The following is a 57,671-nucleotide window of genomic DNA, read 5'->3' on the forward strand; positions in this document are numbered from 1 at the left end:
AGCTCAAGCTTGAGGCCCTCAACGACCAATCCATTTTTGTCAAGGGCGCCATTAGCGGCGTGGTGCGAGAGGCCATCATCGCCGCCTGTCTCACCGGCGTAATGATCCTCGTCTTCCTCGGAAGCTGGCGCTCGACGCTGATCATCGCGGTGTCCATTCCACTGTCGATTCTGAGTTCGCTCATCTGCCTGGCCGCTCTGGGCGAAACCATCAACATCATGACGCTCGGCGGCCTTGCCCTGGCCGTCGGAATTCTCGTAGACGACGCAACCGTCGAAATCGAAAACATCAACCGCAATCTCGAATCCGGCAAGGAAATCGAGCAGGCCATCCTCGACGGCGCTGCGCAGATCGCAGTGCCCGCGTTTGTTTCAACCCTCTCTATCTGCATCGTCTTCGTGCCCATGTTCTTCCTCAGCGGTGTTTCACGATACCTCTTCGTACCACTCGCTGAAGCCGTTGTCTTCGCTATGCTCGCCAGCTACCTGCTCTCACGAACCGTCGTCCCGACGATGGCGAAATATCTGCTCAAGGAACATAGCGACGAAGAAGCGGAAAAGCGCCGCACTAGCCGCAACCCCTTTATCGCCTTTCAACGTGGCTTCGAGCACTACTTCGAGAAGATCCGCCATGGCTACGTGCGGCTGCTCACCTTTTGCGTCGATCACGCCAAGGCGTTCATCTTCGTTTTTCTGCTCATCTGCGCTGCGTCGGCCGCTCTCATAGTGCCGTGGCTCGGCGAGGACTTTTTCCCATCGGTAGACGGCGGCGCCTTCCGTATTCACGTGCGGGCCCGCACCGGCACGCGTATTGAAGATACCGCTGCGCTCTGCGATCACATCGACTACACCATCCGCCGTGAGATTCCTCCCGCCGAAGTTACCACCATCATCGACAACATCGGCCTTCCCTACTCCGGTCTGAATCTCTCGTATTCGACCTCAGCCCCAGTCGGCACAGCCGATGCGGACATCACCGTCCAGTTGGCGGAAAAGCACCACCCCTCCGATAAATATGTGAACGACCTGCGCAAGACGCTGAGCCGCGAATATCCAGGTGTGACGTTCTACGTTCTGCCCGTGGATATCGTCACGCAGATCCTGAATTTCGGCCTGTCTTCACCAATCGATATTCAGGTCATTGGTCCCGATCTCGAAGATAACCGCGTGTATGCCGAGAAACTACTGAATGACGTCAAATCCGTTCCCGGCACTGCTGACACGCGCATTCAGCAGCCATTCGATCTACCCAACTTTACAGTCAACGTGGATCGCACTCGCTCAGCAGAGGTTGGTCTGACGCAGAAGGATGTTGCAACAAGCCTGCTCGTGGCTCTCAGCGGCAGCTTCCAGACAACGCCGAATTTCTACCTCGACCCGAAAAACGGCGTTTCCTACAACATCGCGATCCAATCACCGCAGTACAACATTCAATCGCTTCCCGATCTGCAGAGCCTACCCATCTCGGTTCCCGCCAGTAGCGCTCTGGAACAAGCGCCACAGACTATATATGGCGCAAGCGCCACAGCCGCACCTGGAAGCACGCAGTCCGTTCAGGTGCTCGGCAATCTCTCTTCCATATCTCCCGGCGCGGAAATGGGCACGGTCAGCCACTATGACGTTCAGCCTGTGCTCGATATTTATGCCAACGTGGACGGTGTGGATCTCGGTACCGTAACGCGCAAAGTCGAGAAGATCGTCGCAGAGCACAAGAAGGATCTGCCCCGCGGAACCCAGGTTGTGCTGCGCGGTCAAAGCGAGACCATGAACAAGTCCTACATCGGCCTGCTCTCCGGACTTGCCCTTTCGATCTTGCTCGTTTACTTCCTCATCGTTATCAACTTCCAGTCGTGGCTTGATCCGTTCCTCATCATCTCCGCGCTGCCTGCGGCCATTACTGGCATCGTCTGGTTCCTCTTCCTCACTGGAACGCGTTTGAGCGTACCCGCGTTGACCGGCACCATCATGTGCATGGGCGTCGCCACCGCGAACTCGATCCTTGTCGTAAGCTTCGCTCGCGAGCAGCTTGAGGCGCTTGTCGGCGATGCCCGCAAAGCCTCATTGAACGCGGGCTTCGTCCGCTTCCGTCCAGTGCTCATGACCGCCCTCGCCATGATCATCGGCATGGTTCCCATGGCATTGGGTCTGGGAGACGGCGGCGAGCAGAACGCGCCTCTTGGGCGTGCAGTAATCGGCGGCCTGATGCTGGCAACCTTTGCAACCCTCTTCTTTGTGCCAACCTTCTTCTCCGCGCTTCATGGAAGCCTGGAGCGGCGCAGACGCGCGCACGCACCGGCCCAGACTGTCGTAGAAGATCAGTTTCCGGAGCAAATATGAGCCCTGAACAGACATCGAACAGCGAACACAAACAAAACGCTCGCGCGGAGCACGGACACGACACCGAGACTGCACCCGATCAAAAGCCGATCAAGGTCAGCCATGCCATCACGGTGCTCTTGCTGATTGTTGGGGTCATGGTGGTGCTCGGCGTCATCGGCATTCTGCCGCGAGAACACGCTGCGTCCGCGCTTGAGGATCGCACCAAAGAGCTCGCTGCGCCTTCGGTCATCACCCTGGCCCCTAAGCCCGGAAACCCTGTAGAGGAGGTCACATTGCCCGGCAACGTCACCTCTTACAGTGACTCGCCTATCTATGCCCGCACCTCCGGCTACCTCACGCACTGGTACTACGATATTGGCGCAAAGGTGAAGCAGGGCGCACTGCTCGCCGAGATCGCCAGCCCTGAAGTAGACCAGCAGCTAGCTCAGGCAGAGGCTGACCTCAATACAGCTCTCGCCAACGCCAACAATGCGCGCATTCAGGCAGATCGCTACAAAGGCCTCGTCACCGACAACGCCGTCTCGCAACAGGACACCGATACCTTCGTCAATCAGGCAGCTTCTACTTCCGCACAGGTCAAGTCCGCACAAGCCAACGTGCAACGGCTGAAAGAACTGACATCATTCGAGAAAGTCTATGCGCCATTCGACGGCGTCATTACAGCTCGCCGCGTCGATACCGGTCAGCTCATCGATGCCGGAGCAGGCCAGACACCAAGCTCTGAGCTATTCCACATGCAGGCCGTCAACACGCTGCGTGTCTACACCAATCTTCCCGGCGTCTTCTCCGCATCGGTCAAACGCGGCGAAACCATCAACCTCACCTTTGCGGAGCACCCCGGCCAGGTCTTTCAAGGCAAGCTGGTCCGTACTGCCGACGCGATCGATCCTGCAAGCCGCACATTGCTTGTAGAAGTCGACGTCGACAACCGTAAAGGCAACCTGTTGGCCGGAACGCTTGCCGAAGTCCACTTCAAAGTCAATCCAGTCGGCAATGTCTTTGTACTGCCCGTCTCCGTTCTCATCTTCCGCAATGAAGGCCTTCGCGTCGGCACCGTTACTGGCGACACGGCGCATCTGGCGCCCGTAACAATCGGGCAGGACGATGGCCGCACCGTACAGATCATCACAGGCCTCACCGCGCAAGATCAGGTCATTCAGAACCCGCCTGACTCGCTCATCGATGGCGAGAAAGTCCACGTACTGACACCGCAAGAGATGAAGGCCGCCGAGGGAGCACAGAAGAATGGCGGCATCTAAATCAAGCCGAAAGATCGTGTACTCGGCCAGCGCGCTGGCGCTCGCGCTGACAGTCGCGGGTTGCAAGCCCGTTGGTCCTGACTACCAGCGCCCTGCATACACGGCACCGTCAGCCTACAAAGAAACAGGCGCCGCAAACATCACCGTCCCCCCTCCGCCTGCGCCGAATGGCGGTAGCTGGCAGACGGCTAACCCATCCGATGGCATGCTCAAGGGCAAGTGGTGGGAGATCTACAACGATCCGCAACTCAATAAATTCGAAGATCGCATCGCCACCGTAAACCAGAACCTGCATCAGGCTCTCGAAACCTATCTGGCCGCGCGCGAGCAGGTAAAAATAGCGCGTTCTGCCTTCTATCCCTCCCTGTCAGCAGGACCTGGTTTCAACCACGCCAAGGTATCCCAGAACCGTCCGCTCGTTCTTCCTCCGCAAAACAGCGTCGTCACCAGCTACAACGACCTGACCCTCGAAGGTCAGGCCTCATGGGAACCCGATTTCTGGGGAGCCATCCGGCGCACTGTCGAGAGCGCGCGTGCCGCGGCTCAGGCCAGCAATGCCGATATGGCCAACGTAGAGCTAAGCCTCGAATCCGAAATGGCCGAGGATTACTTCGAGCTGCGCGGACTCGACCTGCAAACACAGCTCCTGACCAATGACATCGACGACCTCACCAATCAGCTCAACCTGACCAAACGACGGCTCAAAGGCGGCGTCGCCACAGACGTTGATGTAGCCCAGGCGCAGACCCAGCTCGATCAGACACGCGCCCAGCTCATCGACGTAGGTGTAGCTCGCGCCGAGTTTGAGCATGCCATCGCCTCCATCGCCGAATACGATCTCTCAGGCTTCAGCATTCCACCCGCGCCGCTGGTTCTCAATCCAGACCCCGCGCAACCTAATCAGGACTTGCCGAAAATCCCCCTCGGCGTCCCTTCGCAGCTTCTGCAGCGCCGCCCCGATATCGCCAGCGCTGAGCGCCGGGCAGCACAGGCCAATGCGCAGATCGGCGTAGCCACCGCCGCTTTCTATCCGACAATCACGCTCGGCGGCGGCGGCGGATTTGAAAGCACTCATGGAGGCACCTGGATTCAAGGCCCCAGCTCGCTCTGGTCACTCGGTGCGCAGGCCTCGGAACTGCTCTTTGATGCCGGCAGGCGTAAGGCGACCACCCAGCAGGCACGCGACCTCTTTGAATCAAGCGCTTCGAACTACAAGAACGTGGTCTTCCTCGCCTTCGGTGAAGTGGAAGACAAACTCTCCGACCTGCGCATCCTTGAGCAGGAAGAATCAGCGCAGCGCGAAGCCGTCTTCGACGCTCAGCACTCGCTTGATCTCTCAAACAAACGCTACAAAGGCGGAGCCACCAGCTATCTCGAAGTACTCACCGCAGAGGCGACGCTGATTCAAAACCAGCGTACGCAAGCCACGCTGCGCAGCCGGCGATTTGCTTCGAGTGTCGAGCTCATCCGCTCGCTCGGTGGTGGATGGGATGCTTCGCAGATTCCCAAATAAACCTGGCGTGCTGAGCCTAAGTTCGTATCAATAAATGAAAGACGCGTCGGTCTAGGATGACTCGACGTCAGCGTGGCAGGGTATTCATCTCTTGCTCAGGAGACAGTGAGCTCCGCGCGAGGCAAGCGCCTTATCGAAGGTCACCAGCACACCTCCAGCCGCGTCTGCGCTGGATAACAGCCACGCATCCATCCAGAGCTTGGGAGAGACTGTATTGTCCGAAGCCATGCGCCGAAACCTTGCTTCCGCTTCGGCAGGATCAGGATGAAACCTCACGCGCTCATCCTCGTAAAACCGGTCATATGCTTCCCACGCCCGAGCCATCGTATACGGTTTCCCATCCATGGCGGCGGCGGTGGTCGCTAAGCGCAGGAATCCGAGCTGCGTAAACCTCGTAAAGCAGATCATTCCGTCCTGTTGTTCCCACCATAACGCTGCCGTGGCATGATGCTCATGATCGGGAGAAGCCAAAGCACGCCATACATTGAGATCAGGGAAGCTCAATAAGTTCATAGATTTCGTCATTAGTCAGGAGTCGAAGCCGCCGCCCTTCCGAAGGAATGGGCGGGTTGGCATCCAGATCGAGCCGCTGCGTCGGCCGCGGCAAACCCTTTTCCCGTATGACCGACTCAATCCCTTCCAGAATGAGCTTCCGCGCCGAACAACCTGTGCGTGCGGCAGCCTCATGCACCCTGCGATGAAGATCGCGAGGCAGGTCAATCGACGTCCTCACTGTGTCTGGCTTTGTTTCTCGGTTCATACCAGCTACAGAGTATTCTTGCGACTTAAATAAGTCAAAATGGCGGTCCGCTCAATTCACGGCATCGCCACTGTCGCAAACATCTGCTCGGCGGAGCCACGCAGCACACGATACAGCGCAAATTGCCGCTGCCCATCGCCGCGCAGCTCAAAGAGCAGCTCAGCGCGGTTGTCGGCGGTCGCGTCAACCGCATCGATCAGCCGCATCCGCGGCGTTTCGTCAAGGTGCGCAGAGTCGGTGACGCTCTTATAGAGCACCAGTACCCCACCATAGAGATCGGGCTGCGCAATCAGCGTGACAAACTTCTGCGGCGCAGGCTTCGCGGGCAAACCGCTCTCAGATGGTGCTGAGCTATCGTCTTTCACCTGCGACTGCACCGTCGCGGAATTCTTCCCCGGCGTAGAACGGCGAACAATCTTCGGAGCACTACCGTCAGAAGCTGTCTGCTGGCTCGAATCAGTCTGAACCAGCTCAGGCTTGGGAGTTGCCGCAGTTAGCACGAGCGTAGCCGAAGCGCCATAAGCCAGCTCATACACTTGAAACTGCTCGTCAGCCAGCGGCTTCGGCTCATCGCTGGCAGTCGCCAGCAGCGATGTCTTTTTCTTTGTCGTCTTCGCTGTTGAAGTTTTTGCAGTTTTCGACGCGGCGGTTTTCGTCGTCTTCGACGGAGTCGCAGGCTCATCCATCCCCAGCGCAGTCCGCGCCAGCGCCTCCATCTGCTGCTTGTAATGTGTCTGGTCTGCCGGATCGGACCAGCTAAACGCCCACGGATGTACCGGGCGATTCGCGGAATCGGACACAGCCACCACCTGCTGCATCGCCGGCGGATTGCCCTTCAGCCTCGGAAGCTCCGATGGTTCCAGATCAGCGGGCTTACCATGCATCAGTCTCGGACGGTCCGGATCTGGCGGAGCGTTCGAAACACCCGCCGTATCGCTGTCGTCCGCGCTGTGATGACGCCGCAAAGTTGGTCGATCCGGATCAACAGCTTCGTGCGATCCAGAACCAGAGCCGCTATCACTCCCTGACGAGCTTGTCGTCGATGAAGTCGATGAAGTGGACGAATCCGAGCCGGACTTGCGATGCAGCGTAGGCCGGTCCGGATCAGCTTGCGAACCCGAGCCGCCGCCCGATCCCGTCGAAGCACTTCCACCACTCCCGCTGGTAGACGCGCTCCCGGTATTTGGCGAACCAGTGCCCGACGATCCCGATGAACCATTACCCGAGTCAGACTCCTTCGGATGTTTCCGGTGCAGCACCGGTTTATCGCTGTCATCACCAATATCGACCTTCGAGTTGTAGAGCGAGCTCTGGTTGTAGGCATCCTTTGACCGGGTCTCAGCCGCGGTCGATAGTGATTTCCATACCCCCACTCCCTGCCACGTACCACTCATCTCACCCGCGCCGAAAACATCGTAAAGCCCAGTAGGGCGGCCATCCTTCTGCAACACATATTCCACGCCGCTATCAAGCGCCAGCGGCTGTGGACGATCCAGATACAGCGTTCCATCGTTGAGCTGTTCGCCATCAAAAACCGAGATCGGCACCAGCCTGCTCGCCGACGGTTTTCCCGGCTGCCCGGTCCACTCCAGCACCGCAATCGAGCGCAACACCGGCGCATTCTTATCGCTCTTCTCAATGCGGCCCGGATACTGCGCAAGCCCGGCGACGGAAACACCCAGAAGCATCAGCCCGGCCGTCGCAATTCGCATAAATCTGGCGCTTATCGATCCGGCCACAAACTGCAACACTTTTCTACCCTCCCGGCGCCATGACAGACGGCTGGCCGGTCGGGAATAATCGATGAGAGCCTGCTGGGATTCGCCTCCCGGCAAGGATGGATTCGCAGCACCGGTCACACGCTGCCATTTCCAGTTCCACCACGCACGTGAGCGCAGCTCACGCAAACCCAAGCCGCACAACGAGGTTTTCTTCATGGAACTGAACAAGAAAGTCGCCAACTTCACCCTCCAGGATGACCAGGAAAACACTGTAAATCTTACCGATTTCGCCGGCAGCCCGGTTGTACTCTTCTTTTACCCCAGAGCCGACACTCCTGGCTGCACCATTGAGGCCTGCGGCTTTCGCGATACCTTCGAAAAGCTGCAAAAGGCCGGCGCAATCGTCCTCGGCATCTCCCGCGACACTCCAAAAGCGCAGCGCAAATTCCGCGAGAAGTACAACCTGCCGTATCCGCTCCTTGCAGATGTAGACGAAAAGGTCTGCAATCAGTTTGGGGTCATGAAGGAAAAGAACATGTACGGCAAAAAGGTGAGGGGAATCGCCCGCACCACCTTCGTTATCGGCCCAGACCAGACCCTGCTCCAAGTCTTTGAGAATGTGAAGCCCGAGGGCCATGCCGAAGAGGTTCTCGCAGGAATCAAGGAGTGGAAAAGCGCCCACAAGGCGTGAATCTCAAATGAGCGGCCGATCGACCCATCGCGCCCCAGTCCGGCTTCCCGCCGGCTGGGGCCACATCTCTCGTGAATTCCTTCTTCCCGCGCCGGAAATCGTCGCTCCCCGGCTGCTCGGCAAGCTGCTCGCGCGCAAAACCACAGACGGTTGGCTCGCCGGCCGCATCGTCGAGCTCGAAGCCTACCTCGGTCCTCACATCACCACAACACCCGACCCCGCAGCGCACAGCTTCCGCGGCATCACAGATCGTAACCGCGTCATGTTCGGAGAGCCTGGCCACAGCTACGTCTATTTCATCTACGGCGCGCATTTCTGCTTCAACATCACCTGCGAACCGGAGGGCTTTGCCGGCTGCATCCTCGTCCGCGCCCTGGAACCGATTCTCGGTAGAGATCTCATGGCTGCGAATCGAGATATTTCAAATAAGAACAACGTCTCTGATCGAGACCTGACCTCAGGCCCCGGGCGGCTCTGCCAGGCACTCGACATCACTCGTCCCGAACACAACGGCCTGAATTTACTCAGTACCAGTTCACCGCTGCAGCTTCGTGATGATGGCTTCCCCGCTCCCGCCGTTGAAATCACCACCCGCATTGGCATCCGCCATGCCGCTGAACTACCGTTGCGCTTTTCCATCGCCGGCCATCCTTGCGTCTCACGGCGAACTAACTTGCGTCCTCGCCGCAACTTTGCCGTGTAAACTGGCGTCGTACGAGCCCGTCTATCAATTCAACCGCCCCTGAATTCCGAAAGGATTTTGGCATGATTCGATCCCGCTTTCGGCAGGCCACTCTGGCAGTGTCTGCATGCGTTCTTACCCTTGTCTCACTGACCCTGATACCTTCGCATTTCGCGGTCCAGGCGGCTCAGGAGTCGCCGCAGCAAGGGCCGCCACCGGGAGGACCACCGCCGGGTGGAATGCCTCGGCAAATGCCGAAACCCACCAATCTTAAGGTCCTTCCGAAAGACCTCACTGGCAAGGAAGTTCACGACATCATGGACAAATGGGCTGGCCAACTCGGCGTGCACTGCAACACCTGCCACGCTGCCGATCCCAACCGCGTAGGGCCTAACGGCCGTCCCATGCTGAACTTCCCCGACGACTCAAAGCAAGAGAAGAAGACCGCGCGGGTCATGTACAAGATGGTTCAGGACATCAACAGCAACTACGTCATGAACCTGCCGAATGCCAAAGATCCCGTTACCTGCGGCACTTGTCACCGCGGCCACCAGAAACCCGAAGCCTTCGTTCCCCCGCCCGAAGAAAACCACCCACACTAGGCAGCAATTAGGACTTCAAAACAAACTGGCCTGTTCTCTGAAAATGCTCTTGCAGTCAGAGAACAGGCCAGTTTGCTACAGCACGCAATTATCGATAAGCCGAGTCGAACCTACCCACGCCGCAACGGCAAATAACGAACCCGCCTCAGCTTTCTCCACCGGCAGCAGCGTCTCCCAATCAACCAGCGCAATATAATCGACACGCACCTGAGGCTCTTTCAAGAACTCCACCCGCGCTAAAGAGATCAGCTTGCCAGCATCAGTTTCCCCGCCACGATAAGCGCTCTCGACCGCTCGCACCGCCCTGCTCAGTACAAGCGCCTGCCAACGTTCATCCGGGCTCAGATACCGGTTCCGCGAGCTCAACGCCAGCCCATCAGGCTCGCGAACGATCGGACAAATAATCAACTCCAGCGGCAATCCCAGATCCGCCGTCATGCGCCGCAGCACGGCAACCTGCGCCGCATCCTTCTGGCCAAAGTAAGCGCGGTCCGGTTCAGCAGCGATAAAAAGCTTCGCCACCACCGTAGCCACGCCACGAAAATGCCCCGGCCGCGATCCACCATCCAGCCGATTGCTCAGCCCTTCCACTTCAACAAATGTCGCAGCTCCCGCTCGGTACATCTCTTCTGGAGCGGGCGCAAACACCGCATCCACGCCTTCAGCTTCGAGCAGTGCACAATCCGCCTCAAACGTCCGCGGATATTTCGCGAAATCCTCATTCGGCCCAAACTGCGTCGGATTTACAAAGATGCTTGCAACCACCGCCGAATTACCCGCTCTTGCTGCACGCACCAAAGTCAGATGTCCATCATGCAGCGCACCCATCGTCGGCACCAGCCCAACTGTGCCCTGCTTTACATGAACCGCACGCGACCAGGCGCGCAATTCTTCAATCGTTTTAAAAATCAGCATGGAAATCCTTCATGTATCCAAGCAGGCCCGCTCATTGACAGACCGGTGCTTTGCAACTTGCTCAACATTGGATGATTCAAAAAGCGAGGCGCTTCTTACCGGTCACTCGCCGTAACAGCCGCACGCATCGCAGCAGGCAGATGGTAGCTCTCCGCATCGGACGGAAACGCTCGGCGCTCCACATCTTCGCGATAATGCTCAACCGCATCGCGCATCACCGCAGCCATATCCGCATACTGCCGCACAAACTTGGCATGCGGAGCAAAAGTCATATTGAGCATGTCATGCAGCACCAGGATCTGCCCATCGCACTCCGGCCCCGCGCCAATGCCAATCGTAGGAATTGCGAGCTCAGCCGTGATGTCTGCTGCAACCTCACGTGGTACGCCTTCCAGCACAATCGCTCCCGCACCAGCTTCTGCAAGAGCAACCGCATCCGCTCGCAATTGCAGCGCAGCCTCTGCAGTCTTGGCCTGCACCTTGTATCCGCCCATGCGATGCACGCTCTGCGGAGTAAGCCCCAGATGCCCGACCACAGGAATCTCGGCCTCCGTCAGAGCGCGCACCAGCTCCACACGCGGCCCTTCAATCTTCACCGCCTCAGCGCCTGCCTCTTTTACAAACCGAACCGCGTTGGCTACGCCCTCTGAAATCGTCCCGTGATAGCTCCCGAAAGGCATATCAGCAACCACCAGCGCGCGGCGTACTGCCCGTCGAACAGCACGCGTGTGATGCAGCATTTCATCCACCGTAACCGCCAGCGTATTGTCATGGCCCAGCACCACCATGGCGAGCGAATCACCGACGAGGATCATGTCGATTCCCGCTTCATCCACCAGGCGCGAGGTCGCATAGTCATAAGCCGTCAGCGCAGTAATGGGCTTGCCTTCGCGCTTCATTCCTGCAAGCGCCGGCATCGTAACTTTGGTTGTAAGGGAATTAGTGGGAGCAGCCGCGTTCCGGCCCTCGGCGGGGAATGTAGTAAGGCTCATGGCATCTCCAGTGCCGCTCCGTTCACTCAGGATGCGGTCCGAACCAAGAAGAGTCTACGCCGGAAGACCAACCGGCGCAAAACCCTCTGACTCTTAGATTCCCGTAAACTGAGACTCGTTGCAATTCACAGAGGCAGAGGCGAATGTTAGGCGAAATGATCGAAATCGGCGCATCCATCGCAGCTTTCGCCGGAGCCGCTGCGGGAGGCTATTCGTACGCCTCGCTTGCGCCCTGGTCGACGCTTTTCGGCGGAGCGCTTACCGCGCCATCCAATCCAGTCTCCGGTCCGCGCCAGATCGCGCTAACCTTCGATGATGGCCCCAACCCGCGCATGACTCCTCAATTGCTCGATCTACTTGAAAAAAACAAGATCAAAGCGACTTTTTTTCTAATCGGCAGCTATGCCACGCAGCAGAAAGAGCTTGCACGGCGCATCCATGCCGCAGGCCACGCAATCGGCGATCATACCTGGACCCACCCAAATCTCTCGCGCACTGGCGCAGCCAAAACGCGTGAAGAGCTAAGCCGCACCAAGGACGCCATAGAACAATTACTCGGAGCGCCGGTGACGCTATTCCGGCCGCCCTTTGGCGCGCGCCAGCCTGCCACCTTTCGCATTGCACGCGAATTGGGCCTTACGCCGGTGACCTGGAACATCATTGGCAACGACTGGAAAGCTGAATCTTCCGAGTACATCACAGCGCGGATTAATCGGCAGATCGCCCGAAACGATCGCCAGGGCAACGCTACCAACCTGGTCCTGCATGACGGCAGTCACCGTGCCCAGGGAATGGATCGCTCGTTCACCATCGAAGCAGTGCGCAGGCTCATCGCCAGCAGTACAGATCGCCACTTCGTAACGCTCGACGCCTGGCTCTGATTAAGCCGTGACCGCAGCAAAGGCCGCGCGCGCCGCGGCGATAGTCGCTTCTATTTCAACCTGCCCATGCGCCGTCCCAAGAAACGCCGCCTCAAACTGCGATGGCGGCAGCCAAACTCCAGACTCCAGCATGCTGCGATGAAACGCCGCAAAGGCCGCTGTATCGCTGCGCGCCGCCTCGGAGTAGTTCGTAACCGCACTGTCACCGAAAAACCAGGTCCACATCGCTCCAACGCGGTTGGTCATGATCGCAATACCCGCATTGGCTGCTTCCGCCGCAACACCCTCCGCCACCGCCTTAGAAGTCTCTTCAAGTTTCGGATAAACCTCTACGGCGTGCTCTCTCAAATAGCCCACCGTAGCGATGCCCGCGGCCATAGCCAGCGGATTACCGCTCAGCGTCCCCGCCTGGTACACCGGCCCCAGCGGTGCCAGTAGATCCATAAACTCCCGTTTGCCGCCAAACAATCCGCAGGGAAGCCCTCCGCCGATAATCTTGCCCAGCGTCACCAGATCCGCGTCGATACCGTACAACTCAATCACCCCGCCCAGCGCCAACCGGAAACCCGTCATCACCTCATCCACAATGAACAGCGCACCATGACGCGACGTTAGCTTTCGCAGGCCATCCAGATACCCTTCGCCCGGCGGAATACATCCCGCATTGCCCACCACTGGTTCAAGAATCACCGCAGCAATCTCACCTGGATACTGCTCAAAAGCCTCGACTACGGCATCGAGATCGTTAAACGGCAAGGCCAGCGTCAGAGACGCCACTTCTTCCGGCACACCCGCCGATCCCGGAATGCCCAGCGTCGCCACGCCGGAACCTGCTTTCACCAGCAACCCATCCGAATGCCCGTGATAGCAGCCCTCAAACTTGATAATCCGCTTACGCCCCGTCGCAGCCCGCGCCACGCGAATCGCCGACATCGTCGCTTCCGTCCCGGAGCTGACAAAACGCATCTTCTCGATCCCCGGATAGCAGGCCTGCACCAGCTCACCCAGGTCGCCTTCCGCACCGGTCGAAGCGCCAAAACTCGCTGAGTTCCGCGCCGCCCGCTCAATCGCCTCCACCACCGGCGGAAAAGCATGGCCCAGAATCATCGGCCCCCACGAGCCGAAGTAGTCGATATAGCGATTCCCGTCTGCGTCGTACAGATACGCACCCTCGGCCCGCGCCACAAACGGCGGCTCACCGCCCACCGAGCGAAAACCGCGCACCGGCGAATTTACACCCCCGGGAAACAGCTTTTCCGCTCTCTGCTGCAACTGCCGCGAACGCTCGTGCACCGCCATCGTTTACTCCTTATCTCTCAGCTCAAGTATAAGTAGCAGCCAACCAGAGCGTGCTGTGCAAACACCTCCCGATTTGCGCTGATAGAATCGGAGCTTACGGCTCGCACAGTCCGGCCGGAAAACCCCTCCCTGAAAGGCTATCCATTGCCCGGCTCAGACGCGATTTCCGCTGCCCATAAGTCCGTTACCTACGCTGATGCAGGTGTCGATATCTCGTCCGGCGACCGCACCAAGGAGCGCATCAAGTTCCTCGCCAAGCGCACCTTCAACCGCAACGTCCTCGGCGGCATCGGCGGTTTCGGAGCGCTTTTCCAGCTAGACCTCAAGAAATGGACAGAGCCCATCCTCGTCAGCTCCGCCGACGGTGTGGGCACCAAGCTCAAGCTGGCTTTTGAATTAGGCATACATAACACCGTCGGCGCGGATCTGGTAAACCACTGCGTCAACGATATTGCCGTGCAAGGTGCAGCACCGCTCTTCTTCCTCGATTACCTGGCCACAGGCCGTCTTGACGCCTCGATAACTGAGCAGGTCGTCGAAGGTCTCGCTGACGCCTGCAAAGCCAACGGCTGCGCGCTCATCGGCGGCGAAACAGCGCAGATGCCCGGCTTCTATGGTGACGGCGAATACGACCTCGCCGGATTCATCGTCGGAGCGGTCGAAAAGAGCAAGCTCATCACCGGCGCCACCATCGTACCCGGCGACATCCTCATCGGCCTGCCCTCCACCGGCCTGCACACCAACGGCTATTCCCTCGCACGCAAACTTTTCTTCGAAGTCGCGAAATACAAGCCCACGCAATACATCGGAGCCATCGGCGACAAAGCCGGCAACGCGCTCATGAAGGTGCACCGCAGCTATCTCGCCATTGTGCAGAAGCTGGTTAACGCAGGCCTCGTCGCCGGCATGGCCCACATCACCGGCGGAGGCATCACTGAAAACCTGCCCCGCGTCCTTCCTAAAGGCACCGCCGCGCACGTCGAGCTCGGCTCATGGCCTGTCCTGCCCATCTTCGAGCACCTGCGCGAGCTCGGCCAGGTGCCGCAGGACGAGATGATGCGCACCTTCAACATGGGCGTCGGCATGATCGTCGTCGTTCCCGCCGACAAATTCAGCAAAGCAAAAGCTCTGCTCAACCGTGCCGAAGAAAAATTCCACGTCATCGGCCGCATCATCAAAGCCGACAAAAACGATAAGGACAGCCGCAGGGTGCTCTACTCATGAGCTCTGCCGAACCCGCCTCGAAAAAGCGACTCGGCATCCTGCTCTCAGGCCGCGGATCGAACTTCCTCGCCATCGCGCGCTCCATCCGCGAAGGCCGCCTGCCCAACGCTGAGATTGCCATCGTCATCTCCAACGTCGCCGATGCCCCAGGACTCGAAGCCGCGCGCGAACTCCGCCTTTCCACCGCACAATTCATCTCCAAAGGCCGCAAGCGTGCCGAGCACGATGCCGACGTCGCAGCCTGCCTGCGCAAGCACAACGTCGATCTCATCATCCTCGCCGGCTACATGCGCCTGCTCTCACCCGAATTCATCGCCGCCTTCCCCAACCGCATCCTCAACATCCACCCATCACTGCTGCCTGCCTTTCCCGGCCTCGATGCGCAAACGCAGGCCTTCGACTACGGCTGCAAAATCGCCGGATGTACCGTCCATTTCGTCGATGAACACCTCGACCACGGCGTCATCATCCTCCAGCACGCCATCCCCGTGCTCGAAACCGACGACGCCCACTCGCTCGCAGACCGCATCCTCGCCGAAGAACACATCGCCTACACCGAAGCCATCGCTCGCGTCCTCTCCAGCGAATATCACTTCGAGAACCGTCGCTATGTTCAGAACAAAGCGTAGTCGCGGCGTGTCAAGCCGCTAAATACCAGTAGCTCCCATAAATAACGCAAAATCATGCATTTATGCGACGCCCCCCTTTGCGTAAAATTTACCCTTGAACGCCTAAGCTGAAAAGTGGCCGGGAAGATCCGCATGCGCGGCGATGCCATGCAATGCAGCCCTCCCCTGAGTCAGCTCTCCTCCAGCAACCTCTACGGCAAATCAATCGCAAGCCGCACGCGCTTCGCATAGCGACGACGCACGCACACAGGTGTTGCCCGGAGAGAAAGCTGTCAATCGCTCGTGCTCGTCACGAGATGGTGGCGCGTCGCGCGGCACGCGGAGATACCCGGCCATAAATCCATGCCTGGTGCGCATCGCGCGCCGGGCAGAATGAGGTTCCAAATCGTATGGCAAACATCCTGTTGAACATCGAAAAAGGCATCGAAATCGGCGCTGCCGACGCACTCAAGTGGCTCGGCCACGCGCAGACCGCAATCTCGGCAGCTCCTGCCGTCGTCGCCGGTCTCGCCACTCTCATCAGCACTCTCGATAAGCCGCTCACCGATGTCAGCGGCGTCATCGCCAATCCACTCAACATCCCTCTCGATATCCAGACTGCCAACGATCTCAAAGCCGTCTGGCCACAGATCAAAACTTTTCTGGGCACTCTGGGCGTCAAGTTCTAGGCAGGAAATTCGCTCAGAAACAAAAGGGCTGCGTCCAACCAGACGCAGTCCATGCAGTGCTTTCTTACCACCAACTTGTCATCCTGAACCTAGTGAAGGATCTGCTTTTGCTCTTGCTTTTGCTTTCGTCTTTGCTTTTGTTTTTGCTGTTGCTTTTCTATCTGTCATCCCCGAAGAGGATCTGCTTTTCCGTGGACAAGCATCAAAGCTCCATCAACATGCCTTTGTTATTGTCCTTGCATTTGCATTTGCATTTGCATTTGCATTTGCATTTGCAGTTGCAGTTGCTTTTGCCTTTGCAGTTGTCCTTAAGGTAGGCCGGGGATTCATCCCCGGTATCAGACCAACACCATCGGTAGGGCTTTAGCCCCTGAGGCGAGTTTTCACCTTCGTCAGGCCCCTAAGCATTCATATCGTGCGCATCGCCAAGCTGCAGCCGCACTTCCATCTTCCTGCGACCCCGATACAGTGTCACCGAAACGGTATCGCCCGGCTGATGCTTCTCCATGACCGCGCCAATGTCTGACGTGTCCTGAATCTCCCTGCCGTCAATTCCCACAATCAAATCCCCGCCAATCAGGATCGACATGTTGCCGAGATAGGCCTCTTCGTTGCCTCCGCGAATACCGGCTCGATCCGCCGCTCCGCCTTGAACAACCTTCTCCACCAGTACGCCTGAAACCGCAGGTAATCCCATCTGTTCCGCCACATCCGGTCCAATGGCAAGCGATGTAATCCCCAGCGAAGGCCGCCGCACCCGCCCGTAGCGCATGAAGTCGTTCAGCACCGCCTTGGCCGTGTTGATCGGAATGGCAAATCCGATGCCCGAGCTCTGCTCCGCGCCACCCGTCGCAATCATGGTGTTGATGCCGATCACTTCGCCGCGCGAGTTCAGCAGCGGCCCCCCCGAGTTGCCCGGATTGATCGCCGCATCCGTCTGAATCGCATCCTCAATCGGCGAGCCCTGCGGCCCGCGCACCGAGCGAATCGAGCTGATGATGCCGCGCGTCATCGTTCCGCTCAACCCAAACGGATTGCCGATGGCATACACCTTTTGCCCCACCATCAGGCTCGTAGAATCAGCCAGCGTCACCGGCTGCAGATTCGGAGCATTAATCTGCAGCAGCGCCAGATCATGCACCTTGTCCGAGGCAACGATCGTCGCCTTGTAGGTGTGCTTGTCGTGCGTCTTAACTTCAATGCGGTTCGCATCGGCGATCACATGGAAATTCGTCAGCACATGTCCCGCGCGATCAAGAATGAAGCCCGATCCCTGACCCTCTTGCGGCACCTCGCCATAAAAAAAGTTAAAAGAGACCGACCGTGATGTAATGTTCACCACCGAGTCGACGGTCTTCTTGTAAACCACAATATTGTTCTGCTCTTCAGCATCAAAAGCGGGCGCAGCCTGAGCTTCCGTCAACTCCAGCGGCGATCTGGTCACACTCGTTCCATGCAGACCCAATCCACCCACCGCATCGACAAGATGATCCGGAAAATGACTGGTAACCCACCAGAATCCACCTACAAGCAATACAACCAGCAGCAATCGGCGCAAGCGCATACCTCTTTCCAAGCCTTTCCACAACGAGGCGCAAGCTGCAGTCTTCTTAGACCGGCTCGTCGCCCGCTGTTTCTATTGTATGAACTCAGTATTCCGCAAATTGTTGCCGAGCTCCCGCAGCTGCATCCAAACCGCATCCACCTGCCGCTTCAGGTCCTCAAAATCCCCGGAATTTTCAATCACGTAGTCGGCGCGCGATTTCTTCACTGCATCGCTCAACTGCTGCGCCAGCCGCGACCGCGCATCGGCGGCAATCTTCTCGTCCCACGCTCCTGGCGAAAGCCGCGCCACATAGCGCGCAATCTTCACCTCATCAGGAGCCGCAACCACAATCACGCGATCAAATCGCCTGCGCCAGTAAGTCAGAATCCCCTCCGACTCACCCCTCAGCCGCGCATCGCGTTCCACCTCAAAAATCAGCGCCGACTCCACCACCGCCACGGCCTTTGGATCGCGCAGATACACCTGTCGCATCCAGTCGCCCTGCGCCGCAATCACCGCCGGATGCACAATCGCATTCAGCTCATGCAGCCGCCCTCCGCGAAAAGCCAGCTCCGCCAGCCGTGCGCGGTCCAGATGCCCATCCGGCCCAACCACCTCCGGCCCGAAGACTTCGACAATCTCGTCAAAAACTGCGTGCCCCGGCTCCATCAGCTCCCGGCCCACCTCATCCGCTTGAATGACCTCAGCGCCCAGCTCCTTCAGATAGCTCGAGACGGTGCTTTTCCCGCTCCCCAGGCCACCTGTCAATCCCACTCGCACCATCGCAGCTAAAGCCCCCGCCGCAGCCGCGCTGCCCGCACCGTGTTCGCCATCAGCATCGCAATCGTCAGCGGTCCCACCCCACCCGGAACCGGCGTATACGCTCCCGCAATCTCAAACGCCTTGGGATGCACGTCGCCCACAATCGTCGATCCGCGCCTCGCAAAGATATCAGCGCGCTTGCCGTCACCCGCAAAGTACTTCTCAAACTCCACCGGATCGGTAATGCGGTTAATGCCCACATCAATCACCGTCGCCCCCGGCTTCACCATCTCTGGGGTAATGAATCCCGGCCTTCCAATCGCCGCCACCAGAATGTCCGCCTCACGCGTCACCTCTGGCAGATCACGGGTCTTCGAGTGGCAAATCGTCACCGTCGCATTCTCATGCAGCAGCAGCATCGCCGCCGGCTTGCCCACAATATCGCTGCGTCCCACCACCACCGCACGCTGCCCCGCGATCGGGATGCCGCTGCGCTTCAAAATCTCCACCACTCCAGATGGAGTACACGGAGCCAGCGCTGGCCGTCCCGCCTGCAGTCTGCCCGCATTCACAGGATGAAACCCATCCACATCCTTTTCCGGCATCACAGAATCCAGCAGCAACTTGGTATCCACCTGCTTCGGCAGCGGCAGCTGAATCAGAATGCCATCGACATCCTCGCGCGCGTTCAGATTGGCGACCAGCTTCAACGTCTCTTCCGTTGTCACCGTCTCCGGCGGCTCAATCATCTCGCTGAACAGCCCCAGCTCGCCGCACGTCTTCACCTTGCTGCGGACATACAGCTCCGACGCCGGATCATGCCCCACCAGCACCGCGGCCAGCCCAGGCTTGATTCCCTGCTCCGCCAGCTTCTTTACATCCTCGGCGACCTCTGCTTTAATCTCCGCCGCAATCGCCGTACCATCCAGAATTCGACTCATTCGCAACTCGACTCCCAACTTGCCATCCTAACAACTCACCATCAGCCTCGCACGTCTACCAATGCTAAGTAGCGGTACACGATACTGGAGTTATCCTGACCACATGCCTCTGCGCCCGCAGCGTTCCTGGGTCTTCGCAGCTCTCCTTCTGAGCCTGGCCACCGTGCTCGCGCAGCCATCCCCTGGCATCGCCGCTGCTCCATCCATGCTCGACCTTAAGGATGTCGGCAAAGGCGCGGTTCCCATCGATGGCTCCTGGCTCTTTCAAACCGGCGACAACCCTTCGTGGTCCTCGCCCGCCCTCGATGACTCATCCTGGTCGACCATCCGGCCCGACGAACCATGGGGCCTGCAAGGACATCCCGCCTATTCCGGATTCGCCTGGTATCGCCGTCACATCCGCATTACCGCAGCCCCAGGCGAAACCGGCGAATTCCTGATTCTCATGCCCGCCATCGACGATGCCTATCAGGTCTTCTGGAACGGCATAGAAATCGGCCACATCGGAACCCTGCCACCACGCGCATCATGGCCCGCTACCCGCGCACCACACATCTTCAGCTTTCCCGGACCCGGCGCTGGCGTGCTCGCTGTCCGCGTCTGGAAAGACCCACCCGGATCGAGCGATTCCGGAGCTATCGGCGGCTTTCGCGACACCCCCATGATCGGCAATGCCGACTCCATTCAGGGACAGATGGCGATCTCCAACTACGCAAATCTGCTCGGCAACGCCTATTCCATCGGCATCAACCTGCTCTACGGGCTTGTCTCCCTCATTGTCTTCATCGCATGGTTCCGCAACCGTCAATACACCATCCTGCTCTGGTTCGCCATCTTCACCGGATGCCCCTCGCTATGGGGCGCCTTCTACACCCTGCGCATGCCCATCGACGCGACCGTCGCTTCAGGCCTGCTGCAACCCCTCTTTGCCCTGCGCAACATTGCTCTCTGGTACCTGCTGCTGGAGTTGCTGCAAGTAGACAAGGATTCCCCACTCCGCCGCTGGGCGCGCGTGCTCGCCATCATCTCCATCGCCTGCGGCACACTGGACGGTGTCCTCAACTTTCTCTACTACTTCATCGGTTGGTATGACCACCCCTGGATCGACATTACGGATGCCATCCTCACCACCGTCACCACGGCAGTCGAAGTCTTTCCGCTCGTCATCGTTGCCCTCGCCATCCGCCGTAAACTCAGCCCCGAGCGCTGGGCCGTTGCTTCCGCAGCCTTCTTCTCCCACATGCTGCTGGTCGTCACCGCAGCCAGCCAGCAGGGGCAACGGTTCACCCACTGGTCGATCTCCAACAATCTCAGCCAGCCGCTCTTTTCGCTCTTCGGTACCTACTTCACCCCGCCCATCCTCGCCGACACCATACTCTTCATCGCCATCCTCTACGCCCTCTACCGCTATGGACGCGAACAGTCTCGCAAGCAGAGCCTGCTCGCGGCAGATCTCCAGCGCGCTCGTGAAATCCAACAGGCGCTCATCCCCGAAGCCATCCCTCCCATCGAAGGCTTCACCATCACCAGCGCCTATCAACCAGCTCAAGACGTAGGCGGCGACTTCTTCCAGGTAATCCCCTGCGAAGACGGCTCCATCCTCATCGCGCTAGGTGACGTCAGTGGCAAAGGCCTCCAGGCCGCCATGAGCGTGTCCATGATCCTTGGCATCCTCCGCACTCTCGCCGATTCGACAAACAGCCCAGCCGAAATCCTCTCCGGGCTCAATCGCCGCATGTATCAGCGCATCGGCGATGGCTTCGCCACAGCTATCGTCGCGCGTGCATCTCTCGATGGAAACCTCACCTTCGCCAGCGCCGGTCATCTTCCGCCCTACCTCAACGGCAAAGAGCTCCAGATACCCGGCTCACTGCCTCTCGGCGTCGTCCCCGACCTTGCCTGCGAAGAAGTAACCATGCGCCTCTCCGCCAATTGCCAGCTAACTCTCTACACCGATGGCCTTCTCGAAGCTCGCAACGGCTCCGGCGAACTCTATGGATTCGCCCGTCTCAACACCCTCTTCGCCTCTCGTCCCAGTGCCGAAGACGCAGCCCAGGCTGCCGTCCGTTTCGGCCAGGAAGACGACATCACCGTTCTCACCCTCAACCGTTCGACCTCCCAGTCGCTGCGGCTCGATGAAAAGTTTGCTCCCATTTAGGAACACTTGTCGTCTTTCTCCTTTGTTGGTGCTCTAAACCCTTGAGAAAGCGATATTCTTCCCACATGCGTTCTAAACGCTGCCGGGCCTATTTATCTTTTGCTTTATTTGTAATTGCCTTATCCGTTGCAGTCGCCCAGAAGCCGTCCGTTTCCCCACAACGCAGCACGACCGCCATTTCTCCAATGGTGCTGCGTAACCTCGGCTCAGGAGCGATTCCACTTGACGGCATCTGGCAATTCCACACGGGAGACGATCCCGCGTGGGCCGACCCGTCTTTTGATGATTCCCAATGGGAACAGCTCACATCCGGTAAGCCCTGGGGCGAACAAGGCCACGCCAGCTACGCCGGTTTCGCCTGGTATCGCCGCCACATCTCGTCCGATCTCACAAGAAGCCCCGGCAATCTAGCCATCCTGATCCCTCACATCGACGACACCTACGAGCTGTACTGGAACGGCCGGCTCATAGGCAGTAATGGGAAACTTCCGCCACACCCGGCCTGGTATTCCGACTCGCAGCCTTCGCAGACCTTCGGCTGGCCGGTCCATGATTCGGGCGTTCTGGCTATACGCGTCTGGAAAGCGCCGCTGACAACCGAAGACAACGGCCTTCGTGGTGGCTTCGAAGCTCCTCCGTTAGTCGGTAGTTCTCAAGCCATCACAGCCGCAAAATCCGAGCTCGATTATCAATGGCTGCGCAGCCGTCAGTTCGTCTACGCCGAAGACCTCCTGTATTTCATCGTCGCATTGCTCGGTTTCCTGGCATGGCTGCGCGACCGGCACCAGTGGACACTACTCTGGATCGCCGGCTTTGCATTCGCCTCCATCACCCGCGTCGCACTCTATGGCATGGGATTTCCCATACCACGTTCCCTCGCTGATACTGTCGCCAGCCTTTCCTCTTCCATTCGCGATATCTCACTCTGGTTTCTGTTGTTAACGCTGCTTGACCTTCGCAATTCCCCAGGCATCGTACGCCTAACCCGCGCCTTCGCTGTAGCGAGCCTGTTATCGACAACCCTGGACGGTGTTGTCGTTATGTTCCTGTGGCCGTCCTCCACTTCGCACCATGAAGTGCTTCTGATCGACGCCTCTCTTACTGCGATCTATATCGTTACAGCCGCACTCCCGTTGTTCCTCGTTCTCTACGCATTTCAGCGCAACCTCGGGAAGGGTCTGGCTTCCCGCATCCTCGCCATCACGGCATTCGCCTGCGGCATGCTCCAGGTAGTGCAAAACATAGCGCCCCAGGGTAGCCGTTATACCCACTGGACCCTTTCCGATCGCATGTCCGCGCCGCTGTTCGTGCTCAACGGCAACGCTGTCTCATTTACCACCCTCGCCGGCCTGCTTCTTCTGGCAGCATTGGTCTTCGCCGTTTACCGGCACGCCCTCGACGATCGCCGTCGCCAGATCGCTCTGCAGCAGGAGTTCCGCAGCGCCCAGGAAGTCCAACAGGCTCTTATCCCCGAGGCCGAAGAGCGCGTCCCCGGTTTCATTCTCACCAGCTCCTATATCCCCGCAGCCGAGGTCGGCGGAGATTTCTTCCAGCTAATTCCCGCTGAGGGCGATTACGAAGGCTCCACTCTCGTGCTAATGGGAGACGTCAGCGGTAAAGGTCTAAAAGCTGCCCTCGTCGTCGCACTCATTGTCGGAGCTGTCCGCGCTCTCGCGGAAACAACTGCAAGCCCAGCCGAGATTCTCGCCGGCATTAACCGCCGCGTCTGCGGACGTCTCCAGGGCGGCTTCGTCACCTGCCTCGTCATGCGCCTCGACTCCGACGGCAACTGCGTCATCGCTAACGCCGGCCATCCGCCACCATTCCTCAATCACAAGGAAATGGAAACGCCCGGAGCATTGCCGCTCGGTCTCATCAACGGTGTTTTGTACCATGAGCTGCGCTTCGAAATTCAAGCGGAAGACCGGCTCAGCCTCTACACCGACGGCCTTCTCGAAGCCCGCAGCGAAAGCGGAGAGATCTATGGCTTCGAACGTGTGCATGCTCTCTTCGCGCGCAAGCCCAGTGCAGCCGAAGCTGCCCAGGCCGCGCTCGATTTCGGCCAGGAAGACGACATCACCATCCTGACCCTGACCCGCCTGGAAGAACCAATTACCCAGACAAGCCAGGTCAGCTACGCCATTTGATTGGGAGAACGGAGACATCAAGAGCAAGCAGAAACATCGGAAGTGTTTTTGTCTTTCTGTCTGTCATTCCCGCAGGGAATTCGCTTTTCCCTGACAAACCATCGATCACTTCACATCACACTCACTTCTACCGGATCGTATCCTTCAGCACATCCGCTTCCGCGGCATATGCCTCTTCCGTGCTCTTGCGCACCTGCTTCACGATCTTCGTCCACACCGGATTGAACTCGGCCGTTGGCAGGGTGCCTTCGGCAATCTGCTTCTCGTACTTCTCATAAGCACGAGTCCACTTCTGATACGACGGCAGTTGCTTCACCATCTCAAACGCCGCCGCCATCACCACGCCCACATCGCCCTTGTTCTCCTCGGCAACATGAGCATAGACCTCATCGTGATGTTCCTCGATCCACTGGAAAGCCACCGGCATCATCACTTCGCAAACCCAGAAGTTATAGGCATTCAACGCCTCAATGCCCGAGATCCATGACGGATGCATCTCCCAGTCCGGATGCACCCCCTTCAAGCTGAACTTCGGATGCTGCCTCGCAATCAATTCTGTTGTTTTCGTTTTGCATTGACCCATGGGGGAGTTCTCCTTTTGTTTTTCTTTGGAATGAATGTATCGATTGCTCTCAAAACAAGCCTTCTTCGACAAGCGCACACGTTCGTGGCGAAAAGAGAAGTCACTTTTCACTAGTTACCGAAGTAAGGTATCGAATTGGTGTGTTTATATCAGAACTGCGTATACGGCACGCGAAAAGATTCCCGATGTGCCTTTCCCGTCAATGGGATAGCTTCTGAATCGTCTCGAAATAGCGAGGAATTCCATCAGATCTCGTTTTCTTTCTTGACAGATCTATTGCTTATACGCAACATAATCATGTGAGTAATAACGGAAATCCGAGCAATCAGGCCGGCGAAAGCGGTCTCTACAACCGCATTTCCGTTCTGCGCGCCGAGCGCGGCATTACCCGGCAGCAGTTGGCCGATGCTCTCCACATCAACTATCAGACCATCGGTTTTCTCGAACGAGGCGATTACGGCCCCAGCCTCAAGCTGGCCTTTGGCCTCTCTGAATTCTTCAGTCTGCCCATCGAAGCCATCTTCTCGACCCGGCCATTCCAACCGCTAAGCCAACAGGTCTACGGCCGTCGCACCCCCGAAGATGATCCGTTCAATCACCAGTAAAAGGAGCAACTATGCGCGCGGAGCTGATCCTCTTCGGCAAACCCATCGATCTCTCCCGGCAACATCGCCGCCGCATCCTCGTCGTCTGCGTCTACGCGGCTCTGCTGCTGGCTCTTGCCTCTCTCGCATGGTTTGCCAGTACCCCCTCGAACCTGCTGGTCGGCTCAACCTATGTATTCTTTTTCACCCTCGGCATAAATTACGTTCTGCTGGGCGGCTATGCACGCAGCGGTCTCATCCGCGCATTTGCAAACACACCTCCGCCAGAGACGGCGCGGACGCCATTCATTCCCCTGGCCCTGCGCGTGCGTCCCATAGAAATCGTCGACACCGAATGGCGCAACGATGAGCGCGAACTTCAGGTTCGGGACCGGGCACACTACAGCGCTTATCAGGTCGTTTCGATAACTCTCGTTTTCATCTGGCTGTTGAATAGCTGGACCATCTCACCATTACGCTTCGTCAAATGGTGGCCGCAGACAATCGTGCACGACACAGCATCCCTGCTTGCACTCGTCGGCGTTCTCCTGTCCATCACGCTGCCTCAGGCCATCATCCTCTGGCGTGAGCCCGACATGGCAGAACTGCCCTTGGATGACGAGAACTGAAGCGAGACAGTCCTACTCAATCACCGCAGCCTTGGCCCGCTTTCCAAGCCGCACCACCAGCCGCGCCGGCAGCTTCTCCAGCGCAATCACCGGATTCGTCGCCGTCTCGCCATCCAGCTTCACAGCCTTCTCGGTAATCTTGCGGCTGGCCTCAGCGCCCGAAGCAGCCAACCCGAGCTTCACCAGCAGCTTCGGCAGCCGAATTCCCAGCGTCCCCGGAGGTCCAGACGGTCCGACCACATCGGCATAGACCACCGTCACCTCTTCCAGGTCTTCGGCAACTTCCTTCTGCTGGAACATCCGCGCCCAGTTCTCATCGGCACGTGCTGCGTCTTCCGCCGAATGAAAATCCGTCACAATCGCGCGCGCCAGCCGCTTCTTCGCATCCATCGGATGCAACGCGCCCGACGCAACCTCAGCCCGCATCGCATCGATCTCCGACTGCTTCAGATCCGTCAACAGCGTCCAGTACTTCCACATCAGCTCGTCCGAAATCGACATCAGCTTGCCGTACATCTCCGCCGGCGTCTCGTGAATGCCAACAGCATTCCCCAGCGACTTCGACATCTTCTGTCCGCCGCCCAGACCCTCAAGAATTGGCGTCATCAGCACAATCTGCGGCTTCTGTCCAAACACGCGCTGCAGCTCGCGCCCCGCCAGCAGATTGAACTTCTGGTCCGTGCCGCCCAGTTCCACATCGCACTCCAGAGCAACCGAGTCGTATGCCTGCATCACCGGATACAAAAACTCATGCAGACTGATCGGCTGCTCCGCCTCGTAGCGCTTGTGAAATTCGTCTCGCTCCAGCATCTGCGAAACGGTGAAGTTCGCAGTCAGCCGAATCGTTCCCTCAAAGCCCAGCTTGTCCAGCCACTCCGAGTTGAACCGCACCTCAGTCTTCGCACGATCCAGAATCTTGAAGACCTGCTCCTGGTACGTCTTCGCGTTCGCCTCAATCTGCTCGCGCGTCAGCGGCTTGCGCGTCACATTCCGCCCCGTCGGATCGCCGATCAGCGAAGTGAAGTCTCCCACCAGAAAGATCACCTGGTGCCCAAGCTGCTGAAAGTGCCTGAGCTTGCGCATCAGCACCGTGTGGCCTAGATGCAGATCCGGCGCCGTCGGATCGAACCCCGCCTTCACCCGCATCGGCCGGCCCGTCTTCCGGCTCTCTTCCAACCGCTCCCGCAGATCCGCTACGCGAATAATCTCCGCAGCACCCTTTTCGAGCAGATCAAGCTGCTCCTCAACCGGCAAAAACTGTGACATATCCTCTCAAGTATAAATTTCAAAAGACGCAACCGTGATCGAGATCAACCGATAGCGGGTGCCCCCGGTCTCGATTTTGAGACCGGGAACCACAAAAGCCAGCACGGCAATCCCGCTTCTGTTTTATTCCGAATTGAGACACTACCTGCAAACGGCAGCAGGCTTAATTTCCCCCGCGCCCAGCCGAAGTTTCCTCACGATCATCCGCATCGCCCGCTCCACTCGCGTCAACCAGCGGCCTGAAACGATGCACCGGCGAAGGCATCGGCGAATCCGCCCCCTTGATGCTCTTCCACAAAATCTCGTTCAGCGCGTGCATCGGCGCGCGATCCAGATCCGAAAAGTCCATCCGCTTGCTCTCCGCCGCACCATACGACCTGTCCGTATTCTTCATATTCACGTCAATCAGCGGCTGCATCACGTTAAATGGCGTCACCTCCGCCGCAGTGCCAAACGACGCATACATCGGCATCGCCGCCGCATCGTACTGGCTCATCGGCGGCAAGCCCAGCAACAGTTCGATCGATCGCACCATCGAGCTAGTCGAATACAGCGTGCTATCCACAATCCCGCGCTTAACGTAAGGACTGATCACCAGCCCCACCGTACGCCTCGCATCCACATGATCCGGCCCATCCTGCGCATCGTCTTCAATGATGAAAATCGCCGTATTTGGCCAGTAGCGGCTATGGCTCACCGCATCCACAAGCTGCCCGATCGCGTAGTCATTGTTCGCCACCATCGCCTGCGGAGTATAAGACCCCGGAGCCGTGCCATGCGTATGATCCTCCGGCATGCTCATCACAATGAAATTAGGCATCCGCTTGTTCGCATCAGAGCTGTCGAAGTTCTCCTCATATCCCTTGAAGTCGCGCAGAAAAACAGCCACATTCTCCGTGTCCCGCTGATGCGATCCCAGATAATCCTTCGACACATGCCCCATCAGTCCCTCAGCACCCGGCGCGGCATCCATCGTAGTGCCGGTGCTGGCCCGCGCCGCATATTCCCCATACGACCGATAAGTCAGCCCCTTGCGCTGCGCCTGATCCCACAGATGCCCCGCCGCAGGAATATAAGCACGCGAAGGAACAGCATTGCTGCGCCCCGCATACGTCGGCGGCCAGAAGCGTTCATTGAAATCCGTGGCATAAGCAGCATCCGACCACGAGTGCCCATCCACGCTCACCTCGCCATCGCAGTAAAGATTGTCCAGAATCACATACTGCTTCGCCAGCGCATGCTGGTTCGGCGTAATCTTCTCACCAAAAATCGTCAGCGCCGGATCGCCATTCGCATGCGGCAGATCGCCAAATTCCTGGTCGTACGTCCGGTTCTCCTTGATGATGTAAATCACATGCTGTATCGGCGTCTCCACTCCCACAGCGCGCGGAATAATTGTCGGCTCCGCCGGAGGCCTTGCCTCCGAAAGCAGCGAATCGTTATACGGCGTATTCTCGACCACCTCGCTCGTCCAATGCGCCAGCTTGTGCTCAAGCTCCGCCACGGACATAACCTCAACACTACCCGTCTGCACCGTCTTCACAGTCTCATCGCCATCCCACTTTGAAGCCAGCGGGCTGCCCGGTCCCTTGCGATCCGGATGCCCCGACTCACCCTTCGCCGTTCCGATATACAGCGTGCGCGCACCATCCGCCAGCACAAGCGCCGAAGGATACCAACCCGTAGGAATAAAACCCGCAACCGTACTATGCGAGCGATTGCCAATACGGATCACCGTAATCGAATTGTTATCGGCATTGGCCACATACAGCAGCTTGTGCGCCTCATCCAGCGCAAGCGCATCCGGCGTCGATCCCTCCGGCGCAAAAGGCGTCAGCGTCGTTGAAAGCCGTTCGATCACCTGCAGCGTGCGCGTATCGATCACATGCACCGTGTTGTCGTTCGAGCACGCAACAAAGAGCCGCCCATCCGCCGCAAGCTTCATATCGTTCGGATTGATGCCCACATGCAGCGTGCGAATTACCTTGTTGCTGCCGGTATCAATCACACTCACCGACTGGCTCGCCCAGTTCGAAACAAACAATCGCTTGCCATCCGGCGTCAGCACAAGCTGGTACGGATTAACCTCCACCGGAATCCGCGTCACGATGCTGCCCGTAGCTGCGTCAAAGACAACCACATTGCTCGGCCCCGCGCCAGTACCGCGATTTGCCGCATACAGCCAGTGCTTCGCCGGCAGATAAGCTACACCCGCCCACCACACCTCTTTCGGATCCACCGTCTCCAGCAATTGCCCCGTGGGCTTCTCGCTCAAACGCCCATCCGCATAAGCAAACTCATAAATCGGCGCGGCGCTCTGCTCAATCTTCTTCGCACCCGTCGCATTGCCGCCCGAAACATAAAGCGTCTTGCCATCCGGCGACCACGTCATTCCCAGCCACGTCGTCTTCAAATCGATATGCTCAATCAGCTTCTGCGTCCGCGTATCGAAGACATCCAGCCCATGCGGCTGATACCCCGAATGGCTCGCCACCACAATGCGCCCATCCGGCGACACCTTCATGTCCAGCACCAGATCGCCCACCGAAGCGATCGTCTTGCCCGCCGGAGTAATCCGCCAGCCATTCGGCAAAGCAAAGCCCCCAGGCACCGCATGCGGAGCCTGAGTAGTCGCCATTCCAACACGCGACACAGTCTCGGACGAGGAGTGCGCAGCGTCCTGCGCAATGAGTTTGGTTGAGAAGGCAAACACCGAGACAACGAACAGCATCAGCGCCAGAGCGGGAGAGAGTGTGAAGCGGCGGCTCATACCACCACATCTATCAACTCACCCATGCATGCATTGTCAGAGCACTGTCAAAATTCGTAGTCGCGCCAAATCGCGTAACCGCGCCATCCCACCGCGAACTTCACCGCGCGCACGAAGACGGCGTCTTATGCCCGTTCACCACCACCCAGCCATTGTCCGCCGTGGGATGCGTCGAGCAATGCACATCATGTATTCCGGCGACCCATTTCCCGTGCGTGATATACCCCTGTCCATAAGCAAACACAGAGTCACCCGCATTCGCTGACACCGCCCCATCCAGCGAATCGTTAATCGCAATCTGGATATACTTCGTTCCATCCTGCGGCAACTGCACCTTCACCGTGATGATGTGATGCGACCCATGCGGCCCGCCATTGTTCACCCGCGTCCCAGTCGACATCCCGCAAGCCATCACATTCTCCGTGTAACCCCTCGGATTGGCCTCAATCATCTGCTGCAGCTTCGCATTCACCTGAGGCGTACAAGCCGAAGGCACCGGCACATCACGCCCCTGCGCCAACGCCGCCCCAAGACTCAATCCGAACAACGCAACCGCAATCACAATCTTTCGTGTCATTTCTTACTCCTGTTCATGCGATTTATAACGCTACCATTCCCGCATCCAGGATGCGATGCATCTGCCAGGAAAAAGTGAAAATTCATCTGAAAATAGCAAGTCTTCCCCGCAAGCAGGTTGGATATACTTAGCGCACGACTTACAGAGCCCATGAAAGCACTCAGCCAACAAAACATCCCAGGCAAGTGGATCGCAATGAGCCGTCTGCTGCAGTTTCGCTCTGTCCTATTAGTGGTGCCATTTTTATTCTCAATAAGTCACCCGATTCTGGCCCAATTCGTCGGTAGTTACGTCACCGAGGGTTACATCAATAAGGTGGAATCGCCTACAGCTTTCGAGGTCAGCAATTGCCACGTAACACTGACCCCAAAAACCACGTACGGCGATATAGAAACCACCCTCGCAATCACTGAAAGTCCCCTGCGCAGCCATATCTTGCTGGGCGCCTACGTCAAGATCTACGGCAAGAGAAATTCCCGCACCAAAACGGTCACGGCAAATACCGTTCTCTTGCGCGAGGACTGGAAGAACAAGCTCAAGGGTCTTGGAGTCATCGATAAAGTTATCGCCTCAGGTCCTCAAACACTCTTGAGTGCCGACGGTTATCGCATCGAGATCACTCCCAAAACTCAGATCACCTACGTCGGCGATCTGCATACCCTCTCTGACATCAACGCCAATCTTTGGATTCGCTACGAAGGCCTTCGCAATCCCCAGGGACTTCTCATCGCTCAAAAGGCAACTTTCTTCCCTGCCAAGCCGACTCATTTCAAGGCTCTGAAAGGAGTCGAGATCTACGATCTCGGCTTCGAGCCCCCGCATGCTCCCGGCGCCACTGCCTCGTCAGCTCCCGCTGAAACACAAAATCCCGACGCCGACCTCACAGGCCAGCAGCCCGGCAAAGTGCATCTCGGCGCCTGGCGCAAATCCCACGACGTTCCGGCCGACACCGCGTTGCAGCAGCGGATTGCGCGTATCGGCGCGCGGCTCATCCCCGCCTATCAACGCGACCTTGCAGAAAACGACCCTACCAAGATTCATTTCCGCTTCTATGCCGTTGACGATGCAAAGGCGCGCGATGACATTGGTGGCCTGGACGGCCTTGTTCTCGTGCCCCAAACCGTCGTCGCACGTATGCAGAACGATGATCAGCTTGCTGCCATCCTCGCCGACGGCATAGCCGCACAGCTCCAGCGCCAGACTGCTCGCGTCGTAAAGAACTCTCGTATCCTCACCGGTATGGAACTAACCGGAGACATTGCACAATTTGCAGTGCCCGGCCTCGGCATCGCCACCTCCCTGACCAGTCTGGGTGTGGGACACCAGGAGAACATTGCATTTCAGGAGGAGCGCTGCCGCGTTGCTCTAGCCCTTATGTCTAACGCCGGCTTCGATATCCTTCAGGCCCCCGAAGCATGGCGGCGTCTCGGCCCAAGGCATCTTCCCACCAACGATCAGAAGCTCGCGCAGCTTCCTTATCCCGACCGCAGCGGTTACATGCTCAACATCATCGGATTGCAGTACCAGAACACCACAGCAATAGGATCCCAGGCGCAGCAAGACTTAGAGTCCACCGCATCTACATCTGATCAATAGGCCAATGGGCGACAATACCGTCATCACATCCACTCGCGATCACGCCACAATGCTGCGCATTCGACGTACCGTTCCTCCACGAACCAGACCGCATCTCCTCCTCGCTGCGCTCATGGCGATCACGGCCTCCCTTGCAGCGCAGACCAGTTCCCCTACCCTCACAACCATCGACGGCTACGTCACCTCGGTTCAGTCCCCGACGCAACTTGACGTCGACACCACCCACGTCGTCACATCCCCGACAACAATCTTCGGGCGCACCTCTAAGCAGGACATCGCCACCGCTGCCGACAACGTCCAGATCCAACTCGGCGATTACGTGCAGATCAGCGGCATCCTCGACAAACAAACCCACCTCCTGCACGCCACGTCCATCTACCTCCGCGATCTCCGGGCTCACGACAGAGACGCCATCTCCAGCACCGCCGTCATCGACCAGGTCTTCGAATCAGGATCGACTCCGCTGATCGGTGCCGATGGCTACCGGATTCGCATCTCTTCCAGTACACAAGCCGTCTTCTCCAAAGAGATTCAGAACTTGCAACGGCTTCATCCCGGCCAATGGATACGCTACGAAGGCCATCTCGATCCCCAGCGAATCGTCCAGGCAAGCAAAATCTCTTTCCCTGTCTACAAGTCCGGCGGGTGGGCAACCAACCCCTCTGTTGTAGCCGATCCAAAGCTGATCGTCCGTGCTCGCATACCTGCCGCATATCAGCCCGCGATTGCACCAGGTCCCATGTCGCAAAGTGACGTCGAAGAGTGCCTCAAGGACTCGCTCGAAGTAGGCCCACCCCGCAGTAAACAGAAAACACGCTACAGCCAGATCGACACCTTCTTCCGCGCCTCTTCTGACGCCGCGCTACAGGCCCGCGTCTGCCGTATCGGCCTTAGCCTCATTCCCGGCTACCAGAGAAACCTGCCCGATGGCGATCCAAACAAGATTCATTTTCACTTCGTCGCTCTTGAGAACGAGCACGTCTACAACGGCGTAGTCCCAGTCGATGGATTGGTTTTTCTTACCAGCCGCGTCACCGAACGCCTCAAATCAGACGACCTGCTCGCCGCCGTAATCGCAGATGGCATCGCCTTTCAATCCGAGCGTCAACTGGCCCGCATCCGCGAACTTTACAAAATCGAGCTCGCACCGATCATCGCAGGCGATGTTGCCGGAGCATTCGTGCCCGGTCTGCTCTTAGTTCCACCCATTGCCGATGCTCTTCCCGAGCACAAGCTCTCTGTAGCTCTTGAGGAACAACGCTCGCGCGTAGCCCTGGCTCTGCTCCGCGACGCTGGCTATAACATCGATGCCGCGCCCGAAGCCTGGCGGCTGCTCGCGCCCACGCATCTCCCCATCGGCACCGCGCAGTTGAAATATCCGAATCGCAGCAACTACCAGCTAGATCTCATTCACAAGTTCTACACCGGTAGCGATAGCAACAGCCCGTCATCCTCGCGCTAGTTGATCCGGAACACTGTTAGACAGCAAACCAGTCGAGTTCTACAACACCGCCATCACATCCGCAGGCTCAGGCCGCACGCGAAAATCCGCATGCGCCTCGGCAAACAGCACCCGCCCATCGCGCCCCAGCACATATGTCGCCGGAATCGGCAGCCGCCAGCTCGACTCGCCATTCAAAAACGGCAGATTCACCAGCACCGATTTCAAATATTGCCGGAAGTACTCAGGCAGCGTATACACCAGCCCAAACTGCTCCGCCAGCTTCGCCTCCGCATCATGCAGCAGCGGAAACTGAATTCCATGCTGCTGCACCGCAAAGTCCGACTGCCGCTGCGTCTCCGGACTGATCGCCACCAGCAGCGCCCCGCGCTCGCGAATCTGCCCATACAGATCGCGCCACGCCTCCAGCTCCGTCACGCAATACGGACACCACCGCCCGCGAAAAAACTTGATCACCAGCGGCCCCAGCGTCAACAGATCCGCACTCCTAACCAGCCGCCCCGCAGAATCCTTCAGCGCAAACTCCGGCGCCAGCGCCCCGACCGGCAAAATCCGCTCCTCGATGCCGGTAGCAAACAACTCCTCGACCGAGCGCTCACCAATAGCCAGCCGCTCCGGCTGCACCAGCTTCCGCGTATTCGAAGTAATCTCGTCGAGTTGATCCTGCAGCGAAACTCGAAGGCTATCTGGCATCACGGCTCCGCAGAAAGTCGTTGAAGTTGAATTGCTTTTCGCCATTTTCGTGGATTAACAACAAACGCCTGTGTGTCATCAGGAAACGTGCCTCTAATGCCAGCTTCTGCGCGAAAGCCGAAGGAATTCTGCCGGGAAGCTTTTTCTTTGATTCAATTTTTCCGTAAATAATTAGCGCCGCGATACGAGGACTTCGATTCTCGTCTTCTTCCCACATCGCAAGCGTGCTCTCCACTTGTTCATACGCGCCACTCTCGCCGGTAAGATTTCTGTCTGAACCTTTCAGCTCAACGATCACATCAATTTTGACCAAAAGACTCACGATGAAATCGGATTGCCGTGCCTCCCGCACTTTGCAGTAGCAGCCGTCGTAATGGATTTTGCGGATTTGCTTACCACTTGGATTCCGAAAAGTTGCTCGTACCCCGCGATCCTCTACAAAGAAGGTACGCGCCGTGCAAATCTCGACGCATTCCTCTATCCATTCACAATCCGGCTGGCTAGGAGGCATGCGTGTGGTCATACTCCAGCCTTAGCAGTTGGTCGAACTCGCTCCCGATCACCTCTGAAACTTTGTCGAGGTAATTACCTTCGATAAATCCACTCTCGTTCAAGATGGACACAAGTTTGCCATCCTCGATGCTATATGCCTCGAAATCATCGTCCTTGATCCAATACTGCTCGGGAATGATCCTCGCGACTTCATTGCGTAGTTCCGGATGATCGCGGGCTACTTGCCCCGCTTCAATCAAGTTATTGAATGATGAGAGAATGTATGGGCTGTGAGTTGTAACTGTGAAATGCGGCTGACAGTTGGCTTCTTTCGACAATGCAGCCAACTCCTTAACCAGTTCATATTGAGTTAGAGGAAACACGCCGGATTCAGGTTCCTCAATGGTGAAATCGTCGTGCACATATAGTCGATCACCATAAAGTTCTTCGTGAAGAGAGCCCGACTGTCCTCTTTGATGCTCGTAATAATCAAGGGCTGCTACGATTGGAAGGACTTCTTTGCCTCCCGATGAAAGATGACTGAACGGCAAAACCCGCCCATCGTGAAATGCAAGCATCCATACGTTCTGGAAAGATTCAACATTGCCCTTTAGGAATGCCGATATGCGTCGATTTATTGCGGAAGAATTGATGCTACTGGCGAAGAACTCCGCAAATCGGGCAGAAATTGGATCCAATTCTGCTCCCAGAACGCGATAACCCTTGGCCGTATCTACGAAATAAGATCGTTCCGTTGGAATATAAACACCGAAATCCCAGACCGCCCTTCCTACAAGTTTCATAAATGCTGTGGCTGCTAGCGATTCCAATGCCTGCGTTATGAGTATCCCTCTCTTTTTTTGTTCTTCGAGTCTCGCTTGAAAACGTGCTGTGTACGCAGTCCGAAATGACTCCGCAAAATCCAAGACCGGCTCGCCAGCCCCAACAAAGGACGCGGAAATTGCTGCCACGAATTCATGTGAAGAGAAAGCTATGGACCATGAATCGTTTCCCCATCCGCCTCTCGGGAACCATCGAACGAACTCTTGTCGGACCGCGGCTTCAAAATCTGAAAAATCGAAACCCTTAGCAACGCGATCGATCGCAATGGTGATCACTTCTCGGCCCAAAAAATACGCCAGCTTACAAAGCAAGCTCTTCCCGCTAGCTTGCGGCCCAATGAGCACAGTGATCTTCCCGAACTCCAGCTCAGCGTCCTTGATCACCGAGAAGTTCTTCACCGTCAGCTTACGCATCTCGCTCACCTCGTGCCCATCACTCTAGTGGAAAAAGAACAACAGTCCTACCGCCCAAATTTCTGCCGTCCACCCATCATCCCCGACATCCCGCCGCGCATCATCTGCTTCGCCATGCCGCCCTTGCCAAACTGCTTGAACATCTTGCTCATCTGCGAATACTGCCTTAGCAGCGCGTTCACATCCTGCACATCCACACCCGCGCCGGCCGCAATGCGCTTGCGCCGTGAGCCATTGATCATGTCCGCCTTGATCCGCTCCTGCTTCGTCATCGAGTTGATGATCGCCTCAAGTCGCACAAACTGCTTCTCATCCACGCTCTTTGAAGCCTGCTGCAACCCCGCAAACGGACCCACCGAAGGCAGCATCTTCAAAATCGACTCCATCGACCCGAGCTTCTTGATCTGCTTCAACTGATCGCGAAAATCCTCCAGCGTAAACCCATCGCCCAGCAGCGCCTTCTTCGCAAACTCCTCGCTCTTCTTGCGGTCCAGCGCGCCCTCGGCCTTCTCCAGCAGCGTGGCCATATCGCCATGCCCCAGAATCCGGCTCGTAATACGGTCCGGATGAAACGGCTCAAAAGCATCCGGCTTCTCGCCCATACCGATAAACTTGATCGGCTGTCCCGTCACATGCCGGATCGACAGCGCCGCGCCGCCTCTCGCATCGCCATCCATCTTCGTCAGCACCACACCCGTGATGCTCAGCCGCCGATGAAAGTCCTGCGCCGAATTCACCGCATCCTGACCGGTCATTGAATCGGCGACAAACAAAATCTCCTGCGGATCAAGCAGCTTCTTCAGCCGCTCCATCTCCTGCATCAGCTCTTCGTCGATACCCAGACGGCCCGCGGTATCCACAATCAGCGTGTCGCAGCCCATGATCATCGCTTCGCGCTTGGCTTCCTTCGCCAGCCGCTCCACCAGCGCCGTGCCCGCAGCCTCGCCTTTCGTGTCGCCCTCGTAGATGCGCGTCTCGGTCGACTTCGCAACCACCTTCAACTGCTCACGCGCCGCCGGACGGTACACGTCCACCGACACCAGCATCGGCCGATGCCCACCCTTTTTCAGCCACACCGCCAGCTTGCCGCTCGTCGTCGTCTTACCCGAGCCCTGCAACCCCGCCATCAAAATCACCGTCGGCGGCCGCGAAGCAAACTTGAACCGCGCCGTATCCTTGCCCAGCAGCTCCAGCAACTCATCGTGAACGATCTTGATGACCTGCTCCGTCGGCGACAACGCCGTCATCACCTCGGTCCCGACCGCCTTCGCACGAATGTGCTCGATCAGGTCCTTCACCACGTTCAGGTTCACGTCGGCTTCCAGCAACGCCACGCGAATCTCCCGCAGCGCCTCGCCGATGTTTTCTTCCGTCAGCACACCCTGCCCACGCAGGTGCTTAAAGGCGCGCTGCAACTTCTCTGTCAAATTCTCAAACATATCTCTTCAAGTGTACCGTGGACCGCACTTCCGCCCGCCCCGCTCCTGTGAAACATCTGGTGATCAGTGCGAACCCCGGTTTTGGCTATCGTGCTCCAATCAGCGATTGAGTGACGAGATCGGCGTTTCAGAGGAGCAATTATGAACAACCGGTATCCCGCTATGGACGCATTTGCCAGCGATTTCCGATCCATCCTGCGATCCACGCGAGCAGAAACCCGTAGCAAAGGGTCCAGATGACGCGGCTTTGGGCGCCACCCTTGGCTCCAGTTAAGACGATCACGAAGACAACTACGCTGACAACCATTGTCGCTTGAGCTGGCAGCGATCGGATGTTGCTCGAGGCGCGGTTGATTAGAGGGGAGACTTGCCACTGTTTGCCCGACCATCCGGCGAACCATCCGAAAATGTAGCCGAAACAAAAGCTCTCAATTGGGCGCTGGCGTGCAACGGCGTGGCGCTCGGTGAATACCAGCAGAAGGGTGAGAACCAGGACGACGATTGCGGTTTGCCCGCAGAGTGTGCGGGCCAATTGAATGCGAAGACTGACAGCGAGGTCTCTCGCAAGGAACAGCCAGAGCGCCACTTTGGATGGCGATTCTTGTTCGAGATCCTGGAAGTTCTGCAGCATCTCCGCTCGATGATGCTGCAAATACGGGCGCGGGTAGAGTTCCAGCAGCAATGCGTAGATTGCCTGTGATCGAGAAGTTCTGCTGGGGCCAGCCTTCATCAAGGCGCTATGTCGCCTTCAACTGCCGGCGGGCGATGGCAGTCACCGCTAAAAGCCGGTCGCTTTCGGCCCTCAGTGCCGTGTGACCGAGCGCGGTGAGTTTGTAATAGATCCTCCTTGGGTCCTTGGTGTTAGTTCTTGCGACAAGGCCTGCTGCAATCATCCGATCGAGCGAGCCATAAAGCGTTCCAGGACCCATCTTCACTGCGCCCTGAGAGTCCTCCTTGACCTTCTGCATGATGTCGTAGCCGTGGCGCTCTACGCCATAGAGGGCAAGGAGAATATGAAAGACCGCCGGAGTAAGCGGCCCAGCGGGATTGGACTTGCTCATAGGCCTCATGATAAGCGCTACTGTGTGGATTGCGAATTGGTGGACGGTGCGAGTTGAATCTGTTTGGTCAGGCTATAGGCGGTTGGTAGATCGCTGCCGCTGTAGACGAGGATGCGGCCGATCAGGAGAACTGAATTGTTTGGGGAGAAAATTTCCTTCATCCCCGACGGCATCGATCCTCGCCAGCCGGGACCGGTGATGAGGTAATCGCCCGCTTGGGTGCCGGTTGCGCGCGTGCCGACATACGCGAAGTCGACATCATATGGGTCGGTGAACTGCACGCTGTAATAGCGCCCGGAGAAGTCTGGCACGTGCAGGACCTGCGGCCCCCGGGTGAGGTCCAACCAGCCGACTATCAGGAGCGTGTCATGGTTGACGCCGACCTGCATCAGCTTCGAACTGCCGGGTGGAAGCACTGTGTGAAGAGGGTCTGCGAAGAGCGCTTGCGGCTCAGTAAAGAGCGTATTAAGGGGGACGGGGCCGTCGCCGAATCCTTGATCAACGATGGCTTTCTTGAAGTTGCTGTTCACGAGGTGTGGCCAAAAGCGGATGAAGAGAAGCGTGCAGAACAACCACGCCACAACCATGGCCGAGCCGAATGTCTTGAGGTGCTTGTGTTTCATGAGCGCATTCATTGTGTTTCCACGACCGGCGGCACGTTGTACTTGCCGTTAAGAATGGTTGTGCCGGGCAAGTAGACGCGTAGCCAAAGCAGAAATCTGCCTGAGGGTGCTGGCAGCCAGTTGGACTGATGGCCGGCGGGAGCGGCGTTCTGGATGTAAATGTCGACGGAGCCATCGGCATTCGCAACCAGGCCGGAGCGATTGCTGACGCTGTATCGATTGATCGGATTTGGAACAAAGCGATTGCGCGCGGTGCCCATGGTGAGCGACCAGAAGGCATTGTTTGGCGGCAGTTGGCCTGCTGGGAAGTGCATAACGTAGTTGTGCTGGCCGGAGAGGTTCTGATTGGCACCGTCTACTCTCGTCAGCCAGTACATAGCCTCTTCCGGGACGTTGATGGGGCCGGGGAATTCAATGGCACATGCGGCGCGCAAGAGCGTGCCATTGCCAGGCTCACCGCATCCGAGGATGGTAGTCCACCCATTAACCCTGGTGACGTAAGCGTGCGCGATGAGATGGAAAGTGATAAGTGCCAGCGCAAAGCCGATGAGGAGGCCTTGTACGGTGTCTGTGAAGACATTCCTTGGACCCAGGGTCGCGAGCAAACGGCGAGGGCGTTTTGTATTGGTCAAATCCTATTCACCTCCGATGGTCGCTCGCTCAAGGGAAGCCTGATTGATCACAGCTGCAGTATACATCCGTTACGGATATATCAAGCATGAAATGAGGAGAAATTCCTGTTAAAGTGCGCATGATCTCCAGCCGATCGGTGGCCAGTATTGATAAGCCTGCTTCTCGGAAGGGATGGCGTTCTTCCTGAATGAGGTTTTGGCAACCTCATATCAAACGCCCCTGTTTGTCTCGGGAAGGGTATGTTTGGAACACTTCCAACGCTGCGTTAAACACTGCTTGTGTTTCCCGAAAGTCTGCCCCTCAATGAGTTCTGAAATGCGGTTATGTATGGACATCGATCGACGCCGTCAGTGGTCTTTGTAGTTGAGAATCAGGCAGGCTCGTAGATTACGCAGGGGCTAAAGTGGCTGTGAAAAGCATCCTTCAGGGGCTGAAGCCCCATAGATTTGATTGGGTTTAACGGCACGGCTGAAGCCGTGCTCTTTCAAGTGACGCACCCTTATTCCCCCAATCTGCCTCGCTAAGCGTAAGTTTTGGGGCGAGCGCGAAGTTTCCGAAACGTGACTCTGCGGGAACCAGACCCGTTGGTAAACAGAAGAGCGTTTGTCGTTATTAATTTCCCTATACCACTTGACCGTGTACTCGATAAGCGCATCGGCGCCGGTCACTCAATACTGACTGTTATTACTAGTCCAGATCCAGATCTATTCGGCCACAAGACAATAGCCGTCAAGCTGATGTTGTGATTAAGTCAGAGGAAATCAGGCGCGGCCATTGAACGAAAGTAACGATCGATACCTTCCTATCAGCCAACATTCCGTCCCGAATATTTCATGAGTGGCAGCTGTTTAAGGTCGCTGAGTGCCTGAATTGGTGGACTGCACAGGATGCAGCCTTCGTTGTCATTGACCGACCTTGATCTCAATCCGAAGCTCCGGTGGATCAGAAGCATGTTCCATTTCATCCTTAGGTGGTGAGACGACTTCAATTGAATGCATGGGTTCTGGCTTCATCCAATGAATTTCCCACACGCCTTTGTGTGCGACTGCCTCAACGGCAGGAATGTCTTTTGCGGGTTGGCCGGGGCGTAGATAGCGGATATGAGCAGAGTCTCCACCTGTATCCCAATCGATAGCCAATGAGGGCCATCGATGGTGGTGCATCGGAATTACGCCGCTCCTGGGCAAGTCAACCTGGAGGACGCGGACAAATTCGTTCTCAAATAGCAGCTTGTGGGAGTTGGGAGCAGCCTGTAATGCATCGAAGCCGGGAGGGAAGTCGCTCGGATTCTGCGAGTGGAGAGAGATGGCAACGCCCGCAAAGTCCGCGATCAATAATGTGAGGGCGATATAGAAGACAAAACGTCTGGGGCGATTCATTTCAGGGATGCTATCACGGGGGCTATCAATAAACGTAGTAGCGAAACACGAGCTATGAAACCGGCCGATTCCTCGTAGACGTCGTTCCGGTCAGTTCAATATCGTTCAATGATTGCCAAATCGCTAAGTCACTCCCGTTCTGCTTTCGATTCGTCTACGTTTAGCTGTTCGAACATGAATGGTCTTTCCGATGTGTCCGAATTATAGGTGCGAACGTCGTCCGACAGCACCGAGCGGATTGCCGGCTATACGGGAGCTTCATCTGGGTGATTTCGGAAAGGGTAGGTTTCTGAAACAGTGTTCCTCACCTCAGGTCGCCCTTGCTGGTGGAAATTTTCCTTCTCCCGTTTGTTGTTCGATTTCGAAGCCCGCCAGGGATAACTGCCGGTGGGTGGGTCCAGCCTGTACCGAAAACCAAACACGCTGCCCACCCGATTCATAAAAGCAGCGCGGCATTCCCGACGACGCTAGCGCTTTCCAAAAGGAGTAGTGCCCGTATCCTCGGTAAGGCTCGTAGAAATAGACACCATCAGATGTCGGCAGCGTGCCTCCCCCGGAAGAAGCCGATCACCTGACCACCCACCATGAAGAAGTCACCTGCACGTGCCATGGTCCTCATGATAGACCGAGGGTCTCAAAATAGTTCCTTTAGGGAACAGGCTTGCTTTGCGTCGATGCGTCAGGGCATGCGATACACTCGCTTTTCAGGCGATATGCAGCGCATAATTCTTCTCTTCATGTTTGGGATTTTCTGCACAGATCTATTGAGCGATGTTGTCGCGGCAGGCTCCGGCGGCTTCATTCAACTGTTGATCAAAAACTCGCCTCAGGGGCTGAAGCCCCATCGATCTAATTGGGTTTAACGGCACGGCTGAAGCCGTGCCCTTTCAAAACAGTCGATCTTATGGGTTTTCTGCAGTCTGTGAAGCCTCACTGATGGCGCTGCTTTTGTGCCGGGGTAAATCCACGGCCTACCTTATCTTTGGCTTACCTTTTTGATGGGTTTATCAGCATCTTCAGCAGTCTGAAGGCTGCTGCTCCCTCCCATTTGTATACCGAAAGTATGCCGAGGCTGCACCCACACGGCACGTTTCAGAAAGGGTCCTGTTGGTAGGCGTCTAGATCTGAAACATGACCTCGGAGAAGCAGAAATCGCATGCTACGGTGTGTGTTCCGGGAGCGAGTGGCAGTGAGACCGGAAAGGTTCGCAAGCAATCGGTGCAGGTGACAGCGATGTAGTTGTCACCTGTGGCCGAGGGAATCCATACAGCTGCCTTTGACGGTTTTTCCGGGCGTGCGCGGATCGGCCCTTCAAGCAAGCTTGCGATCTTTTCGAAGAGTTCGGGCGGAGCATATTGCCCTTTCTGGAAGAAAGCGTCGGCAAGAATGCTTTCCGGTACGTCATGGCTGGTGAATTCTCCACTGATGGCGATGACAGGGATTTGCGGAAAGCGCTTGCGCACCACAGAAAGAAACTCGAATCCGCCCATTTTGGGCATCTGCAGATCGGAAATGACAACATCCGGCAGGGATTGTTTGAGCGCAGCAAGGCCGGTGAATCCATCATTCGCGCAGAGGACTTCATATCCCTGCGATTGGAGAACGGCTGCTCCCACTTTGCAGACCACCTCATCGTCGTCCACCATAAGGACCCGGTAGCGGAATGGGCTCATGTCTCAAGCCCTCCTGTGAGGAGATTGCTATTGAGGGTAACAGAAGGATGGATGCGGTCCGGTAAATTGCGATGCGCTTCTAGTTCTTAACCGCCGCTGCGAATAGGCGAAGATAGTTTCCTCCTCCGATCTTTGTAATCTCTTCGGAATTGAAGCCGGTCTTCAACATTGCATCGACGACAACATAGTAGAAACCGAGGTTCTCATCGGCCCATGCTTCGTTGGTGCGCTCTCCGATGCGAGCCTTCTGCGGGCCTGGGCCACCTCGCCCACGCGGCCCTGTTCCGCCTGGCGCCATCTCGTGTGGTGGTGGACCGCCGAAGCGCGGGGTTGGCGGAGTGAGCTTTGTATCAGTGCCGATGCATACGTGATCGACGCCAATCACATCTACCAGCGCGCGGATATTCTGTGCAAACTGCAGCGGGGTATCGGACAAGTGTGTCCACACTCCGATTGCTCCGCCGCCGTCGGCAACGATTTTGGCTTGTTCTTTGCTGATGAGCCGTGGACGCATCATCTGCGCCATGGCTGGGTCGTTTCCGAGCTGCGTATCGAGCCCTGTATGCGAAACGATCACGGGCCGCGTGGTCACTTTCAGCGCGGCCTGCGTTGTATGGATATCGGCATGCGCGAGATCGATGAGCATGCCTAGCCGATTGCACTCCTTGATGACAGAAGCTCCGAATTCTGTGAGTCCTCCGAAGCGCGGGGGATTGGTGTACACGTCGCCGAGCGGCACCTCAGCGTCACTGTCATGCAGCAGCCCAAAATGGCGCATTCCGCGGCGATATGCTTCTTCAACCCGCTCGATTTTTCCCTGGAGAAAATGCGCGCCTTCAATGGCCTGGATGACGGTCGGGGTGCCCGCCTTGTGGGCCGCTCGAATTTCGCTCACGCTCAGGGAACGTTGCATGTTGTTGCGCTTAAGCTGACGGTCCATGGCTTCCATTGCGCTCAGAAATCGTTCGTAGGCGTTTCCCTTTTGGTAGTCGGTGGCAAAGGTCATGCAGATAGCCGAAAGACCAGACCGCTTCATCTCTCCTGCGAGGTCGATATCCGGTCCCGGCATTTCGGTTTCTGTCATGGGAACATCGATGTGATTGTGGGTATCGATGCCGATGGTCTTCGACACAATGTCGGCGACTCGTGGATCTAAAGTGTCTGCTGCCCAGGCACCGCGCGGACGCAGGATCATGGCGCCTGCTGTCATTGCGGCGGTGGAAAGGAATTGCCGCCGTGAACTGCTACCGTCATGGTTCATAAGAAATGTCTCCAGTAATAACGTGAGATGAATGCGGCTACTGATTAGGCCTGAAGATTGCGGCGACAAGACGTTGCTGAGAGCAGGGGTGGTCAGGGAGCTGGATCGCCGAAGATGGCTACTCCGGCGGAGCGGGCTGCGGAGGCTAGTTTTTGGTCGAAGGTGGCTAGCTGGGAGCTGGTGCGGAGGGCTAGTTCAAGGTAGGTGGCGTCGTAGGTTGTCAGGTGGAAGGTGCGCCCGAGTTCCAAGGCTTTCTTTGCGATGGCCTCTGGATCAGCCGAATCCAGGTTGATATCCAAAGTAGCTACATCGGCCAGAAACCTTGTGCTCGATACGAGCGTTGAAAGCCCTTGACGCTCCGCCGTGAGCAACGCGTTTGTGAACTCTGGATAGAAGATGGCAGGCACCCTCGCGCCGTGTTTCTGGACCCATTCCAGCGCGTCTAAAGCTATCCCAGCTTCGGTTGCCTCCGTACGCCTTAAAAGCCAACTCGCAACTACGGACGCGTCGAGAATCAATCTCACTTACGGCCCTCTCGAATCCACTCAAGCAGGGTGTCGGTAGGTACGCCGGGAATCGTGGGATTGCGCAGGCGTTCGAGCGCGGCGGCACGCTCTTCTTCGGAGATACGGACTTCTTCGACAGGTTCAAGCCGGGCGACGGCCCGGCCGCGGTGAGTGATGGTAAACCGTTCTCCATGCTCGACTTTGCGCAGAATCTCGGAGAATTTGGTCTTGGCCATGAAGGAGCCTATTTCAGTTGGCATGGTTTTGCCTCTAATTTCTATTTTGATGACGAATCAACTGGTCTGTCAACTGGTTGGTTTGTAGTTGATAGAGCCATTCTGGGCGGGATGGATGGAAGCGGTGCATCAATTTATCAGAGGATAGAGCAGGTTTTCAGCCCTTTCGGTTTATTGCGATCCTTCAACCCAGGGCGTTGCCCTGGGTTGAGATAGCGCCGCGCCTTTGGCGCAGGTTGAGTGGGATGCATTCGCCGATTACGGAAAACCAATGTCCCTTACAGCAAAATCCTAAAGCATTCTCTGAATGGGTATAGGTCTACGCCAATTTAGAGAATGCTTTTAGAAAGAGAGCTTGAGGGCTAGCTGGACTAGGCGGGGGTTGTTGACGGTGGAGTTTACGGAGCCGAAGCCAGCGGCGCTTACGTCGTTGATGGGCATGCCGAATTGCGGATGATTGAAGAGGTTGAAGAATTCGGCGCGGAAGTTGAGGCCCATGCCTTCACGCCAAGGCAGTGCGAATTGCTTGATGACGGAGAAGTCGGAGTTGACGAAGTCGGGGCCGACGACGGGGACGCGGGCTGCGTCGCCCAGTTCACCGACTGGGGGCGCGGAGAAGCAGGAGGCGTTGATCCATTGGAGTTGGCTGTGGCTGGCGTTGTAGACGCTGCAGCCGGTGGCCTGGTTGGGACGGTTCCAGTTGTTGCCGTTGCCTCCGTTCTGGAAGTAGACGCCGGATTGGTTGTTGCTGTCGATGAGGGGAACGGGGAAGCCGGAGGAGATGTGTTCGATGAGCGTGACCTGCCAGTTGCCGATCATGGCGTTCGTTAGAGGGTTCCAGTCATTGCCAATCGCTTTGCCTTTGCCGAAGGGCAGGTCATAGATGACGCTGGCGGTGAAGCTGTTGTCGAGGTTGATCTGCGAGAGGGACCAGTCGAGGTTTTCCCAGTTGGGAAGAGGGAAGTACGGGGCGCTTAGCAGGGAGCCGAGGCCGTCGGAGAGGCCGTTGTCGTAGGTCCTGGAATAGGTGTAGGCGATCAGAGCGTAGAGGCCGTGCTTCGGGGTTTTGGTCTCGGCTTTGATCTGCAGGGAGTTGTAGTGGGTTTTGCCTACGTCGCCGAAGAGGAAGACTGCGTTTCCATTGGGCGGGTTGAACGATGGCGCATAGGATGAGCCGTCGGCGTTGCAGCCGAGTGTGTATCCGGAGATGGTCCCGCAGCCGGAGGGGCCAAAGGTGTAGAGGTTGTTGCCGATTACCAGGATGTGGCTGCCAGTGGAACCGGCATAGCCAGCCGTGAGCACGAGTCCAGCCGGAAGCTGGCGCTCGATATTGGCGTTGTACTGGCGGACACGGCCCATTTTGAAGTCGGTGGGCTGGTAGTAGAGGGAGCCGGTGAAGGTATCGAGCGTTGGGGCTGTTGGAATGGCCTGGAATCCGGCGGAAAGGCTGGTGGGGGCGAAATTGTCGGACTCGGCGAGGAAGGGAGGATTTTGCCAGAGACCGTTTGCGCCCTGGCTCCATGCCGAATCGTTGAAGAGGCCGAAGCCGAGGCGAAGCACGGTTTTTTCGCTGCCCAACACTTTCCAGGTGAGGCCGACGCGCGGCTCAACGGCGGTCCAATCCATCTTGACGCCGGCGGAGGCGTTTACGCCGTTCTGATTGGCAACGAGTAGCTGGTTGGTGGTGGGGATGTAGTTAGCGAGTCTTCCGGCCTCTTCGGTCATGGGGGTGGTCATATCCCAGGCGAAGCCGAGATTGAGCACAAGGGAAGGAGTCACGCGCCAGTCATCCTGCACGAATGGCCGGTAGATCTTCCAGCGGCGGCCGGTTACCGCGCCATTGAAACTTTGATCGTGGATGGCGAGACCAGTGATGCCGAGCAACAAGTCGGCCTCGGGATTGCCAGGTACGCTGTTGCAGCCTGTAGTGCCGGTGGGACAGGTGTAGCCGCTCTGGTTGCCGTCGTTGCCGATGATCCAGAAGCCGTCTTGAAATGCTTCTGTACCGACGTTCATTTGATTGCCCCGGAAATCGAAGCCGATCCGAATGTCGTGCTTGCCGCGGATGAGGTCGAGGGTGTCTTTTGCGGAGAAAATGTTGGTGCCGCCCTGGAAGGGTGAGTAGCCGCGATCGCCAAGCGCCCAGTAGCCGCCGGCGACGATGGTGGAAACCAAGCCGCAACTGTAGGAGCCGGGAGTGCAGGTGGTTGAGCCGGCGGGGCAGCCCAGGTTGGCGTTGGGAATGCCTAGTGCGGCGGAGGCGCAGGTGCCGTTGTCCTGCGAGCGGATGTAGTCGAAGATGCGGTCGTAGCCGAAGCTGAACTGGTTGAGCATGTTGGCGGAGAAGACGTGGCTCTCGCCGATGGCGATGTTGCGGGCGTGGTTCCAGATGCGCTCATTGCTGCCAAAGGCGTTGCCTTCGGCGAGGTATGGCGCGGGTGCGCCGCCGGGCACGTATGAGTAGGCCTGGTCGTAGCTGAAGCGGGCGAAGGCGGTGTCGGCAGCGGAGAAGTTGTGATCGACGCGGCCGTCAAATTTGGTTTCGAAGAGGCTGCGGACGGGTTCAGCCGTGTAGTTGTAGGAGGCATTGGGCACGCCGAAATTGGCGTTGGGCGTGGGATAGTAGGCCATCATTCCCTGACCGATGCTGTTCATCAGCCCGGTAGGAATTTTGTCGCAGGCGACGCCATGCGGCTGAACGCCATTGGTGGCGGGGAGTGGATTTCCCTGACTGTCGCACTGGAAATAGATATTGCTGGGGGCATTTGGATCGGTCGATGCGCCGGCCATGTTGGGATTGGCGATGGGATAGGGCACAACGTTTCCGTTGACGTCGAGAACTGGGGTTCCGGTGGGACCGTTGGTGAAGTCGCCTCCACGCATAGCAACGGAAGGCACAAGACCGGTAAACGCCTGCGCGTGCAACTGGTCCTTCTGCTCGCCGTCGACGAACCAGAAGGTCTTGTTTTTGCGGAGCGGACCGCCGATGGCGCCGCCGAACTGGTTGAGGTTGAATTTTTCGACCGAGTTGGCGAAGTAGCTTTTGGAGTCGAGGTCGGTGTTGCGGACGAATTCGAAGAGGGAGCCGTGGAAGTCGTTGGTGCCGGATTTGGTGGTGACGAGGACGGTGGGGCCGGCGCGGGTACCGAATTCAGCAGAGTAGGTGTAGGTGAGGACTTTGAATTCCTGGATGTCGTCGATGGAGGAGAAGACGCCGATGCCTCCGGCGGTGAGCTCGTTATTGTCGACGCCGTCGAGGAGCCAGTCTGTGCTGTTGGGGCGGGAACCGCCAACGGAGAGCGAGAAGGAGCCGCGCGTAGCTACTTCGCTGTCACTGCCGGAAGTGAAAAAGCTGCCGGGGTTGGTTTCGGCGGTGGCGCCGGCAGTGAGGGTGGCGAGTTGAACGAAGTCGCGGCCGTTCAACGGGAGCTGCGAGACCTGCTGTGAGGTGATGACCTGACCGAGTGAGGGATTGGCGGTCTCGACGGCTACGGCATCGCTGGAGACGCTGACGGTGGTGACGACGGTGGCGGGAGTGAGGGAGAAGTTGAGCTCACGGGCTTCGTCGACCTGGAGACGGAGATCACGGGTTTCGGCGCTCTGGAAGCCGGTGGCGTCGACATGCACAGTGTAGGTGCCGACGGGCAGCAATGGTACTAGATAGTGCCCGGAGCTGTCGGTTTTGACGGAGCGGATTTGTCCGGTCTCCTGCGAAGTGACGGTGACGGAAGCGTCGGGGACGGCAGAGCCGGATTTATCGGTTGTGTTACCGGAGAAGCTGCCTGTGGCTTGTCCGTAGAGCTGGGGCGAGAAGAGAACGGGAATTAGGAGGGCGATGACGCAGAGCAGGCGAAGCGGAGTTGTCAGAGTGGGATGGCTTTGTGTGCGAAACCGGCTGAGCAATTGACGATCAAGAGTACATTGCATCGTTTGATCCCTTTCATGAGGCCATGTATGTGTTTTGTTTTCAGGTTGGAAAACACCTGAGCTGCCCAGGGAACGAGACGGATAGCTTAAGTTAAGAATGGTTTACAGGAAAGTCAACGGAAAGTTTCGGCGGGATTGCGTGTCTTCGTGTGCGAAATAACTCGCTGTAACACGAGTAGTCGCGACGAACCATAGGGATAGTTCGCCGGAGATTGTGTGTGCAGTACCGCTCAGGCAGGCAGAAGGGGCACGAAGGTGCGCTGCTGTTCGTCGTAGCGCTCGACGCGGCCGGAGAGGATGTCGTAGTACCAGCCGTGAACTTCGATGGAGTGATGAGCGAGGGCGCTGGCCACTGAAGGCTGGGCGCGCAGGTTGGCGAGCTGGGCTACGACGTTTCCACGAATGATGGAGCAGAGCTCGGCCTGGTCGCCGTCTTCCGGACGGAGGGGTTGACGATGGCTGAAGGCGGCCTCAACGTGATTGAGCCAACGGCTAGCTTTTGGGAGTTTTTCGAGGCCCTTGCGATGGAGGGCGGCTTTGAGCGCGCCGCAGTCGGAGTGTCCGCAGAGGACGACGTGGCGGACTTTGAGGACTTCGACGGCGTACTCGATGGTTGAGGTGACACCGTCCATGTCAGCGCCTGTAACGGGGACGACGTTGCCGATGCAGCGGGAGAGGAAGAGATCGCCGGGGCCAGTCTGGAAGATCAGGTCGGGGACGATGCGTGAGTCGGAGCAGGTGATGAAGAGGTATTCAGGGGCCTGCGACTCGGCGAGGAGATGGAATTGCTCACGTTTGGCGGGGAAGACGTCTTTCTGGAATTTCGAGTATCCCTTGACCAGCTTGTCCATTTGCTTTCGTCTCCTGCTTTGCGGTGATGCTGCCTTGTACAGGGTAGCTCATGGGTGATGGGGATTGTGAGACGGATTCGAGCGGCTGGAGGACAGGACGTTATATTGTCCTCATGAGTGAGGCGCTGCTTTACGAGAAGGTTGAGGAAGTGCTGGCTGCGGAGATTGCCACAGGAGAGCTGCGGCCCGGTGACCGGCTGCCGAGCGAAGATGAATTGCTGACGCGGTTTGGGGTGAGCCGGATTACGGTGCGGCGGGCGATTCAGAATCTGGTGCAGCGCGGGGTGGTGGAGATTCAGCGGGGGCGAGGGACGTTTGTGCTGGCTCCGCGGATTTCGCAGGAGCTCACGAAGCTCACCGGTTTTGTGGAAGACATGATGGTGCATGGCCGGAAGGCTTCGGCGAAAGTGTTGAGTCGCGACGAGGTGGCTGCGAATGCTACGGTGGCGCGGCAGTTGGGGATCAGCAAGGGCACGCGCGTGGTGCGGATTGAGCGCGTGCGGCTGGCGGATTCGGTGCCGATGTCATTGGATGAGACGTATCTGCCGCTGGCGATTGGGAGGCAGATTGTGCGAAATGATCTGCGAGTGAAGCCGATCTTTACGCTGCTGGAGGAGAAGTACGGCGTTCCGCTGACGGAGGCGGAGTATAAGCTCGAGGCTTCGGCGGCTTCGGCTCATGTGGCAGAGGCGCTGTCGATCGAGGAGAACGCGCCGATCTTGCGGATTGAGCGGACGACGTTCACTACGGACGGCAGGCCGATCGATTACGAGATGCTTTCGTATCGAGGAGACCTGATCCGGTTTGTGACGCGATTGATACGCGGGGCGAAGACGGAACCGGGTCATTCGACGCGACGCCGTCTTAAGGCGTGATAAGAGTCGAATGACCATGGAGTGGGAGCGCTGAGAGCGAGCGCGAGGAAGCAAACGATGTAGAGCAGGTCGCATTCGTAGCCGGGAGGGCCGAATTGTGCGCGACCATTGACGATGCCTGTGAGCTTGATGGAGCTGAAGCCGTAGGGAAGATGCACGGTGACGATGGCGACTGCGAGCAGGATGATGGCGGGGATGCTGACGAGTGAAACGAATGCGCCGAGCAGAATGCAGAGGCCGCCGAGAATTTCGGTGCCGATGGTGAGCCAGGACATGAGGTGTGCAGCGGGAACTCCGGCGGCGTGGAGGATGTTGGCGAAGGCTGCTGGGCCTTTGGACCATTTGGCGAGGCCGTGGGCGAGGAAGCCATAGCCTACGAGCAGACGGAGGGGCAGTAGGGAGTATTGCGCGGCGTAACGATGGGGGCCGTCTTTGCGGGTTGTCGATGGGCTGTATGTGTTCATGTCAGGACGCTTCGCTTTCTGGTGTATCAGAAGTTCAATTTCGACAATATGACGTTATAATGTCTTTAGGAGTTACAGAAGATTTTGCCTGCTGCTTTGCAAGATGAGACTGTGGCTCCGGCCTTTGGTGAGGCGCTGCGGTTCTGGTGGAAGCTGGGATGGATCAGCTTTGGCGGTACCGCGGCGCATATCGCGATCATGCATGACGAACTGGTGGTCAGGAAGCGCTGGATTGGCGAGCCGGAGTTTTTGCATGCGCTAAGTCACTGCATGATGCTGCCGGGTCCGGAGGCGACTCAGCTTGCGATCTATATTGGACGGAAGCTGCATGGAGTGAAAGGCGGAGTAGCGGCGGGAACGCTGTTTGTGTTGCCTTCGACCGCGGTGCTGCTGGCGCTGAGCGTGGTCTATGTGCGGTATGGGAGCGTGCGCTGGATTACGGCGATGATTTATGGCCTTAGATCCGCCATCGTTGCGCTGGTGACGGTGGCGCTGTTGCGTGTGGCGCGGCGTACGCTGCTTATGAGGCTGCAGTGGATTGTGGCTGGATGCGCATTTGTCGCGTTTACTTTGCTTCATGTGTCGTTGCCGCTGGTGATGCTGGCGGCGATTGCGATTGGCGTGCTGCTGGCGCGGGTTGCTCCGGGATTGCTTGGTGCGGATGAAGAGCAAAGCGGCGTGGCTAAGGATGGCTTGCGCATCTGGAAGCCTCTGCTGCGTGGGGTTTTGCGTGTGACTGCCGTTGGGTGCGCGCTCTGGGTTATTCCGCTGATTGGGTTTTTGTGGAACAGCCGCGATTTTTCGTTCTGGTGGCGGCTCTCGACGTTTTTTACGAGGACGGCGTTTGTCACGATTGGAGGCTCATACACAGTGTTGCCGTATGTGGCGCATGAGGTGGTGACGCACTATCACTGGGTGACTGGCGCGCAGATGCTGGATGGATTTTCACTGGCGGAGACGACGCCGGGGCCGCTGATTATTGTGGTGGCTTACATCGGATTTATGGCGGCGTACAACTACTTTCATGGAGCGATGATGCCCGCCGTCGCTGCGTTGTTCGTCACGGTTTTCTATACGTTTTTGCCGTGCTTTGTGTTTGTCTTTGCGGGGGCTCCGGTGATAGAGCGAACGCATGGGAACAAAAGCGTGCAGGGTGTGCTGCGGCTGATTACGGCAGTGGTGGTGGCAGCAATGCTGACGCTGGTGTTGTTTCTGGCGCGTGGCGCGTTGTTCTCTGCGGAAGGTGTCGCGTTCGCGAATCTTGATGTGCTGGCGGCGGTGTGGGTTGCGGTGTCGTTTGTGTTGCTGCAAGGGTTTCGTGTGGGTGCGATGGGTATTGTGGGGTTGAGTCTGGTGTTTGGTTTGGTGCGATTGTGGATTGTGGGTTAGAGACAAGGTGGAAGCTCGCCTCAGGGGCTAAAGCCCCGTTTAGTGGCTTTGGTTTAATGCCGGGGATGAATCCCCGGCCTACCTAAGTGCAAAGGCAAGTGCAACGGCAAAGGCAAAGGCAACGGCAAGTGCAACGGCAACTGTCAAGGCATGTCGATGGAGTTTTGATGCCTGTTCATAGAGAAGCAGATCCCCTTCGGGGATGACAGAAGAGCAAGAGCAACAGCAAAGGCAACGGTAGATCCTTCGCTGTACTCAGGATGACAAGGGTTGGTGGTAATACCGGCTTTTTGACTTGAAGCGTTGGTTAGCGGTTGACGAGTTTTTGCATTTGTTCGGGGTAGCGTTCGCCGACGATTTTGATTTGGGCCAGGGCGGCTTCGATTTGTTTCAGGTCTTCGGCGGTAAGTGTGATGCTGGCGCCTCCTAGGTTTTCTTCCAGGCGATGGAGCTTGGTGGTACCGGGGATGGGGACGATCCAGGGCTTTTGCGCGAGGAGCCAGGCGAGGGCGATCTGGGCGCGGGTGGCCTGTTTCTGGTCGGCGATTGAGCCTAGTGTGTCGACGAGGGCCTGGTTGGCTTTGCGGTTTTCTTCACTGAAGCGCGGGACCTGGTTACGGAAGTCGTTGGCGCTGAAGGTAGTGTCGGCATTGATGGCCCCGGTGAGAAAGCCTTTGCCGAGCGGGCTGAAGGGGACGAAGCCGATGCCGAGCTCTTCGAGGGTGGGCAGGATGGCTTCTTCTGGCTCGCGCCACCAGAGAGAGTATTCACTTTGCAGGGCGGTGACGGGCTGCACGGCGTGGGCGCGGCGGATGACCTGGACGCCGGCTTCAGAGAGGCCGAAGTGCTTAACTTTGCCCTCGGCGATGAGTTCTTTGACTGTGCCGGCGACGTCTTCGATGGGGACTTCTGGGTCGACGCGGTGCTGATAGAGCAGGTCGATGCGATCGGTGCGGAGACGCTTGAGTGCGGCTTCCGTGTGTTCGCGGATGCGCTCGGGGCGGCTGTTGGCGCCGATGATCTTGCCGTTTTCGTATTTGAAGCCAAACTTGGTGGCGATGACGACCTTGTCGCGGATGGGCTCGAGAGCTTCGCCGACGATTTCTTCGTTAAGGTAAGGGCCGTAGGCTTCAGCGGTGTCGAAGAAGGTGACGCCGCGGTCGAAGGCGGCGCGGATGAGAGAGATGGCCTGGGATTTTTCGGTGGCTGGTCCGAAGCCGAAGCTGAGGCCCATGCAGCCGTAGCCGAGGGCGGAGACTTCGAGATTCTTGCCGAGGGTGCGCTTTTGCATGATTGCTCCTTAACGCTATGAGGGTCCGCGGCGTTAGCGCTAGTGCGTACCGCGGCGCGGATGCCTATGTCTTGACGTTAGCGAAGCTATCGAAAGCTTGCCATGCAAAACACGTCAATCTTGCTGCGAAACACGCCGTTGTTTGGCGCAGGGCAAGTATGCTGGAGGACGAATGGCATTCATCAACTTAGCAGAGGTTAGATAGTGAATATGCTCAGACGAGCTTTTCTTCTTGTTGCGTTTTGTTTCGGTCCATGCCTGATGGCGCAGACGACTCCCGACGGGGCGGCCATTGATGCGAAGGTTGGCGGCGTCATGGCGCAGACGGGCGCAAAGGGCATGGCTGTGGCGGTGATTGACCATGGCAAGGTTGCGTATGTGCATGCTTATGGGGTGCGCAATGCGAAAGGCGATCCACTACAGACGGATACGGTGATGTATGGCGCGTCGCTGACGAAGACGGTCTTTGCGTATACGGTGATGCGGCTGGTGGACGAGGGAAAGATCAAGCTCGATACGCCGATTGCGGATGATCTGGACAAGCCATTGCCGAGTTATGGGCCTGATCCGGCGTATCCGGACAAATATGGACCGTACAAGGATCTGGCGGATGATCCGCGATGGAAGAAGATTACGCCGCGTATGTGCCTGACGCACTCGACGGGATTCAGCAATTTTTATTTCCTTGAGCCGGAGCAGAAATTGCGTATTCACTTCGATCCGGGGACGCGTTTCAGCTATTCGGGCGAGGGCATGATTCTGCTGCAGTTTGTGATTGAACATGGGCGGAAGGATCAGGGACTGGGACTGGATGTTGGCGATCTGACTCATGCGAACTTTGCGCGGCTGGGGATGACCCGGACGAGCCTGACATGGCAGGAAGGGAAGGACAGCAATGAGGCGGACGGTTGGAATGACAAGGGCGAGCCGCAGTCGCATTCGAAGCGAAGCAAGGTGCGCGTAGCGGGATCGATGAACACTACGATTTCGGATATGTCGAAGTTTACGGCAGCACTGGTGCGGGGAGATGGATTGACGCCTGCGTCGCGTGCCGAGATGACGAAGCCTTCGCTGCATATTCCAACGGCGCATCAGTTTCCGCTGTTTCAGCCTGATTTGCCGGTAAGTGAGCAGCGGAAGGATCTGGCCGCGGGACTGGGTGTAGTGGTGTTCGACGGGCCGCAGGGGCATGGGTATTACAAGGGCGGCCATGACGGGCAGACGGCGAACACGATGGTGTGTGTTGAAAAGAGTCAGCGTTGTGCGTTGATTCTGTCGAATGATGTGCGGTCGGAGGCGGGTTTTGCCGATCTGGTGCGATTCATACTTGGCGATGCCGGTGTGCCGTATGACTGGGAATACGGGGATTATGCGGGAAAGTCGTAGCTTGCTGACGCGCCGATTCCGTGGCGGGATTTGCGTGTAGATTGGCGTGTTATGCGTGGCATGCGAGTGCTTGATCCGATACGCTTAGGTCGATAGAGGAGCGTGGAATGGGCAGGCATTTTCGTGTGGCGGGGCGGCTGGCACTGAAGCTGGAGGAACTCGGAGTTTCGGTACCTGCGGTACTGCGCAAGGCTGGGCTGCCGCAAGATCTCTTTGAGCAGACGCGAGTGCTGGTTTCAACGAATGAACTGTTTGCGCTATGGCATGCGATTGGCGCGGTGAGCGCCGATGCGCTGATTGGATTGAAGCTGGGTGTGGAGGCGCGGAGGGAGCGGTTTCATCCGATGGGGATTGCGGCACTCTCGACAGAGAACTTTGTGGCGGCGGTGAAGCATATGGCGCGGTTCAAGAAGCTGACGGCGCCGGAAGAGATGCCACATGAACTCGACGATGAGGAGTTCAGTGTGTCGTTTCGCTGGCTGCTGAGTGTGGAGGCTGAGCCGCAGGTGATGCTGGACTATTGTTTTGCGTGGATGCAGACGATTGCGCAGCATGGGACGGGACGCAAGGTGACTCCGTTGCGCGTGGAATATGTGGCGCAACGGCCGCAGATGCGTGCGATGGAGCGGCACTTTGGTTGTGAAGTGCGATGCGGAAGCGGGCGTAATGCGATTGTGTTTCGCGCGGCGGATGCGACGGCTCCGTTTGTGACGCGGAATGCGGAGCTGCTGGATATGCTGGCTCCGCAGTTTGATGCTCAGATGAAGCTGCATGCGACAGAAGACAGCTTTGTGGAACTGGTGCGGCGAGCGATCCAGGACAGGTTGACGGGGCATCGGCCATCGATCGACACGATTGCGCAGGCGCTGCATATGAGCTCGCGGACACTGCAGAGACGGCTGCAGGAGGCGGGTTACAGCTTTCAGCGGGTGATGGATGAAGCGCGGCATCAGATGGCGCGGTATTACCTGAGCAATTCGGTGCTGGAGTTGAATGAGGCGGCGTATCTGCTGGGGTTTGAAGATCCGAACTCGTTTGGACGCGCGTTTCGAGGATGGGAAGGCATGCCGCCGAATGATTGGCGTGAGATGCACAGGGTAGCTGCGAGGGTCTAACTCTCAGATTGAGTGCATAACAAAGTGTGCGGGCTCCTAAACATTAGATAAGACGCGAATTATTTACTGGCTCGATTCAATCGCACTGGTTGTATACTGCCGTTCAATCCGGGGATGAGTTCGGCAGTGTCTTGCTTTAGCCGAAAGTATTAGGCCCCTATCTTGCTGCGATGCGTCGAATGGAGACCTCATGCGTTCTTCTTTGTTTGTCAGGCTGCAGGCAGTTTCCTCTCTCTTACTCTTCCTGATTCTGGCTGGTGTGGTTGCGACGGGACAAGGCTACTTCGGAACTGTGAGTGGCGTTCTTAGCGATCCTTCGGGCGCAGTTATTCCAGGCGCTAAAGTTACGCTGACGGATCAGGAAAAAGGCTTCAAATTTGAGACAAAGTCGGATGAGTCGGGACGGTATCTGTTCCGGGCGGTGCAGCCTGGGCTTTATACCGTGACGGCTGAGATGACGGGATTTGAGAAGACGGAGCGCACGGGTGTGCGCGTGGATGTGAGCGAGAATCCGACGGCGAATCTGCACTTGAAGATTGCGGGAGCGTCGCACTCAGTGGAGGTGACGGCGCAGGAGCAGCATCTGGATGTGGAGGATGCAACGACGGGGCTGGTGGTGAACCGGAAGTTCATCAACGATCTGCCGCTGATTGACCGGTATGTGCTGGATCTGACGGCGCTGACTCCGGGCGTGACGGAGGCGGACGATCAGTGCCCAACGGGCTGCACCGGGACGAACTTTGTATCGAATGGCAGCCGCAATTCGACGGCCGATGTGCTGATGGATGGCGCGACGATTACAAACTTTGAGCCGAATGGTGGCGTGACGCAGGTGACGTATACGCCTTCACCGGAGGCAGTGGACGAGTTGCGCGTGGAGCAGTCGAACTTCAGCGCGGAGTATGGTTTTTCGGGCGCTTCGGTGGTGAACATGGTTACGCGCTCGGGGACCAACGATATTCATGGCAGCCTGTATGAGTTTGCGCGCAACACGATCACGGATGCGAACAACTGGTTTAACGATGCGGCTGGGATTCCGCTGCCGCCGGTGCACCGGCATAACTTCGGGGGGACAGTTGGCGGGCCGATCTGGCGCAATCATGCATTCTTTTTCTTTGACTATGACGGCACACGCCAGAGCTCTGCTGCTACTTATCAGGCAGGTGTGCCATCGGATGCCGAGCGCACGAACGGTGACTTTGGCGAGGTGTGTGCAGCGAATGGCGGAACGTTTGACGACACGGGGCTCTGTTCCGTTGCCGCGGGGCAGATATGGGATCCGTATAGCGGCGTTTATGTCAACAATGACAATGGTGCGGGCGCGGTGCGCAGTGCGTTCATTCCGTACAACAACATCGGGGCCTACTCGAGCCCGGGGAATCCGAATCTGCAGGGCACGCCGTATCAGCTGGCGGCTGGACCGGGGAATCTGATCGATCCAGTGGCGAAGACGCTGATGAATCTTTTCCCAGAGCCGCAGACGAATGTGCCGGGCGAGTCGATCTATCGAAACTGGATCGGCTCGGGCGCCACGTCTACGCCGAATGACCAGTTCGACGTGAAGATCGACTATCAGGTGAACAAGAAGAACCTGTTGAGCGGCAAGTATTCGCAGCAGTGGACGAGCACGGTGGCTTATAACTGCTTCGGTAATTTTGCGGATCCTTGCGCGGGTGGGCCGAACAAGTCAGGTTCGCATCTATTCACTCTCAACGATGTGCATACCTTCAGTCCGACGCTGCAGTTGACGAGCATCTTTGGCTTCACGCGCGGCATGGAGCGGATCAGCGCGTACAACGGCGATGGAGGCGTGACCGATCCGCTGAAGACTTTGGGTTTTCCGGAGTATCTGAATTCGAATGGATTTCCTGGCGTGCCGGCGATCTTTATCGATCAGGGCTCTTACTTTTCGGCGGGTTACACGA

Annotated in this window: 51 protein-coding genes (2 of these 51 cut by a window edge); 21 read left to right on the forward strand and 30 right to left on the reverse strand. The window is 57.6% G+C overall.

The window, feature by feature from the left end:
• The 3 genes in view from OHL22_RS08890 to OHL22_RS08900 are tightly spaced (each overlapping or abutting the next) and all read left to right on the forward strand, a layout consistent with a single transcriptional unit that may run on beyond the window.
• Positions 1–2,336: the 3' portion of an efflux RND transporter permease subunit gene (locus OHL22_RS08890; RefSeq protein ID WP_263335718.1), read on the forward strand. The gene continues 940 nt to the left of window position 1, outside the view; only the last 2,336 of its 3,276 coding nucleotides appear in the window; its start codon lies off the left edge, out of view; it ends in the stop codon at positions 2,334–2,336.
• Positions 2,333–3,598: an efflux RND transporter periplasmic adaptor subunit gene (locus OHL22_RS08895; RefSeq protein ID WP_263335721.1), complete on the forward strand. Its 1,266-nt coding sequence runs from the start codon at positions 2,333–2,335 to the stop codon at positions 3,596–3,598. The genes OHL22_RS08890 and OHL22_RS08895 overlap by 4 nt, the downstream gene beginning before the upstream one ends.
• On the forward strand, positions 3,585–5,111 hold the full coding sequence (locus tag OHL22_RS08900; RefSeq protein WP_263335724.1) for an efflux transporter outer membrane subunit: 1,527 nt from the start codon (positions 3,585–3,587) through the stop codon (positions 5,109–5,111). The genes OHL22_RS08895 and OHL22_RS08900 overlap by 14 nt, the downstream gene beginning before the upstream one ends.
• 84 nt (positions 5,112–5,195) lie before the next feature.
• Here the strand turns inward: OHL22_RS08900 and OHL22_RS08905 are convergent, their stop codons facing one another.
• Genes OHL22_RS08905 through OHL22_RS08915 form a run of 3 tightly spaced genes read right to left on the reverse strand, consistent with a single transcriptional unit; the run spans position 5,196 to position 7,832 of the window.
• On the reverse strand, positions 5,196–5,624 hold the full coding sequence (locus OHL22_RS08905) for a TA system VapC family ribonuclease toxin (RefSeq protein ID WP_263335726.1): 429 nt from the start codon (positions 5,622–5,624) through the stop codon (positions 5,196–5,198).
• Entirely contained in the window at positions 5,602–5,871 is a 270-nt protein-coding gene (locus OHL22_RS08910) for a hypothetical protein (protein WP_263335728.1), read from the reverse strand. Before OHL22_RS08910 ends, OHL22_RS08905 begins: the two co-directional genes overlap by 23 nt.
• A gap of 56 nt (positions 5,872–5,927) precedes the next feature.
• Entirely contained in the window at positions 5,928–7,832 is a 1,905-nt protein-coding gene (locus OHL22_RS08915) for a hypothetical protein (protein ID WP_263335732.1), read from the reverse strand.
• Between OHL22_RS08915 and bcp the strand changes: the two genes are divergently transcribed.
• The 3 genes from bcp (at position 7,807) to OHL22_RS08930 (ending at position 9,567) form a co-directional block, all read left to right on the forward strand.
• Positions 7,807–8,283, forward strand: coding sequence for a thioredoxin-dependent thiol peroxidase (bcp, locus tag OHL22_RS08920; RefSeq protein ID WP_263335734.1), 477 nt, complete (start codon positions 7,807–7,809; stop codon positions 8,281–8,283). The two genes, OHL22_RS08915 and bcp, sit on opposite strands and share 26 nt — an antisense overlap.
• 7 nt (positions 8,284–8,290) lie before the next feature.
• Complete coding sequence (locus tag OHL22_RS08925; protein WP_263335737.1) at positions 8,291–8,986, forward strand: DNA-3-methyladenine glycosylase; 696 nt, start codon at positions 8,291–8,293, stop codon at positions 8,984–8,986.
• 62 nt (positions 8,987–9,048) lie between these two features.
• On the forward strand, positions 9,049–9,567 hold the full coding sequence (locus tag OHL22_RS08930) for a c-type cytochrome (protein WP_263335741.1): 519 nt from the start codon (positions 9,049–9,051) through the stop codon (positions 9,565–9,567).
• A gap of 75 nt (positions 9,568–9,642) precedes the next feature.
• Here OHL22_RS08930 and panC read toward each other — a convergent pair whose 3' ends face one another.
• Positions 9,643–10,482, reverse strand: a complete 840-nt coding sequence (gene panC / locus OHL22_RS08935) for a pantoate--beta-alanine ligase (protein ID WP_263335744.1) — start codon at positions 10,480–10,482, stop codon at positions 9,643–9,645.
• 95 nt (positions 10,483–10,577) lie between these two features.
• Positions 10,578–11,474: a 3-methyl-2-oxobutanoate hydroxymethyltransferase gene (gene panB / locus OHL22_RS08940; protein ID WP_263335745.1), complete on the reverse strand. Its 897-nt coding sequence runs from the start codon at positions 11,472–11,474 to the stop codon at positions 10,578–10,580.
• A 143-nt stretch (positions 11,475–11,617) separates the two neighbouring features.
• Here panB and OHL22_RS08945 point away from each other — a divergent pair, with 143 nt between their 5' ends.
• The gene (locus tag OHL22_RS08945) at positions 11,618–12,355 is read left to right on the forward strand and encodes a polysaccharide deacetylase family protein (RefSeq protein WP_263335747.1); all 738 of its coding nucleotides are present in this window, start codon (positions 11,618–11,620) and stop codon (positions 12,353–12,355) included.
• Here the strand turns inward: OHL22_RS08945 and hemL are convergent, their stop codons facing one another.
• On the reverse strand, positions 12,356–13,654 hold the full coding sequence (hemL, locus tag OHL22_RS08950; protein WP_263335748.1) for a glutamate-1-semialdehyde 2,1-aminomutase: 1,299 nt from the start codon (positions 13,652–13,654) through the stop codon (positions 12,356–12,358).
• A gap of 144 nt (positions 13,655–13,798) precedes the next feature.
• Between hemL and purM the strand changes: the two genes are divergently transcribed.
• From purM to OHL22_RS08965, 3 genes are all read left to right on the forward strand, one after another.
• Positions 13,799–14,878 (forward strand): phosphoribosylformylglycinamidine cyclo-ligase, encoded by a 1,080-nt coding sequence (gene purM, locus OHL22_RS08955; RefSeq protein ID WP_263335751.1) that lies wholly within the window; start codon positions 13,799–13,801, stop codon positions 14,876–14,878.
• A complete protein-coding gene (purN, locus tag OHL22_RS08960; protein WP_263335754.1) occupies positions 14,875–15,507 on the forward strand; it encodes a phosphoribosylglycinamide formyltransferase in 633 nt (210 codons plus the stop codon). The genes purM and purN overlap by 4 nt, the downstream gene beginning before the upstream one ends.
• A 389-nt stretch (positions 15,508–15,896) precedes the next feature.
• Positions 15,897–16,175 (forward strand): hypothetical protein, encoded by a 279-nt coding sequence (locus OHL22_RS08965; RefSeq protein WP_263335757.1) that lies wholly within the window; start codon positions 15,897–15,899, stop codon positions 16,173–16,175.
• Positions 16,176–16,575: 400 nt separating this feature from the next.
• On the opposite strand, the gene OHL22_RS08970 is transcribed toward OHL22_RS08965, so the two are convergent.
• The 3 genes from OHL22_RS08970 to OHL22_RS08980 all read right to left on the reverse strand — a co-directional run bounded on the left by OHL22_RS08970 (position 16,576) and on the right by OHL22_RS08980 (position 19,424).
• Entirely contained in the window at positions 16,576–17,739 is a 1,164-nt protein-coding gene (locus OHL22_RS08970) for a S1C family serine protease (protein WP_263335760.1), read from the reverse strand.
• 72 nt (positions 17,740–17,811) lie between these two features.
• Positions 17,812–18,504, reverse strand: coding sequence for a dephospho-CoA kinase (coaE, locus tag OHL22_RS08975; RefSeq protein WP_263335763.1), 693 nt, complete (start codon positions 18,502–18,504; stop codon positions 17,812–17,814).
• A gap of 5 nt (positions 18,505–18,509) precedes the next feature.
• Complete coding sequence (locus OHL22_RS08980) at positions 18,510–19,424, reverse strand: bifunctional 5,10-methylenetetrahydrofolate dehydrogenase/5,10-methenyltetrahydrofolate cyclohydrolase (RefSeq protein ID WP_263335769.1); 915 nt, start codon at positions 19,422–19,424, stop codon at positions 18,510–18,512.
• 103 nt (positions 19,425–19,527) lie between these two features.
• Between OHL22_RS08980 and OHL22_RS08985 the strand changes: the two genes are divergently transcribed.
• Positions 19,528–21,582: a PP2C family protein-serine/threonine phosphatase gene (locus tag OHL22_RS08985; protein WP_263335772.1), complete on the forward strand. Its 2,055-nt coding sequence runs from the start codon at positions 19,528–19,530 to the stop codon at positions 21,580–21,582.
• A gap of 65 nt (positions 21,583–21,647) precedes the next feature.
• Positions 21,648–23,729 carry a PP2C family protein-serine/threonine phosphatase gene (locus OHL22_RS08990; RefSeq protein WP_263335773.1) on the forward strand — a complete coding sequence of 694 codons (2,082 nt, stop codon included), beginning with the start codon at positions 21,648–21,650 and terminating at the stop codon, positions 23,727–23,729.
• A 127-nt stretch (positions 23,730–23,856) separates the two neighbouring features.
• Here OHL22_RS08990 and OHL22_RS08995 read toward each other — a convergent pair whose 3' ends face one another.
• Positions 23,857–24,312, reverse strand: coding sequence for a hypothetical protein (locus OHL22_RS08995; protein WP_263335776.1), 456 nt, complete (start codon positions 24,310–24,312; stop codon positions 23,857–23,859).
• A gap of 299 nt (positions 24,313–24,611) precedes the next feature.
• Here OHL22_RS08995 and OHL22_RS09000 point away from each other — a divergent pair, with 299 nt between their 5' ends.
• Positions 24,612–24,917, forward strand: a complete 306-nt coding sequence (locus OHL22_RS09000) for a helix-turn-helix transcriptional regulator (protein ID WP_263335779.1) — start codon at positions 24,612–24,614, stop codon at positions 24,915–24,917.
• Between the two features lie 11 nt (positions 24,918–24,928).
• Entirely contained in the window at positions 24,929–25,525 is a 597-nt protein-coding gene (locus OHL22_RS09005; RefSeq protein WP_263335783.1) for a hypothetical protein, read from the forward strand.
• A 12-nt stretch (positions 25,526–25,537) separates the two neighbouring features.
• On the opposite strand, the gene tyrS is transcribed toward OHL22_RS09005, so the two are convergent.
• The 3 genes from tyrS to OHL22_RS09020 form a co-directional block, all read right to left on the reverse strand.
• Positions 25,538–26,791 carry a tyrosine--tRNA ligase gene (tyrS, locus tag OHL22_RS09010; protein WP_263335786.1) on the reverse strand — a complete coding sequence of 418 codons (1,254 nt, stop codon included), beginning with the start codon at positions 26,789–26,791 and terminating at the stop codon, positions 25,538–25,540.
• Between the two features lie 163 nt (positions 26,792–26,954).
• The gene (locus OHL22_RS09015) at positions 26,955–29,561 is read right to left on the reverse strand and encodes a bifunctional YncE family protein/alkaline phosphatase family protein (RefSeq protein ID WP_263335790.1); all 2,607 of its coding nucleotides are present in this window, start codon (positions 29,559–29,561) and stop codon (positions 26,955–26,957) included.
• 100 nt (positions 29,562–29,661) lie between these two features.
• On the reverse strand, positions 29,662–30,138 hold the full coding sequence (locus OHL22_RS09020; protein ID WP_263335795.1) for a hypothetical protein: 477 nt from the start codon (positions 30,136–30,138) through the stop codon (positions 29,662–29,664).
• 150 nt (positions 30,139–30,288) lie between these two features.
• On the opposite strand from OHL22_RS09020, the gene OHL22_RS09025 reads away from it, so the two are divergent.
• Positions 30,289–31,734 carry a DUF5666 domain-containing protein gene (locus OHL22_RS09025; RefSeq protein WP_263335798.1) on the forward strand — a complete coding sequence of 482 codons (1,446 nt, stop codon included), beginning with the start codon at positions 30,289–30,291 and terminating at the stop codon, positions 31,732–31,734.
• Between the two features lie 4 nt (positions 31,735–31,738).
• Positions 31,739–33,196, forward strand: a complete 1,458-nt coding sequence (locus tag OHL22_RS09030; RefSeq protein ID WP_263335801.1) for a DUF5666 domain-containing protein — start codon at positions 31,739–31,741, stop codon at positions 33,194–33,196.
• 39 nt (positions 33,197–33,235) lie between these two features.
• On the opposite strand, the gene OHL22_RS09035 is transcribed toward OHL22_RS09030, so the two are convergent.
• The 15 genes from OHL22_RS09035 to OHL22_RS09105 all read right to left on the reverse strand — a co-directional run bounded on the left by OHL22_RS09035 (position 33,236) and on the right by OHL22_RS09105 (position 49,226).
• Positions 33,236–33,889 (reverse strand): peroxiredoxin-like family protein, encoded by a 654-nt coding sequence (locus OHL22_RS09035; RefSeq protein ID WP_263335804.1) that lies wholly within the window; start codon positions 33,887–33,889, stop codon positions 33,236–33,238.
• Positions 33,879–34,400 (reverse strand): hypothetical protein, encoded by a 522-nt coding sequence (locus OHL22_RS09040; protein WP_263335808.1) that lies wholly within the window; start codon positions 34,398–34,400, stop codon positions 33,879–33,881. The genes OHL22_RS09035 and OHL22_RS09040 overlap by 11 nt, the downstream gene beginning before the upstream one ends.
• Positions 34,390–35,637 (reverse strand): ATP-binding protein, encoded by a 1,248-nt coding sequence (locus tag OHL22_RS09045; RefSeq protein ID WP_263335812.1) that lies wholly within the window; start codon positions 35,635–35,637, stop codon positions 34,390–34,392. The genes OHL22_RS09040 and OHL22_RS09045 overlap by 11 nt, the downstream gene beginning before the upstream one ends.
• 47 nt (positions 35,638–35,684) lie before the next feature.
• Complete coding sequence (gene ffh / locus OHL22_RS09050) at positions 35,685–37,076, reverse strand: signal recognition particle protein (protein ID WP_263335814.1); 1,392 nt, start codon at positions 37,074–37,076, stop codon at positions 35,685–35,687.
• 160 nt (positions 37,077–37,236) lie between these two features.
• Positions 37,237–37,806 carry a hypothetical protein gene (locus OHL22_RS09055; protein WP_263335816.1) on the reverse strand — a complete coding sequence of 190 codons (570 nt, stop codon included), beginning with the start codon at positions 37,804–37,806 and terminating at the stop codon, positions 37,237–37,239.
• Positions 37,807–37,813: 7 nt separating this feature from the next.
• Entirely contained in the window at positions 37,814–38,137 is a 324-nt protein-coding gene (locus OHL22_RS09060; RefSeq protein ID WP_263335818.1) for a PadR family transcriptional regulator, read from the reverse strand.
• A 17-nt stretch (positions 38,138–38,154) separates the two neighbouring features.
• Positions 38,155–38,760, reverse strand: coding sequence for a DUF1254 domain-containing protein (locus OHL22_RS09065; protein ID WP_263335820.1), 606 nt, complete (start codon positions 38,758–38,760; stop codon positions 38,155–38,157).
• Between the two features lie 8 nt (positions 38,761–38,768).
• Positions 38,769–39,392 (reverse strand): DUF1214 domain-containing protein, encoded by a 624-nt coding sequence (locus OHL22_RS09070; RefSeq protein WP_263335823.1) that lies wholly within the window; start codon positions 39,390–39,392, stop codon positions 38,769–38,771.
• Positions 39,393–40,295: 903 nt separating this feature from the next.
• Positions 40,296–40,772 (reverse strand): hypothetical protein, encoded by a 477-nt coding sequence (locus OHL22_RS09075; RefSeq protein WP_263335825.1) that lies wholly within the window; start codon positions 40,770–40,772, stop codon positions 40,296–40,298.
• A 1,118-nt stretch (positions 40,773–41,890) separates the two neighbouring features.
• On the reverse strand, positions 41,891–42,445 hold the full coding sequence (locus OHL22_RS09080; protein ID WP_263335828.1) for a response regulator: 555 nt from the start codon (positions 42,443–42,445) through the stop codon (positions 41,891–41,893).
• Between the two features lie 79 nt (positions 42,446–42,524).
• Positions 42,525–43,706 (reverse strand): dipeptidase, encoded by a 1,182-nt coding sequence (locus OHL22_RS09085; RefSeq protein WP_263335830.1) that lies wholly within the window; start codon positions 43,704–43,706, stop codon positions 42,525–42,527.
• A gap of 92 nt (positions 43,707–43,798) precedes the next feature.
• Positions 43,799–44,230: a type II toxin-antitoxin system VapC family toxin gene (locus OHL22_RS09090; RefSeq protein WP_263335832.1), complete on the reverse strand. Its 432-nt coding sequence runs from the start codon at positions 44,228–44,230 to the stop codon at positions 43,799–43,801.
• The gene (locus OHL22_RS09095; RefSeq protein ID WP_263335835.1) at positions 44,227–44,472 is read right to left on the reverse strand and encodes a type II toxin-antitoxin system Phd/YefM family antitoxin; all 246 of its coding nucleotides are present in this window, start codon (positions 44,470–44,472) and stop codon (positions 44,227–44,229) included. The genes OHL22_RS09090 and OHL22_RS09095 overlap by 4 nt, the downstream gene beginning before the upstream one ends.
• 318 nt (positions 44,473–44,790) lie before the next feature.
• Positions 44,791–48,375 carry a TonB-dependent receptor gene (locus tag OHL22_RS09100; protein ID WP_263335839.1) on the reverse strand — a complete coding sequence of 1,195 codons (3,585 nt, stop codon included), beginning with the start codon at positions 48,373–48,375 and terminating at the stop codon, positions 44,791–44,793.
• A gap of 230 nt (positions 48,376–48,605) precedes the next feature.
• Positions 48,606–49,226, reverse strand: a complete 621-nt coding sequence (locus OHL22_RS09105) for a carbonic anhydrase (protein WP_263335841.1) — start codon at positions 49,224–49,226, stop codon at positions 48,606–48,608.
• A gap of 113 nt (positions 49,227–49,339) precedes the next feature.
• Here OHL22_RS09105 and phnF point away from each other — a divergent pair, with 113 nt between their 5' ends.
• Positions 49,340–50,101, forward strand: coding sequence for a phosphonate metabolism transcriptional regulator PhnF (gene phnF / locus OHL22_RS09110; RefSeq protein ID WP_263335844.1), 762 nt, complete (start codon positions 49,340–49,342; stop codon positions 50,099–50,101).
• On the opposite strand, the gene OHL22_RS09115 is transcribed toward phnF, so the two are convergent.
• Entirely contained in the window at positions 50,071–50,565 is a 495-nt protein-coding gene (locus tag OHL22_RS09115) for a DoxX family protein (protein ID WP_263335846.1), read from the reverse strand. The two genes, phnF and OHL22_RS09115, sit on opposite strands and share 31 nt — an antisense overlap.
• 84 nt (positions 50,566–50,649) lie before the next feature.
• On the opposite strand from OHL22_RS09115, the gene chrA reads away from it, so the two are divergent.
• A complete protein-coding gene (gene chrA, locus OHL22_RS09120) occupies positions 50,650–51,954 on the forward strand; it encodes a chromate efflux transporter (protein ID WP_263335848.1) in 1,305 nt (434 codons plus the stop codon).
• Positions 51,955–52,261: 307 nt separating this feature from the next.
• Here the strand turns inward: chrA and OHL22_RS09125 are convergent, their stop codons facing one another.
• Complete coding sequence (locus tag OHL22_RS09125; protein ID WP_263335850.1) at positions 52,262–53,245, reverse strand: aldo/keto reductase; 984 nt, start codon at positions 53,243–53,245, stop codon at positions 52,262–52,264.
• Between the two features lie 210 nt (positions 53,246–53,455).
• Here OHL22_RS09125 and OHL22_RS09130 point away from each other — a divergent pair, with 210 nt between their 5' ends.
• The 3 genes from OHL22_RS09130 to OHL22_RS09140 form a co-directional block, all read left to right on the forward strand.
• Positions 53,456–54,631 (forward strand): serine hydrolase domain-containing protein, encoded by a 1,176-nt coding sequence (locus OHL22_RS09130; RefSeq protein ID WP_263335852.1) that lies wholly within the window; start codon positions 53,456–53,458, stop codon positions 54,629–54,631.
• 107 nt (positions 54,632–54,738) lie between these two features.
• Positions 54,739–55,746, forward strand: coding sequence for an AraC family transcriptional regulator (locus tag OHL22_RS09135; protein WP_263335854.1), 1,008 nt, complete (start codon positions 54,739–54,741; stop codon positions 55,744–55,746).
• Between the two features lie 190 nt (positions 55,747–55,936).
• A protein-coding gene (locus OHL22_RS09140; RefSeq protein ID WP_263335856.1) for a TonB-dependent receptor crosses the window boundary here: on the forward strand, positions 55,937–57,671 show its beginning. The gene runs 1,922 nt beyond the window's last position; 1,735 of the gene's 3,657 nt are visible here — the first part of the coding sequence; it begins with the start codon at positions 55,937–55,939; its stop codon lies off the right edge, out of view.

The sequence above is a fragment of the Acidicapsa dinghuensis genome (assembly GCF_025685685.1).
Taxonomy (GTDB): Bacteria; Acidobacteriota; Terriglobia; order Terriglobales; family Acidobacteriaceae; genus Acidicapsa; species Acidicapsa dinghuensis.

What these genes read in the sequence shown, in the direction of transcription:
- OHL22_RS08895 (WP_263335721.1), top strand. Translation starts at nt 2,333, where the DNA reads ATGAGCCCTGAACAGACATCGAACAGCGAACACAAACAAAACGCTCGC.
- OHL22_RS08900 (WP_263335724.1), top strand. Translation starts at nt 3,585, where the DNA reads ATGGCGGCATCTAAATCAAGCCGAAAGATCGTGTACTCGGCCAGCGCG.
- OHL22_RS08905 (WP_263335726.1), bottom strand. Translation starts at nt 5,624, where the DNA reads ATGAACTTATTGAGCTTCCCTGATCTCAATGTATGGCGTGCTTTGGCT.
- OHL22_RS08910 (WP_263335728.1), bottom strand. Translation starts at nt 5,871, where the DNA reads ATGAACCGAGAAACAAAGCCAGACACAGTGAGGACGTCGATTGACCTG.
- bcp (WP_263335734.1), top strand. Translation starts at nt 7,807, where the DNA reads ATGGAACTGAACAAGAAAGTCGCCAACTTCACCCTCCAGGATGACCAG.
- OHL22_RS08925 (WP_263335737.1), top strand. Translation starts at nt 8,291, where the DNA reads ATGAGCGGCCGATCGACCCATCGCGCCCCAGTCCGGCTTCCCGCCGGC.
- OHL22_RS08930 (WP_263335741.1), top strand. Translation starts at nt 9,049, where the DNA reads ATGATTCGATCCCGCTTTCGGCAGGCCACTCTGGCAGTGTCTGCATGC.
- panC (WP_263335744.1), bottom strand. Translation starts at nt 10,482, where the DNA reads ATGCTGATTTTTAAAACGATTGAAGAATTGCGCGCCTGGTCGCGTGCG.
- panB (WP_263335745.1), bottom strand. Translation starts at nt 11,474, where the DNA reads ATGAGCCTTACTACATTCCCCGCCGAGGGCCGGAACGCGGCTGCTCCC.
- OHL22_RS08945 (WP_263335747.1), top strand. Translation starts at nt 11,618, where the DNA reads ATGTTAGGCGAAATGATCGAAATCGGCGCATCCATCGCAGCTTTCGCC.
- hemL (WP_263335748.1), bottom strand. Translation starts at nt 13,654, where the DNA reads ATGGCGGTGCACGAGCGTTCGCGGCAGTTGCAGCAGAGAGCGGAAAAG.
- purN (WP_263335754.1), top strand. Translation starts at nt 14,875, where the DNA reads ATGAGCTCTGCCGAACCCGCCTCGAAAAAGCGACTCGGCATCCTGCTC.
- OHL22_RS08965 (WP_263335757.1), top strand. Translation starts at nt 15,897, where the DNA reads ATGGCAAACATCCTGTTGAACATCGAAAAAGGCATCGAAATCGGCGCT.
- OHL22_RS08970 (WP_263335760.1), bottom strand. Translation starts at nt 17,739, where the DNA reads ATGCGCTTGCGCCGATTGCTGCTGGTTGTATTGCTTGTAGGTGGATTC.
- coaE (WP_263335763.1), bottom strand. Translation starts at nt 18,504, where the DNA reads ATGGTGCGAGTGGGATTGACAGGTGGCCTGGGGAGCGGGAAAAGCACC.
- OHL22_RS08980 (WP_263335769.1), bottom strand. Translation starts at nt 19,424, where the DNA reads ATGAGTCGAATTCTGGATGGTACGGCGATTGCGGCGGAGATTAAAGCA.
- OHL22_RS08985 (WP_263335772.1), top strand. Translation starts at nt 19,528, where the DNA reads ATGCCTCTGCGCCCGCAGCGTTCCTGGGTCTTCGCAGCTCTCCTTCTG.
- OHL22_RS08990 (WP_263335773.1), top strand. Translation starts at nt 21,648, where the DNA reads ATGCGTTCTAAACGCTGCCGGGCCTATTTATCTTTTGCTTTATTTGTA.
- OHL22_RS08995 (WP_263335776.1), bottom strand. Translation starts at nt 24,312, where the DNA reads ATGGGTCAATGCAAAACGAAAACAACAGAATTGATTGCGAGGCAGCAT.
- OHL22_RS09005 (WP_263335783.1), top strand. Translation starts at nt 24,929, where the DNA reads ATGCGCGCGGAGCTGATCCTCTTCGGCAAACCCATCGATCTCTCCCGG.
- tyrS (WP_263335786.1), bottom strand. Translation starts at nt 26,791, where the DNA reads ATGTCACAGTTTTTGCCGGTTGAGGAGCAGCTTGATCTGCTCGAAAAG.
- OHL22_RS09015 (WP_263335790.1), bottom strand. Translation starts at nt 29,561, where the DNA reads ATGAGCCGCCGCTTCACACTCTCTCCCGCTCTGGCGCTGATGCTGTTC.
- OHL22_RS09020 (WP_263335795.1), bottom strand. Translation starts at nt 30,138, where the DNA reads ATGACACGAAAGATTGTGATTGCGGTTGCGTTGTTCGGATTGAGTCTT.
- OHL22_RS09025 (WP_263335798.1), top strand. Translation starts at nt 30,289, where the DNA reads ATGAAAGCACTCAGCCAACAAAACATCCCAGGCAAGTGGATCGCAATG.
- OHL22_RS09030 (WP_263335801.1), top strand. Translation starts at nt 31,739, where the DNA reads ATGGGCGACAATACCGTCATCACATCCACTCGCGATCACGCCACAATG.
- OHL22_RS09035 (WP_263335804.1), bottom strand. Translation starts at nt 33,889, where the DNA reads ATGCCAGATAGCCTTCGAGTTTCGCTGCAGGATCAACTCGACGAGATT.
- OHL22_RS09040 (WP_263335808.1), bottom strand. Translation starts at nt 34,400, where the DNA reads ATGCCTCCTAGCCAGCCGGATTGTGAATGGATAGAGGAATGCGTCGAG.
- OHL22_RS09045 (WP_263335812.1), bottom strand. Translation starts at nt 35,637, where the DNA reads ATGCGTAAGCTGACGGTGAAGAACTTCTCGGTGATCAAGGACGCTGAG.
- ffh (WP_263335814.1), bottom strand. Translation starts at nt 37,076, where the DNA reads ATGTTTGAGAATTTGACAGAGAAGTTGCAGCGCGCCTTTAAGCACCTG.
- OHL22_RS09055 (WP_263335816.1), bottom strand. Translation starts at nt 37,806, where the DNA reads ATGAAGGCTGGCCCCAGCAGAACTTCTCGATCACAGGCAATCTACGCA.
- OHL22_RS09060 (WP_263335818.1), bottom strand. Translation starts at nt 38,137, where the DNA reads ATGAGCAAGTCCAATCCCGCTGGGCCGCTTACTCCGGCGGTCTTTCAT.
- OHL22_RS09065 (WP_263335820.1), bottom strand. Translation starts at nt 38,760, where the DNA reads ATGAAACACAAGCACCTCAAGACATTCGGCTCGGCCATGGTTGTGGCG.
- OHL22_RS09075 (WP_263335825.1), bottom strand. Translation starts at nt 40,772, where the DNA reads ATGAATCGCCCCAGACGTTTTGTCTTCTATATCGCCCTCACATTATTG.
- OHL22_RS09080 (WP_263335828.1), bottom strand. Translation starts at nt 42,445, where the DNA reads ATGAGCCCATTCCGCTACCGGGTCCTTATGGTGGACGACGATGAGGTG.
- OHL22_RS09085 (WP_263335830.1), bottom strand. Translation starts at nt 43,706, where the DNA reads ATGAACCATGACGGTAGCAGTTCACGGCGGCAATTCCTTTCCACCGCC.
- OHL22_RS09095 (WP_263335835.1), bottom strand. Translation starts at nt 44,472, where the DNA reads ATGCCAACTGAAATAGGCTCCTTCATGGCCAAGACCAAATTCTCCGAG.
- OHL22_RS09100 (WP_263335839.1), bottom strand. Translation starts at nt 48,375, where the DNA reads ATGCAATGTACTCTTGATCGTCAATTGCTCAGCCGGTTTCGCACACAA.
- OHL22_RS09105 (WP_263335841.1), bottom strand. Translation starts at nt 49,226, where the DNA reads ATGGACAAGCTGGTCAAGGGATACTCGAAATTCCAGAAAGACGTCTTC.
- phnF (WP_263335844.1), top strand. Translation starts at nt 49,340, where the DNA reads ATGAGTGAGGCGCTGCTTTACGAGAAGGTTGAGGAAGTGCTGGCTGCG.
- OHL22_RS09115 (WP_263335846.1), bottom strand. Translation starts at nt 50,565, where the DNA reads ATGAACACATACAGCCCATCGACAACCCGCAAAGACGGCCCCCATCGT.
- OHL22_RS09125 (WP_263335850.1), bottom strand. Translation starts at nt 53,245, where the DNA reads ATGCAAAAGCGCACCCTCGGCAAGAATCTCGAAGTCTCCGCCCTCGGC.
- OHL22_RS09130 (WP_263335852.1), top strand. Translation starts at nt 53,456, where the DNA reads ATGCTCAGACGAGCTTTTCTTCTTGTTGCGTTTTGTTTCGGTCCATGC.
- OHL22_RS09135 (WP_263335854.1), top strand. Translation starts at nt 54,739, where the DNA reads ATGGGCAGGCATTTTCGTGTGGCGGGGCGGCTGGCACTGAAGCTGGAG.